The following is a 56430-nucleotide window of genomic DNA, read 5'->3' on the forward strand; positions in this document are numbered from 1 at the left end:
GCGTAGCGCCACCGGGCGTGACTGTGCTGATGCTGCCACGCCGGGCGGCACTGCGCTCGCCGGGCCTGGAACTTCCCCCGCGTTTCATCCCGCATAAGTGATCTCCATTACAGAGTGTTGTAAATAACCGGTTGCCCCTCTGCTTTCTGACGTAACAACATTGTTAAAACCCGCCGCCTGATCTAGAAACAAAATGTAACATCTTCCTGCCTCAGCCAACGGAAAACGACTATGCAAAACTCAGGGAAATACCTTATTTGGGCATTGCTCGCGTTAATAGGAGCTTTTGCCCTCGGCTATATCGCACTTAACCGTGGTGAACAGATCAATGCCCTCTGGATTGTAGTGGCGGCGGTCTGTATCTATCTGATTGCTTACCGCTTTTATGGTCAATACATTGCCCGCAACGTGCTGGCGGTGGATCCAACCCGCATGACGCCTGCCGTACGCCATAACGACGGGCTGGACTACGTGCCAACGGATAAAAAGGTGCTCTTCGGCCACCACTTTGCGGCGATCGCCGGGGCAGGGCCGCTGGTAGGGCCGGTGCTGGCGGCGCAGATGGGCTACCTGCCGGGGATGATCTGGATCCTCGCCGGGGTAGTGCTCGCTGGGGCAGTGCAGGACTTTATGGTGCTCTTCGTCTCTACCCGCCGCGACGGTCGCTCGCTGGGTGAGCTGGTGAAAGAGGAGATGGGGCCGACGGCAGGGGTGATCGCCCTGGTGGCCTGCTTTATGATCATGGTGATCATCCTGGCAGTGCTGGCGATGATCGTGGTTAAGGCCCTGACCCACAGCCCGTGGGGGACCTACACCGTGGCCTTTACCATCCCGCTGGCGATCTTTATGGGGATCTACATTCGCTACCTGCGTCCCGGCCGGATTGGTGAAGTCTCGGTGATTGGCCTCGTGCTGCTGATTTTCGCTATCATCTCCGGCGGCTGGGTGGCGGAAAGCCCGACCTGGGCACCGATGTTCGACTTTACCGGCGTGCAGCTGACCTGGATGCTGGTGGGCTACGGCTTTATTGCGGCGGTGCTGCCGGTGTGGCTGCTGCTGGCTCCGCGCGACTACCTCTCTACCTTCCTGAAAATCGGCACCATCATTGGTCTGGCGATCGGTATTTTAATCATGCGTCCGACGCTGACCATGCCGGCTCTGACCAAGTTTGTTGACGGCACCGGCCCGGTATGGACTGGCAATCTCTTCCCGTTCCTGTTTATCACTATCGCCTGCGGCGCGGTGTCGGGCTTCCATGCGCTGATCTCCTCCGGTACCACGCCGAAGATGCTGGCGAACGAGGGTCAGGCCTGCCTGATAGGCTACGGTGGGATGCTGATGGAGTCCTTCGTGGCGATCATGGCCCTGGTCTCTGCCTGCATTATCGATCCGGGCGTCTACTTTGCGATGAACAGCCCGATGGCGGTGCTGGCCCCTGCCGGTACGGCGGACGTGGTCGCTTCGGCGGCGCAGGTGGTGAGCGGCTGGGGCTTTAGCATCACCCCGGACACCCTCAACCAGATCGCTAACGAGGTGGGCGAGCAGTCCATTATCTCCCGTGCGGGCGGCGCACCGACCCTGGCGGTAGGGATGGCCTATATCCTGCACGGCGCGCTGGGTGGCCTGATGGATGTCTCGTTCTGGTACCACTTCGCCATTCTGTTTGAGGCGCTGTTTATCCTGACGGCGGTGGATGCGGGCACCCGTGCGGCGCGCTTTATGCTACAGGATCTGCTGGGGGTGGTAAGCCCTGGGCTGAAGCGTACCGACTCGCTGCCCGCTAACCTGCTGGCGACCGCGCTCTGTGTGCTGGCGTGGGGCTACTTCCTTCATCAGGGGGTGGTGGATCCGCTTGGCGGGATCAACACCCTCTGGCCGCTGTTTGGTATCGCCAACCAGATGCTGGCAGGGATGGCGCTGATGCTCTGCGCGGTGGTACTGTTCAAGATGAAACGCCAGCGCTTCGCATGGGTAGCTCTCGTGCCGACCGCCTGGCTGCTGGTCTGTACCCTGACCGCAGGCTGGCAGAAAGCCTTTAGCCCGGACGTAAAAGTCGGCTTCCTGGCGATCGCTAACCGCTTCCAGGGGATGATCGACAGCGGCAGCATTCCGGCGCAGTACACCGAGTCGCAGCTGCGCCAGCTGGTGTTAAACAACCGTCTGGACGCCGGGCTGACCATCTTCTTTATGGTGGTCGTGGTAGTGCTGGCGGTCTACTCGCTGAAAACCGCGCTGGCGGCGCTGAAAGAGCGCCAGCCGACGGCGAAAGAGACCCCGTACGAGCCGATGCCCGCCGACGCTGAGCAGGTAGTGGCCCAGGCGAAACGGGCGCACTGAGTTTGATAACGCCCCTCTCCCGGCAGGGGGAGGGGCAGGGAGCATACGATGTTTGATACCCTTGCAAAAGCCGGAAAGTATTTAGGCCAGGCCGCTAAAATGATGGTCGGCGTCCCGGATTACGACAACTACGTTGCCCATATGCAGCTTAACCATCCGGACCAGACCCCGATGAGCTACGAAGACTTCTTCCGCGATCGCCAGGATGCGCGCTACGGCGGTAAAGGCGGAGCGCGCTGCTGCTGATCAGGCGTTCAGCCCGCCATCAACGTCAATACCCGTGCCGGTAATGTGCTTTCCGGCCGGGCCAGCGAGAAACGTTACCGCGTCGGCAATATCTTCCGCCTTACCGTAATGCCCCAGCGCAATGCCCTGGCGCTGCACATCAGCCCCTTCTCCGTCCGCCGGATTCATATCGCTGTCGGTCGGCCCAGGGTGCACCAGATTCACCGTGATGCCACGCGGGCCCAGATCGCGGGCCAGCCCGCGCGTCAGCGAGTTAAGCGCCGATTTGGTCATCGAATAGACGGCAATCCCCGGCAGCGCCACGCGGTTAGCCAGACAGCTGCCGATGTTAATAATCCGTCCGCCTTCGCCGAGATGGGGGATCGCCGCCTGGGTGGCAATCACTACGCCGCGAATATTGACGTTTATCAGAGCGTCAATATCCTCGATCGACATCTCCTCCAGCGGACCGCCGCGCGCTATTCCGGCGTTATTGACCAGAATATCCAGCCCGCCCAGCTGCGCGACGGTTTGCGCCACCGCCTCGCGCACCGCCTGTGGGCTGGCACTATCCGCCTGAATGGCAACGCCTGTGCGCCCAAGCGCGCGGATCTCGTCTGCTACCGCCTGGGCCTTATCGGCAGATTTTTCCCAGGTGATGGCGACATCCGCGCCCGCCCGCGCCAGCGACAGCGCAATAGCTCTACCCAAACCGCGGCTTGCACCGGTAACCAGTGCACGTTTACCGTTAAGATCGTATTGCATGGTGACTCCTGATATGTGGAGGGTACACCATCACGTTATACGCTCTTATTAGCGCCTGCCAATAAGGCCAAACGCTTACGGATTAAACGTCTCCACCTTCTCAAACGCCGCGCGAAGCGTCTCTGGCGTTAAGGTCACCGGCAGGTAGTGAATCGACTCCACCGGGCGCAGGGTATGGGCGATAACCCGATCCAGTTCATCACGGTTGTGAATATCCACCTCCAGCGCCGCCAGGGTCGTCGGCAGGTTGAAGCGCTGGAAAGCGGCGATCAGCTGGGCCAGCACGGCGTCCTGGCCGAGCAGGGCGCTCTGCACCAGAATGCCGTAGGCCACCTTCGTGCCGTGCAGGAACTTATCGGTCTGCGGCAGCACCGTCAGGCCGTTATGCACCGCATGGGCTGCGGCAACGCGGGTGTAGCGCTCGCCGAGGCCGCCCACCATCCCGCCACCGGCAATAATCGCATCCACCACGTCACGGAACGCCTGGGTCAGCTCTCCACGCTGCTGGTCCGCCAGCGCGGTTTCACTGCTCTCCAGCAGTACGTCGCGGATCGCCAACGCGCCGTTGATCCCTAGCCGCACGGTTAGCGGCAGGCTGACCGGATCCGGGGCCAGCACCACTGCCTCATACCACTTCGCCAGCGTATCGCCGATGCCCGCCAGCAGGTACTCCACCGGGGCGTCGAGAATAATCTGCGGCTCCACCAGCACCAAAAAGTTAGCGTCATCGAAAATTTCAAAGTGCAGCGCCTGACCCGCGTCGTTATACCACACCGAGAGCGGCGTCCAGGCCGCACAGGTGGCGGCAATAGTTGGGATCGCCACCACCGGCAACCCTAAGCGGCGTGCCACGGCCTTCGCGGTATCCAGCAGCGCGCCGCCGCCGATGCCGATCACCACGCTGCGGTCGCTACCGGCGTCGTTCACCAGCGCGGTAACGTCGTGCTCGCTGCAGTGGCCCTTAAACAGCAGGTGCTTCACCCCAGGCGCGTTGACGCTCTCCGGCAGATAGGGACGGGCGGCAGCGATGGCGCGCTCGCCATAGATCAGAACCGCACGAGAGAGCTGCTCAGGCGTATAAAAATCGTTCAGGCGCGCCAGGCTGCCGCTGTGGGAGTAGTAGTTGGCCGGGCCGGGTACAACGCGGATATCGGTGTTGCTCATGTCTGTGTCCTTATGCGGAATCGCTAACCCGATGTTATGTCTGGACATCCGGATGGCTAATAATATTTCGCTTTATCTTATGCCTTTTCTGCTGTTGCCAGTCAAGGCTGGCTATGAAAAATTCGTTAAATCAATCTATTAATACCAGGAAACCGCTTCAATGAGCGTTAACCATCTTGAGATGCGCGCGATTAGCCTCGCCTTTACCGGCGTTAATGCCCTGACGCAGGTGAACTTCAGCCTGCGCGGCGGATCGGTGCATGCGCTGACCGGAGCCAACGGTGCGGGGAAGTCAACGCTGATGGCGGTGCTGTGCGGCACCTGGGCAGGCTATGAGGGTGAGATCGCCATTGATAACCAGCCGGTATCTATCCGCTCTCCGCTGGATGCCAAACGTCTCGGCATTCACCTGGTGCAGCAGGAGGTTGACGTGGCGCTGGTCCCCGGCCTCAGCATTGCGGAAAACATTATGCTCGATAAGCTGGCCGAGCCGGGCTACGCCTGGCGCTGGTCAACCGTTCGCCAGCATGCGCGGGATGCGCTGGCCCAGCTCGACGTCACCCTCGACGTCAGACGCGCTATCGACACCTGCACCCTCGCCGAGAAGCAGCAGATCCTGCTGGCCCGCGCGCTCTCTCATCGCTGCCGCTTTTTGATCCTGGACGAACCGACCGCGCCGCTGGATCAGCACGAGAGCGAGCGTCTGTTTACCGTGGTAAGGCGCCTGCAACAGCAGGGGATCGGCATCGTCTTTATCTCCCATCGTATTCACGAGCTGAAGGCCATCTGCGACACCCTGACGGTGCTGCGCGACGGCAGGCTGGTAGAGTCCGGCCCGATGGCCGCCCTGAGCGGGGAGGAGATTGTGGAGAAGATGCTCGGTCACCAGCTAAACGACATCTATCCGCCGCGCCGTCCGCCCCATGGGGAGGAGACCCTGCTGCGCGTAGAGGGGCTGCATGATGAGAAGTTGCTGAACGATATCTCCCTGCACCTGCGCAGGGGCGAAATCCTCGGCATTGCCGGACTGGCGGGGGCGGGGAAAACCGAGCTTTGCAAGGCGCTGTTTGGTGCGGAAAAGAGCCGCATCGCCCGTGGGGAGCTGAACGGCCAGCCGTGGCGACCCCGGGATCCGGCGGATTCGGTTATTCGCGGCATGGCGCTGATCCCCGAGGAGCGGCGCAAAGAGGGCATCTTTATTGACGAGCCGATTGCCATGAATCTGGCGGTTAGCGCGGACAACAGCTTCTCCCGCTGGAGCCTGTTCGGCCATCGCAAAGCCTGGCGCTGGGCGCAGACGGTAATTGAGCGCGTTGGCGTGCGCACCACTGGTCCGGGGCAGATCCTGCGCCGCCTCTCCGGCGGCAACCAGCAGAAGGTGGCGATAGGCAAATGGCTGCGTGGCAACGCCAGCGTGGTGATTTTCGACGAGCCAACCAAGGGCGTCGATGTGAAAGCCAAAACCGATCTCTTCCGCCTGATTGACGGCCTCGCCCGGGAGGGCAAGGGGATCGTCTACGCCTCCGGCGAGTTTGCCGAGCTGGTGGGCCTCTGCGATCGCATCTGCGTTCTGTGGGATGGCCGCATCGTGGCGGAGATTGCCGGAGCAGAGGCCCGGGAAGAGACACTACTTTACTATTCGACCGGAGGAGCGGCGGCGTGAGCAAAGCCCTGTCAGTAAAAGCGGCGGCGTCGGGCCGTCAGCAGTTTTTCGATTTTCTCTATAAGTGGGGCATGCTGCTGACCGTGGTGCTGCTGGTGGCTATCTTTGGCATCGCCTCGGATAACTTCCTCGACCCCTTTAACATCATCAATATCCTGCGGTCGATCGCCATCGTCACGGTGATTGCCGTCGGCGTCTCGATTTCGCTGACCATCGGCGGGTTCGATCTCTCCGTGGGGTCAACGGCGTCGCTGGCAAATGCGCTGGTGATCTCGCTCTTCGTCTGGCACGGCTTCGGCACCACCGAAGCGATCCTCGTGACCCTGGCGCTCTGTACCCTGGTCGGCCTGTTTAACGCCTTCCTGATCGTCGTTCTGCGTATTCCCGACATGCTCGCTACCCTCGGCAGTCTGTTTGTCATTCAGGGCGTAGCGATGACCTACAGCTACGGCGGGTCAATCACCGAAAACATGCTGCTGCCGAGCGGCGAGATGGCGGAGGGGCTGATCCCGGCGGGCTTTAGCCTGCTCGGCCAGGTGCCGATCATTGTGATTGTGATGCTGGTGGTCACGGTGGTGGCCCAGCTTGGGCTGTCGCTGACTACCCACGGGCGGCGGATGTACGCCATCGGCGGCAACCCGGAGGCGGCGCGCCTCTCTGGTATTCGCACTACGCGCTACAAGGTGGCGGCTTACGTTATCGCCTCCCTGCTGGCGGGACTCGGCGGCATTCTGCTGGCCTCACGCATCGGCTCCTCCCAGGTGAACGCCGGGGGCGGCTACCTGATGGACGCGGTGGCGGCGGCATGGATTGGCTTCTCGCTGGCCGGCTCCGGCAAGCCCAACGCGCTCGGCACGCTGGTGGGGGCGGTGATCCTCGGGGTGCTGTCAAACGGGCTGGTGATGCTCTCCGTACCCTACTACGCAATGGATATTATTAAGGGCCTGGTGCTGGCCGGTGCTCTGGCGTTGACCTATTTCCAGCGTCGCTAATTTACTTTTATCAGGGGAAACAAAAATGAAAAAATTTGCACTCTCACTGCTGGCGCTGGGCCTGCTGAGTTCTGTTCCAGGCTACGCGGCAACGCCTGCTCCGGTTCCAACGGCGCTGGCTAACCACAGCGGACCGGTACGCATTGCGCTGATCCGTAACCTGGGTTCGGACGATAACACTACCCAGTTCGTCTCCGGTGCGTTGACGGAGGGCAAAAAGCTCGGCTTTAAAGTCAGCACCTTCCTCAGCAACGGCGACGACGCCAAATTCCAGGACTTTGTTAACCAGGCTATCAGCCAGAAGTATGACGGCATCATTCTCTCCCAGGGCCGCGATCCTTACTCAACCGAGCTGGTGAAAAAAGCGGTAGACGCAGGCATTGCCGTATCGGTATTTGATACCGCTATCAATGGCGAGATCCCCGGCGTGACTGTCACCCAGCAGGATGACGCCTCGCTGACCAATCTCTCCTTTAGCGAGCTGGTAAAAGACTTTAACGGCAAGGCCAATATCATCAAGCTGTGGGTGGCCGGTTTCCCGCCGATGGAGCGCCGCCAGGCGGCCTACCAGACGCTGCTGAAGCAGAACCCAGGAATTAAAGAGCTGGAGTCCATCGGGGCGGTCTCTTCCGACGTGCAGGGTGATACGGCGAATAAGGTCGGCGCAGTGCTGGCGAAGTACCCAAAAGGGCAGATCGATGCGATCTGGGGCACCTGGGATGCCTTTAGCCAGGGCGCTTACAAGGCGCTGAAAGAGAACGGCCGCACCGAGATCAAACTCTACAGCATCGATGTCTCCAACCAGGATCTGCAGCTGATGCGCGAGTCCAACAGCCCGTGGAAGGTGAGCGTGGCGGTGGATCCAAAGCTGATTGGCGCGACCAACGTGCGTCTCATCGCCAACAAGCTCGCCGGGGAGCAGACGCCAGCTACCTATGACTTCAAAGCCGCTGCGATCCCGCAGGCGCTGCTGGCTGCCCAGCCGGGCGCGGTGAACGTCGCCACCCTGGGTAAAATCATTCCAGGCTGGGGCCAGACCGAAGACTTTATCGCCCCGTGGTTCGCCACGCTGCAAGCGAAAAACAAATGAGTGCGCTGCCTACGCCTGACTACAGCCGCAATATGCGGCTGATTGGTCACTCGGATCAGGGCGGGCGGCCCGACGGCGTGCAGCTGATGGTGCACCGGGGCTTTGCCTATATTGGCCATATGGTCTCTCAGGGTTTCTCGATTGTTGACGTGCGCGATCCGAAAAATCCGCGTCACGCTGGCTATGTCCCCGCGCCGGCGGGAACCTGGAACGTCCACTTGCAGGCCTATGACGATCTGCTGCTGGTGATCAACGCCCGGGATCTCTTCGCTGACGCCCGTTTCGCCGACGAAAAGGTCTACTACACCCGCTCGGTAGGGGAGACGGTGAGCGACGTGCAGGACAAAGGCTGGAGCGCCGGACTGCGCGTGTTTGATATCTCCACGCCGGACCAGCCGAAAGAGATTGGCTTTCTGGGGCTGGACGGCATCGGTATTCACCGCATCTGGTACGTGGGCGGCCGCTGGGCCTACGTCTCTGCTTTAATCGACGGCTTCAGCGACTACATCTTCCTCACCGTCGACCTTGCCGATCCGCGTAAGCCCGAGGTAGCGGGGCGCTGGTGGCTGCCGGGGATGAACCAGGCGGCGGGCGAAACCCCGACGTGGCCGGAGGGCAAGCGTTACGCTCTGCACCACGCCATTATTGCCGGGGACACCGCCTACGGCAGCTGGCGCGACGGCGGGCTGACGCTGCTGGATGTGAAAGATCGCAGCGCGCCGAAGCTCATCAGCCACCGCAACTGGAGCCCGCCGTTTGGCGGTGGAACCCATACCGCGCTGCCGCTGCCGGACCGGGATCTGCTGGTAGTGCTGGACGAGGCGGTGCTGGATAATCAGGAGGACGGCGAGAAGCTGATCTGGCTGTTTGATATTCGCGACCCGGCTAATCCGGTCAGCATCTCTACCTTCCCGCAGCCGGATGAGATCGACTACGTTGCGAAAGGGGCGCACTTCGGGCCGCATAACCTGCATGAGAACCGGCCGGGGAGCTTTATCAGCTCGACGCTGATCTTTGCTACTTACCAGAATGCTGGCGTGCGGGCCTACGATATCTCTAACCCGTACCGCCCGGTGGAGACCGGCGCGCTGGTGCCTGCCGCGCCAGCGAAGATGATGGATACCCGTCCTGGCCGTCCGCAGGTGATCCAGTCCTGCGACGTATTTGTCGATGCGCAGGGAATTATCTACAGCACCGACTATAACGGCGGGCTGTCGGTGATTGAGTATTTGGGATGATAAATCGCCGGGTGGCGGCTTCGCCTTACCCGGCCTACAAAACCCTTAACGTCAATCGTTAACTGTACTGTCTGACCCGGGCAATCAGCTCATCAACGTTGTGGATGCGGTCGGCAATGACGATCAGCGCCTTGCCTAAATGAATGGCGTGGCGCAGGCACGCGTGGCGCATCTCTCCGTCGGCGATAGTGTCGATATCCGCCACGTGGGAGAGACCGACGCTGCGGCGGATCAGCTCCGTGCCGCAGAAGCCTATCGCATCGTGCCACACCTTCTGCAGGAACTGAGCGGCATAGCCCGGATGGGCCAGGGCTACATCGCGGGTTTTCTCCGTGGCCAGCGCGAGGAATGTCTCTGCGAAGGTGTTCCATAGCTCCTGAATATCGATCAGGCGCTGCTCGCGGGCGGCGGCGGCATCGCGGATACCCAGATGCCCCGGCAGGCCGCAGTAGTTGAGCAGCAGGTTGCCGATAGCGGTGCCGATGTCAAAGCCAATCGGCCCCACGTAACCAAACTCAGCGTCAATCGCCTTCAGGCTGCCTTCGGCCACGAAAATCGAGCCGCTGTGAATATCGCCATGTAGCAGCGCTTCGGCATGGGAGAGGAAGCGCTGTTTGAGTGCGGCGACCGCCAGCAGCAGGGCGGTATCGTCGCGCAGGGCGACCACGTCGGCCTCAATCGCCGCCGGGTAGCTGTTGCGCTCGTGAACGCGGTACGGATCGTCAAAGAAGAGGTCTTCAGTGATGCCGCACATCTCCGGGTTGATAAACTGCGCCACCTGGGCCTTTTTTTGCGCCGGGGTTAGATAAAAATCGCTGGTGTGAAAGAGAGTCTGGGCAAGGTACGTCGCCAGCTGGCGGGCGGCCTGCGGATAGTACGTGCCCTTGATCAGCTCCCCACGCCAGATGCGGTGATCGGAGAGATCCTCCATCACCATTACCGACAGTTCAGGATCGAAGTGGTGGATCTTCACCGTGTGCGCCGGGCAGTGCTGATAGTGCTCTACCAGGGTCTGCGCCTCCAGCCGGGCACGATCCAGGGTCAGCGGCCAGGATTCGCCCACGCAGCGCACGTAGGGCAGGGCCTGCTTAACGACGATCCGGCTTACGCCCTCGGCGTCGAAAATTTTAAAGACCAGATTGAGGTTGCCGTCACCGACTTCACGCGCGTCAACCAGTTCGGATGCCTGCTCCAGACCACCAAATTGCCGGGCATAGGCCACCGCGTCGGCGGCGTTGAAAGTTCGGTATTGCGACATTGCCGTTATCCTCAATTTTCTGTTTATAAAGCCATTCAGACGTCTATACATCTGTAATTCATCCTGACACAATACGATACATCAACGCAACAGGGATTTAACGCTATGCAGCCACTTCAGACTACCAGTCTGCGCGTCACCGATAATCAGCTCTTTATTCTCGATCAGCAGGCCCTGCCGCAGGAGAAACGCTGGCTGCCCGCCGACAGGGTAGAGACACTGGTAGGCCATATCCACGCTCTGCGAGTACGCGGCGCACCGCTGATTGGCCTCTCTGCCAGCCTGCTGCTGGCCCTGCTGGCCGAACGGGGCGAGAGCAAAACTTCCCTGGCCCAGGCGCTGGAGACGCTGCGGGCGGCGCGGCCAACGGCGGTGAATCTGATGAACAATCTCGACCGCATGAAGCAGGCGTTGGCGGAGGTGGATTTTGTCCCGGCATTGGTGGCTGAGGCCGAGCGGCTGATAGCGGAGGATAAGCAGCTCTGCGCTCGGATCGCCGAGGCGGGCAGCGCCCTGGTCGCCCCCGGCAGCCGCCTGCTTACGCACTGCAATACCGGTGGACTGGCGACCGCTGGGGTGGGAACGGCGCTGGGGGTGATCTCCCAGGCCTTTACCGACGGCAAAGTGGCCAACGTTTGGGTAGGAGAGACGCGCCCGCTGTTGCAGGGTGGTCGCTTGACGGCATGGGAGCTGGCGGAGCTGGGCATTCCCTGCCAGCTGATCACCGACTCCATGGCGGCCAGCCTGATGGCGCAGGGGCAGGTGGATGCGGTGTGGGTCGGTGCGGATCGTATTGCGGCCAACGGCGACGTGGCGAATAAGATCGGCACCTACTCGCTGGCGGTGCTGGCCCGCTATCACGGAATTCCGTTTTACGTTGCGGCCCCCCAGACCACGCTGGATCCACTCTGCCCTAACGGGGAGGCGATCCCTATCGAGCAGCGCGCAGCCAGCGAAGTAACCGGCGTAGCGGGCAGCTTTGGGGCGGTGCAGTGGGCTCCGGAATCGACGCTGGTCTATAACCCAGCGTTTGACGTGACCCCCGCGGCGCTGATTAGCGGCTGGGTGCTGGATACCGGCGTCGTCACGCCGGACGAGGTAAGCGCTGGTATATTCAGAAAATAAATAACGCCGGGTGGCGCTGCGCTTACCCGGCCTACGTTTTACCTGGCCTCTGTTTTTTATGCCAGGCGCGGATAGCCGCCGGCGATGGCGTCGCCGGTAAACTGCGCAACCCATCCCTCCGGATTGTCGAAAATCCGGATGGCGGTAAAGTTCGGCTCGGACCCCATATCAAACCAGTGTGGCGTACCGGCCGGAACCGAGATGAGATCGTTCTTCTCGCACAGCACCTGGTAGACTTCATCACCAATATGCAGACAGAACAGGCCCGCCCCCTCGACAAAAAAGCGCACTTCGTCTTCGCCATGGGTGTGCTCGTTAAGAAACTTCTCCCGCAGCGCCTGCTTGTTGGGGTTATCGGCGCGCAGGCTAATCACATCCCAGCTCTGGTAGCCCTTTTCGGCTACCAGCTTATCAATGGCGTGCTGGTAGGCATCAATTACCGTTTCCGGAGCCGGATCGCGGCCTAAGTCACGGTCGGCCTGCCAGCGCTCAAAGCGCACGCCGCGAGCGTTCAGTTTATCGGCAATGGCGGCGGCGTCGGTGCTGTGCCACGTAGGCTGGCTGGCTTCTTTATCAGAATAAATCGTTAACGCGCTCATGAGGGGATCTGCTCCGGGTTGATATCGTTAAAACTGTGCACCTGGTGATGCTGGCTGGCGGCGTCATCATCGCCACGGATCAGCTGCACGGTACGCAGACCGGCCTCCGCGGCGGCATCCAGCTCCTGGTGGATATCCGACAGGAAGAGGATCGACACCGGCGGCAGGGCCAGCTGCTCGGCAATGTTGCTATAGGAGCGCGCTTCACGCTTGGCACCTATGCGGGTATCAAAGTAGCCGCTAAACAGATGAGTAATATCACCTTCGTCGCTGTAGCCAAATAACAGTTTTTGCGCCGCCACGGAGCCAGAGGAATAAACATAGAGATCAATCCCTTGTGCCTTCCACCTCTCCAGCGCGGGCAATACGTCAGGGTAGAGATGGCCCGTAAAGTCGCCGTTGACGTAGCCGTCGTGCCAGATAATTCCCTGCAATGCCTTCAACGCCGTCGACTTACGGTCCTCATCCATAAAGCTGAACAGCGTCGCAACCAACTCGGCGGTGGCTGCATCCGGTCGGGCAATCTCATCCCGCAGGTTATCGAGAATCGATTTTACCGGCTCGGCATACTGCTGGGCGGTGACGAACGCCTCCAGCCGCTCGCGGGCGTAAGGAAACAGTACATCGTGCACGAAGCGGATATCGCTGGTGGTGCCTTCAATATCGGTAACTATGGCGCGGATCATCATCTCTCCAGCAGTCGGCGCTGCATTTCACACTCAAATAAAAACTCCAGCCCCTCAAGGTGGCGGCGGGCTTCCGCTACGCTGCGTCCCCAGCAGGTCAGGCCATGGCCGCGCAGCAGGAAGCCGTAGCTCAGCGGGGTCTCGCGAGCATAAGCCTCAATGCGTTGGGCAAGGGCCGGAATATCCTGGTCGTTATCAAACAGGGCAATAGAGACCGTATCGAGGTGGCTGGTCTGCCCGCTCAGGGATTTTTGCATCTCGTAGCCTTGCAGGCGCAGTACCGCAGATTGCTCGATACGCGACAGCACCGTGGCATTTACGGTATGTACATGCAGCACGGCGTTAGCCTCCGGATAGAGGCGATAGATTAGCGTATGCAGGCCGGTCTCTGCGGAGGGTTTCCGTCCGGATGGGGCGCGATCGGTGGCGATCTCTACCTGTAAAAAGTCATCCACCGTCAGGCTGCCCTTATCTTTGCCGGACTCGCTGAGCCAGCACCAGTCGGCGTTTTCACGCACCGACATATTGCCGCCGGTGGCCGGTGCCCAGCCTTTAGCCCCTAGCCAGTGGCAGGCCTCAACCAGCGCCGGGAGTTGCAGAGGATATGTCATAACGCTCCTGAATAGTGTGAGCAGAGGAATAACATTATTGTTTAGACGTCTAAGCGTCTTGATTGCCAAATACTAACATCGTGATATAGTGGCAGCAACATCAGTATTACACGCAGGCAGGCATTCATGAGCAATAACACACTGATCCCGCAGAGTAAACTTCCCAATCTTGGCACCACCATCTTTACCCAGATGAGCGCGCTGGCGCAGGCGCATCAGGCGATTAATCTCTCCCAGGGTTTTCCTGACTATGATGGTCCGCGCTATCTGCAGGAGCGTTTGGCGTTTCACGTGGCTCAGGGGGCAAACCAGTATGCGCCAATGACCGGCGTGCAGGCGCTACGGGAGGCCATTGCTGATAAAACCGCCGCCCTGTATGGCTACCAGCCGGATGCTAATAGCGACATTACCGTTACCGCCGGTGCCACCGAGGCGCTCTATGCCGCTATTACCGCGCTGGTGCGCAGCGGCGATGAGGTGATCTGCTTCGATCCAAGCTACGATAGCTACGCCCCTGCGGTTGAGCTGGCGGGCGGGATAGTAAAACGTATTGCATTACAGCCACCACACTTCCGTGTTGACTGGCAGGCCTTTGCCGCCCTGTTGAGCGACAAGACCCGGCTGGTTATTCTCAATACGCCGCATAACCCATCAGCGACGGTGTGGCAGCGTGAGGACTTCGCCGCGCTGTGGCAGGCCATTGCGGAGCGCGAAATCTATGTGCTGAGCGATGAAGTTTACGAGCACATCTGCTTTGATCCGGCAGGCCACGCCAGCGTACTCGCTCACCAGGAGCTGCGCCAGCGGGCGGTGGCCGTCTCATCCTTTGGTAAAACCTACCATATGACCGGGTGGAAGGTGGGCTACTGCGTCGCGCCAGCGGCCATCAGCGCCGAGCTGCGTAAGGTGCATCAGTACCTGACCTTTGCGGTTAACACCCCGGCGCAGCTGGCGCTGGCGGATATGCTGCGGGCAGAGCCGGAGCACTATCAGCAGCTTCCTGCATTCTACCAGGCGAAACGCGATCTGCTGATTAATGCCCTGAGCCAGAGCCGGCTGGAGATCCTGCCCTGTGAAGGCACCTACTTCCTGCTGGTGGACTACAGCGCCATCTCCGATCTGGATGATGTTAGCTTCTGCCAGTGGCTCACCAAAGAAGTGGGGGTAGCGGCCATTCCGCTGTCGGTATTCTGCGCCGATCCCTTCCCGCATAAGCTTATTCGTCTCTGCTTTGCCAAACAGGAGGCGACGCTGCTGGCCGCTGCGGAGCGTCTCTCTAAGCTCTAATCTAACGATCCGCCAGCTTTATCGTATCGATCAGGCTGGCGAAGGCGCTGCCGTTTAGCGAGGCCCGGTTATAAAGCATAAATATATCTAATGTGGGCAGGGTGAGATCGACATCCACTATTTTTAAACGCATTATCTTTTTATAGTGGTTAAAGGTAGACAGCGGCATAATCCCGATAAGTTCAGACTGGTTAATAATATTAATAATTGAGATGTATGAGTCGCTGCTGAAAAGAATATTGCGCTGTGGCAATAGCGCTGCAATTTCTCGTTGTAACGCCAGCGCCCCTTTTTCTGGCGTGCTGTAAGAGGTAAATCCTTCGGCCAGAACATCGCTCACGTTTACTTTTCCATCGAGGCGCGGGTGATCGGCACTGCATACCAGCACCAGCGGCTCGCAGGAGAGCTTTTCGCAGGCGATGGCAGGATTAGCGATCGAAAAGAGAGAGATAATAAGATCGGCTTTGCGGTAGGTCAGTAGCTCTTCTGCCGACTGTGGGGTAATAAAGATATCATGATGCTCTATGGCATAGCTGGCCTGCCCGCGTAGGGTGGTGACCAGCGCCATGCTCCCTTCACTTATCAGCAGCTGCGGAGTGTAGATCACGAACTTTTTACTCAGCTCGTTGCTGTTCATCATATTGATGGTCTGCTCAAGCTGGTTAAGGTTCTCCTCGAGATGCATGTGCAGATTAATCGCCACCGTAGTGGGCGTTACGCCTTTCCCGCTACGGACAAAGAGCGGATCGTCGAGATGGGCGCGCAGACGCTGCAAGGACTGGCTTACGGCAGAGGGGGTAATAAAAAGCGCCTTGGCTGCTTTACTGATGCTCTGATGCTGATAAATACACTCAAATATAAGCAGCAGATTAAGATCGAATTTTTTTAAATCGTAGAGGTTAGCCATTTTTATCTCGCCGTACTGCTGCTTATTAATAACGATCTCAGGACGGAAAGAAATATACCATGAAAAGACCAGTATTAAACGATGTGTCCTAAAGTGTACTCATAACGGCGCAACCTATCACAGCCATAGGTCACACCTTACAGCCGCGCATTGCCCTTTAATCGGGGGAGTGATGTAATCCCCGACGCCATTACGGCTTTTACGTTGTTAGATATCGCTGATTGATTTGATAAAGCAAACGCATTAGCCGATGTCGTCAAAATTCGGTACCTTACATCTCATCGAAACCACGGAGGAAGTATAGATGTCCTTAATCAATACCAAGATCAAACCTTTTAAAAACCAGGCGTTCAAAAACGGTGAATTCATCGAAGTGACCGAGAAAGATACCGAAGGCCGCTGGAGCGTCTTCTTCTTCTATCCGGCTGACTTCACCTTCGTTTGCCCGACCGAGCTGGGCGACGTAGCCGATCACTACGATGAGTTGCAGAAACTGGGCGTGGACGTGTACTCCGTCTCCACCGACACCCACTTCACCCACAAAGCGTGGCACAGCAGCTCTGAAACCATCGCTAAAATCAAATATGCGATGATCGGCGACCCGACTGGCGCACTGACCCGTAACTTCGAAAACATGCGTGAAGACGAAGGCCTGGCTGACCGTGGCACCTTCATCGTTGACCCGCAGGGTATCATTCAGGCGATCGAAGTGACTGCAGAAGGCATTGGCCGTGACGCATCTGACCTGCTGCGCAAAATCAAAGCGGCTCAGTACGTTGCTGCTCACCCAGGCGAAGTGTGCCCGGCTAAATGGAAAGAGGGTGAAGCGACTCTGGCTCCGTCTCTGGACCTGGTTGGCAAGATTTAAGTCTGAAAAGCCCGGCGGCGCTGCGCTTGCACGGGCCTACCTATCACGGGTGCGCTATGCACCCGTTTTTCCCTAACAACATGATTCAAGTTGCATTCAGGCAGCCCTTTTGAGGCAGCTTGCATGATGATGTTTTTTACGCAGGAGATAATTCATGCTCGACACTACAATGAAAACCCAGCTTAAGGCTTATCTTGAGCGTCTGACTAAACCTGTTGAGCTGATTGCCACGCTGGACGACAGCGCTAAATCGGCAGAGATCAAGGAACTGCTGGCGGAAATCGCTGAGCTGTCTGATAAAGTTTCCTTTAAAGAGGATAATCAGCTGCCGGTGCGTAAACCGTCTTTCCTGATTACCAATCCAGGCTCCAACCAGGGCCCGCGCTTTGCCGGCTCTCCGCTGGGCCACGAATTTACCTCTCTGGTGCTGGCGCTGCTGTGGACCGGTGGTCACCCTTCCAAAGAAGCGAAAGAGATGCTTGAGCAGATTGCCGCGCTGGAAGGGGACTTTGAGTTCGAAACCTACTACTCGCTCTCCTGCCACAACTGCCCGGACGTGGTCCAGGCGCTGAACCTGATGTCCGTGCTCAACCCACGCATCAAGCATACGGCGATTGACGGCGGCGTGTTCCAGAACGAAATCACCGATCGCAACGTCATGGGCGTTCCGGCAGTGTTCCTGAACGGCGTTGAGTTTGGTTCAGGTCGTATGACCTTGACCGAAATCGTCTCTAAAGTGGATACCGGTGCGGAGAAACGCGCGGCGGAAGAGCTGAACAAACGTGACGCTTACGATGTATTGATCGTTGGCTCCGGCCCTGCGGGTGCAGCGGCAGCGGTCTACTCTGCGCGTAAAGGTATCCGTACCGGTCTGATGGGCGAGCGTTTCGGTGGCCAGGTGCTCGACACCGTGGATATCGAAAACTACATCTCCGTGCCGAAAACCGAAGGCCAGAAGCTGGCCGGCGCGCTGAAGGCTCACGTTGATGACTACGATGTTGACGTTATCGACACCCAGAGCGCAACCAGACTGACCCCGGCGGCAGAAGAGGGCGGCCTGCACCAGATCGAAACCGCGTCTGGCGCGGTGCTGAAAGCACGCAGCGTGATTATTGCCACCGGTGCAAAATGGCGCAACATGGGCGTGCCGGGTGAAGAGCAGTACCGTACCCGCGGCGTAACCTACTGCCCGCACTGCGACGGCCCGCTGTTCAAAGGTAAACGCGTGGCGGTCATCGGCGGCGGTAACTCCGGCGTTGAAGCAGCTATCGACCTTGCCGGTATCGTTGAACACGTTACCCTGCTCGAGTTTGCGCCAGAGATGAAAGCCGACAAGGTACTGCAGGATAAAGTACGCAGCCTGAAAAACGTCGATATCATTCTCAACGCCCAGACCACTGAAGTGAAAGGCGACGGCACCAAACTGACCGGCCTTGAGTACCGCGCCCGCGTGAGCGGCGATGTGCATCATCTTGAGCTGGCAGGTATCTTCGTGCAGATCGGTCTGCTGCCGAACACTAACTGGCTGGAAGGCGCGGTTGAGCGTAACCGTATGGGTGAGATCATCATTGATGCGAAGTGCGAAACCAGCGTGAAAGGCGTGTTCGCGGCGGGCGACTGCACTACCGTGCCGTACAAACAGATCATCATCGCTACCGGCGAAGGTGCGAAAGCCTCTCTGAGCGCGTTCGACCATCTGATCCGCACGACAGTATAATAAGCAAGTAAGACACCTGCACTGTGAGCAGCGAGGCTACCTTCGGGTAGCCTCTTTTTTTATCACGTCTTTTTTCCGCTAAGATTACTCCCAAAACCGCCGTCGATTCGCCTGACCGCCCAGATTAGCGCCTGGACTGACTAACCTTGATCCGTGCAAGCCTAATTTTCACTCTCCCGATCTGACGGGATAGCGGAGGTCTGAATGAAAGCATTGACGTATCATGGTCCCCATAACGTTCGCGTCGAGAGCGTGCCGGATCCGATTATTGAACAGCAGGATGACATTATTCTGCGCATTACCGCGACCGCCATCTGCGGCTCCGATCTGCATCTCTACCACGGTAAAATTCCTAAAACAGAGCATGGCGATATCTTCGGCCACGAGTTTATGGGCGAAGTGGTCGAAGTGGGGCGCGATGTAAAAAATATCCAGAAAGGCGAGCGGGTGGTCATTCCCTTCGTGATTGCCTGCGGCAGCTGTTTCTTCTGTCAGCAGCATCAATACTCGGCCTGTGAAACCACCAACGTTGGCAGAGGCGCATCGCTGAATAAAAAGCAGATCCCACCGCCGGCCGCGCTGTTTGGCTATAGTCACCTCTACGGCGGCGTGCCGGGTGGCCAGGCAGAGTATGTCCGCGTGCCTAAGGGTGATGTCAATCCGTTTAAAGTGCCGCAGCTACTCCCCGATGATAAAGTGCTGTTCCTCTCCGATATCCTGCCGACCGCCTGGCAGGCGGTAAAAAACGGCGAAGTCAAAAAAGGTTCACGGATCGCCATCTACGGAGCCGGTCCGGTAGGCCTGCTTAGCGCTGCCTGCGCCCGATTGCTGGGAGCCGAGCAGATCTTTATGGTTGACCATAATGATTACCGCCTGCGCTTTGCTGAAGAGCGTTATGGGGTGATCCCGATTAACTTCGATAAGCATGACGATCCTGCCGAGGTCATTATCGAAAACACCCCGGGCAATCGCGGCGTAGATGCGGTGATCGACGCGGTTGGCTTCGAGGCGAAAGGCAGCACCACCGAAACGGTGCTGACTAACCTCAAGCTGGAGGGGAGCAGCGGTAAGGTGCTGCGTCAGGCGATTGCCGCCGTGCGCCGGGGCGGGATTGTCAGCGTGCCGGGGGTTTATGCTGGCTTTATCCACGGCTTCCTGTTTGGTGACGCCTTCGATAAAGGCATCTCGTTCCGTATGGGCCAGACCCACGTTCACGCCTGGCTGCCGGAACTGCTGCCGCTGGTTGAGCAGGGCCTGCTGAAGCCGGAGGAGATCGTTACCCACTATCTGCCGCTTGAAGATGCGGCTCGCGGCTATGAGATGTTCGATAAACGCCAGGATGACTGCCGCAAAATTATTCTGGTTCCCGGCGCGCAAAGCCCGGAAGCGGCGAGAGCCAGCGTAACGGCCCTGAGCAACGGTAATATCAACCTGCCACCAGCGTAACGCGTCCTCTACTCAGCCTACCCTCCGAACACATCCAGAGGGTAGGCTGTTTCCCGTTAATATCCTACTTCATCCAGAATAAACTCTTTGCCGCAGTTGCCAGGGTGCGGCTGGGCCATAAACGAGGTGGCAGAGAGCGGTTGGTTAATCGCGCTCGCCTTCAAGGTGAGCTGTACTTCAGTCAGGTAGGCCGGGTTACCGTTGCAGGTTAGCTTCACGGCTTTCACGTTAGCGACGCCATATGTCCGGGCGAAGGCGGCGTCAAAGTCGCTGCGGCTGACGCGCTCCCCGTAGTTGGCTGCAATAAACTTACCTAAGGCGCTCTGCTTGATCTCGCTGGCCATGCGCACCATCACACCAAAGTAGGCGTCCGGATCGAAGCCAAAGCAGACCCCGTGCTTGGCATACTCATAGCGCTCGAGACAGGAGTTGGCCCCGGCTCCCGGCATCACGCTATTCAACTTTGCCGCACTCTCCAGCGACAGGCCGGTCTCTGCGCTGGCGCACTTCTGCCCAACGCGGGCCTCCGGCATGTTAGGTATCGGCCGGGTGGCGCAGCCGTAACGCATCCAGCGGCGATCGTCGACCCCGCGTGCGGCAATAGACTTAGGCAAGCCGGGCCACAGGCCGTGCACGGTCAGAAAGTCGTCTTTGTTATCGCTCTCTTTTTGCAGGCGACACTCGTCCGGCTCGCGCTGGCGGCGATCGTGCTGGCTCTGGCAGAACCCGGTCTGCCACGAGAGCGCCAGCACGTAGCGATCGAAATCACCGTACTGAGTGGCGCTCAGCGGGGCGGCAGGCGCGGCAGCGGTCCAGAGCATGGCCGCTGCGGCAGCGAGCAGGGATACGAACTCCTTTCTGAACATTTCAATTCCTGATGAATATATTTAAATAGTTCCAGAAAGTTATTAAAGCATAAAAAAAGCGCCGAACAGGCGCTTTTTCGTGTGGTGCTTAGCGTAGGGCCGTACCGGGGACCAGTATTTCCGTGGCAACAATCACCACGATTAAGCCCACCAGAACCGGCACCGAGGTGCGTTTTACTACCTCGAAGGGGGAGATCTTTGCCATCCCGGCCACGGCAACCACCACGCCGGAGACAGGGGATATTGTGCGTCCGAGGTTAGAGGCCTGCAGCATGGGGATCGACAGGTAGGCCGGGTTAATGCCCGCCTCGCTGGCCAGCTTCGGGATCATCTCCACAAAGGCGTAGAACGGCGCGTTGCCCGAGCCGGTGGTCATCGCTGCCAGCATGGTCAGCGTCACCAGCACCAGCATCAGGATAATACTTGCCGAACCAAAGGAGGTGGCAATAGAGATCAGGCTCTGGATAAAGCCGATGGTGCTTAGCCCCTGGGCAAAGACCCCCGCAGCAACCAGCAGGATCACTACCCCGGCAAAGGCGTCCGCCATACCGCGATACGCCACCTCCAGCCCGGAGAAGACCCGCTGGGTGTTGAAGCCGCGCATAAACTCCAGCACCGCCGCCAGCAGCATGCAGATCACCAGGATGGTGATGATATGCAGCTCCGGCCCCCATTTGCCATCAAAGATCAGCACGCCGACGATAGGCGTAAAGGGCAGGATGGCGTAAAACGAGGGTGCGCTGGTGGTGATATCGCCGACGTCCAGCATCTCCGTAGAGATACTCTCTTTTCTGTCCAGCCAGCGCTGCCAGAAGAAGTGGGCAATCGCCATCGCGATAATCGCAGCGATGGAGATGGGCAGGGTAGTTTTGAAGGCAAAGTCGATCAGCGGCATCTCTGCGGCCTTGGCCGCCAGCACCACGTCCCCGGAAGTTGGGGAGAGAATAATCGCCGCCGGTGAAGCACAGATGGCCGCCGCCGCGCCGCGGCTAATACCGACGTTGACCATCACCGGAAAGAGGGTTGCCATTAGCAGCACGCCAAGTCCGGTGGCCGAGGAGACCGCCAGCGACATCAGGCAGGCCACAAAGTAGGCGGCGATCATGAGAATGTAGGGCGAATTGATATAGCGCAGCGGCCTAGAGGCCAGCTTGACCACCATATCGTTCGCGCCGATATGGGTCATATAGGCGGCAAATCCGCACAGCATCATGATCATCATGCCGAGGTCGCCGCCGCGGCTCATCAGCAGGATCTTGATATATTCGACAATGTCGGTGGCGCTGTAGCCGGTACTGGTGGCACTCGACGGCAAGATTTTATGGCCCATCAGCGCGCTGGCGATCAGCAGTATCAGGCCGCCGACAAAGAGTACGCCGGTCGCCGAGTAGCCTTTGATGATGTAGCGCGCAACGCCAACAATCACCACCACGCCCATCAGGAGTTCAATAAAGGTCAACATGGTTCCCTCTCATCATTAAGGCATGCAATGTGCCCAACGGAAGCGAACCGGTAGCTGACTAAAATCAATAAATTGCTAAGTAACGCGGATTATCTGACGAATTGGCTACCTGGGTAGAACTTCTGCATATGGATAAGTGAAATCGCTTAAAAAAATCTTTAAGTATTAATTAATCGCTGCGTATACTCGGCAATCTCACCCTCTTTATGTGGTTTTTATGTACGCACCCTGGCTTCGGCGGCTACGCTTTCTCAAACGGCATCTTCTGATGCTGTTGATGGCGTTTGGCTGGCTGCTTTTCCAGAGCCAGGTGGCGATTGCTTCTCACGACTGCACGCTGGATATGCAGGGCGAAAGCGCCATGATCCAGCATGTAGATCATATGCAGATGCCGGAGGCCCCAGCGGCCGATGCGCTCCAGGCACCGCTGTGCGATAAGCACTGCGTGCCGGATGCGATGCAGAAGGAGTCCGGACACGGATCGCTGGCGGCCTTGCCGGTGGATATCACCCTTGCCATTAATCTGCCCGCCTGTGCTGATACGCCTCCCACCGAATGGTCGCTCACCCCACCCGCAGCAGGACCGCCGGCAACGATCCGCTATTGCCGGTTCCGGGAGTAGATACCTGTTAATTCGTTGAATTTACCCAATTTACGATTAACAGAGGTTCTACTATGTTCTCTTTTACATCCAGTACGCTCTCTGGCGTGCTGTTTATGCTGTTCGTCTCCGTCGCTCAGGCGGAGCCGTATACCCTCACGCAAACCCTTGCCGCCGCCCAGCGCTACTCTGCTGAACTCTCCGCCAGCCGTAACGAGGCGCAGGCGCTTAACGCCATGGCGGAATCGGCCCGCGAACTGCCCGACCCAAAGCTGAAGTTTGGCCTTGAAAACCTGCCGGTGCAGGGCAGCAACGATCGTCGTTTTACCCGGGAAGGGATGACCATGCAGCGCGTCGGCGTCATGCAGCAATACGTCAGCGCGGATAAGCGCGAGCGGAAAGCGCAAACCCTGCTGGCAGAGTCGCAAAGCGTCAACGCGAAGGGCCAGGCAATCCGCGCCGCCCTGCAGCGGGACACCGCCCAGGCGTGGCTGGATCTGGCGATTTCCTCCCGCAGCCTGGAGGCGGCCCGGCAGCTGCTGGCCGAGACCGCACGCCAGCAGAGCGTGCAAAAAGCCAGCGTTGGCGCGGGCAGTGCCGCGCCGGAGAGCGTGCTGGCGCTGCGCATCACCGAAAGCGCGATGCGGGACAACGTCACTCTTGCCGAACGTGATGTGCAGATCGCGCAGACCCGCCTGTACGAACTTACCGGAGAGACGATCACCGCCGCTGCCGGGAAGATGCCCCCTTATCAGCGTCTTCCGGCAGAGGAGGATGCGCTCGAGAAGAGCGTTGCCCTGCATCCGGAAGTATTGGCCGCCACGCGGGAGGCCAATACCGCAAAGGCCCGCTCCGCTGAATCTGCCATCGCGGCGATCCCGGACGTCGAGGTGGAGGTCTACTACGGACGCCGCTCCGAAGGCAATGACGATCTCGCCGGGGTGATGTTTACCGTCGATCTGCCGCTGTTTCAGTCGCACAGGCAGGATAAAAATCACGCTGCCGATCTCTCGCGCACGATGCAGGCCAACGATCGTCTGGCGCTGACCGAGCGTCAGCACATAGCTCAGGTGCGCACCCTGGTGGCCGACTATCGTGCGGCGCAGCTCCGCTGGTCACGCCAGCTGCACGACGTGCTGCCCCTGCTCAAAGAGCGTCTGTCGCTGCTGGCGGCGCAGTATCGCGCCGGACAGTCCGATCTGACATCGCTGCTGGAGGCCCGCCGTAGCGTGCTGGATAGCGAGCTAGCCGCCACTCAGGCGGAAAAAGAGATGGCCCGGACGTGGGCCGCGATCCACTGGCTGATCCCTGAGGGGAAGGCATGATGAAAAAATCAGTGATTTTATTAGCCCTTGTCGCCATGCTGGCTGCTGGGGCGGGCTATCTTGCCGGTCATCACGAGCAGGCTCCCGCAGTGCAGCAGCAGCCCGCACGCAAGGTACTCTACTGGTACGATCCCATGGTGCCCGACCAGCGATTCGATAAGCCGGGCAAATCTCCCTTTATGGATATGGATCTGATGCCGCGCTACGCCGATGACGCGCCAGAGGAGACCGGCGTAGCGGTGAGTGCCCGGCAGCAGCAAAACCTCGGGATGACCACCGCCAGAGCGCAGATGCGCGCCCTTGCTCCGACGCTCTCTGCGTTTGCCACAGTGACCACCGACGAGCGTAGCATTCAGATTGTGCCTGCGCCCGCCGCGGGGGTGGTTGAATCGCTCTACGTCCGCGCTCCCCAGCAGTGGGTTAAAGCGGGCGAGCCGCTGGCCCGCCTGTGGATCCCGGAGTGGACCGCAGCGCAGCAGGAGTATCTGGCCGTGCGCCAACTGGGTGACGCCGCCCTGACCCAGGCTGCCCGGGCGCGGCTGGCCCTGCAGTTTATGCCTGACTCCGTCGTGCGCGAGCTGGAGCGCAGCGGCAAGCCGCAGACGCGCCTGACCCTGCGTGCAGGGCGCGACGGCTACGTGGTGAAGCTTGATGCGCGGGAGGGGGCGAGAGTTGAGGCGACGCAGCCGCTGTTTGAGCTGGCGAGCCTCGATCCGGTCTGGCTGGTGGTCGACTATCCGCCTGGCGATATGCAGATCCTGAGCGTAGGCAACGAGATTATCGCGACCGCCGAAAGCCTGCCCGGCGAGGCGTTTCATGGCCGGGTGAGCGAGCTGCTGCCGCAGCTGGAGACCACCACCCGCACCCTGAAGGCGCGCGTCGTGCTGGATAACCCGCAGCAGAGGCTGAAGCCCGGCATGTTCCTGACGGTGACGCTACCGGAGAGTGCCACCGGTGCGTCGGTGCTGGCGGTCCCGGAGGAGGCGGTGATTGATACCGGCACCCAGACCCGTGTGCTACAGGCAACTGGCGAAGGTCACTTCAGGGCGGTCAACGTGACGACCGGCATGACTTCTGCGGGCTGGACGCAGATCCTTTCCGGCGTGAAGGCAGGCGACAGCGTAGTGACCTCCGGCCAGTTCCTGATTGACTCCGAAGCCAGCCTGCGCAGCGCCCTGCCACAGGCGCAGCCCACGGCAGAAACGCCGTCGGTGGCCACCCCGGCGATGGAGCATCAGCATGACCATAACCACGCCATGCACGGCGGGGAGGTGATGCCATGATCGCCGCCATAATCCGCGCCTCGCTGCGCAACCGTCTGCTGATCCTGCTTGCTGCCGCAGTTATCGCGGCCTGGGGACTCTGGTCACTTCAACGCGCTCCGCTGGATGCGCTGCCCGATCTCTCTGACGTGCAGGTGATCGTTCGTGCCAGCTATCCGGGCAAAGCGCCACAGATTATTGAGGATCAGGTAACCTATCCGCTCACCACGACCATGCTCTCGGTACCGGGTGCGAAAACGGTGCGCGGCTTTTCGATGTTCGGCGATGCGTATGTCTACATCCTGTTTGAAGACGGGACCGATCTCTACTGGGCGCGCTCCCGGGTACTGGAGTATTTAAGCCAGATTCAGGGGCAGCTGCCTGCCGGAGTTAACGTTGGGTTGGGGCCAGACGCCACTGGCGTTGGCTGGATCTATGAATACGCTTTGGTCGATCGCAGCGGTAAGCACAGCCTTGCCGATCTGCGGGCGCTGCAGGACTGGACGCTGAAGTTTGAGCTGAAAACCGTGCCCAACGTGGCGGAGGTGGCCAGCGTCGGCGGCATGGTACGTCAGTATCAAATCATTCCCGATCCGGCGCGAATGCGGGCGCTGAATATCACTCATCAGCAGATAATTGATGCGGTGCAGGCGGCGAACCAGGAGAGCGGCGGCGCGTTGCTGGAAATGGGGGAAGCCGAGTATATGGTGCGTACTACAGGCTACCTTAAGAACCTTAATGAGTTTCGCCAGATTGTTATCGACAGCCGCAGCGGCGTGCCGGTGCTGCTGGGGGACGTCGCTACCCTCCGCAACGGGCCGGAGATCCGTCGCGGCGTCGCCGAGTATAACGGCGAGGGTGAAGTAGCCGGGGGCATTATCATAATGCGCTACGGGAAAAACGCGCTGGAGACCCTGCACGCGGTGAAAGATAAGCTGCACGATCTCCAGCGCAACCTGCCGGAGGGGGTGGAGGTTGTCCCGGTCTATGACCGCTCAGCGCTGATTGAGCGCGCTGTGGAGACGCTAAGTCATAAGCTGGTGGAGGAGTTCATTGTCGTCGCGCTGATCTGCACCCTGTTCCTGTTTCATTTTCGATCCGCGCTGGTGGCCATCGTCTCGCTGCCGCTGGGTATTCTGGGGGCGTTTATCATCATGCACTACCAGGGGATCAACGCCAACATCATGTCCCTGGGCGGCATCGCCATTGCCATCGGCGCGATGGTCGACGCCGCCATCGTGATGATCGAAAACATGCATAAGGTGCTGGAGCAGTGGCGACACGAGCATCCGGGGCGTCAGCCCGAGGGGGGAGAGTACTGGCGTATCGCTGAGCAGGCGGCGGTGGAGGTTGGTCCGGCGCTCTTCTGTAGCCTGCTGATCATCACCCTGTCGTTTATTCCGGTCTTCTCGCTTGAGGCGCAGGAGGGGCGGATGTTTTCGCCCCTCGCCTTCACTAAAACCTGGTCGATGGCGGCGGCGGCGGGGCTGGGGATCACCCTGGTGCCGGTGCTGATGGGGCTATTTATTCGCGGACGTATCCCCGACGAGCAGGCCAATCCGCTCAACCGCTGGCTAACCCGCGCCTACGCGCCGCTGCTGGACAAGGTGCTGGCGTGGCCAAAAATGACCCTGGCGCTGGCGTTTTTGCTGCTGCTGGCGACGCTCTGGCCGTTGAGCCGCCTCGGTAGCGAATTTATGCCGCCGATGGACGAGGGCGATCTGCTCTATATGCCCTCCACGCTGCCGGGGATTTCCGCTCGTGAGGTGGCGAAGCTGCTTCAGCAGACCGATCGCCTGATCAAAAGCGTGCCGGAGGTGGCGAGCGTCATGGGCAAAGCGGGAAGGGCAGAGACGGCTACCGATCCCGCGCCGCTCACCATGATCGAAACCACCATTCGCTTCAAGCCGCGCGACCAGTGGCGGGCGGGCATGACGCCGGCGAAGCTGGTGGAGGAGCTGGACAGGACCGTCAGCGTGCCGGGGATTGCTAACGTCTGGGTGCCGCCGATCCGCAACCGGCTGGATATGCTGGCGACCGGGATTAAAAGCCCGGTGGGGATTAAGGTGAACGGTAATGCAATTGCTGATATCGAGAGGGTGGCGCAGCAGATAGAGCAGGTGGTGAAAAGCGTGCCTGGCGTGACCTCTGCGCTGGCGGAGCGGCTGGCGGGCGGGCGTTATATCGATATTAAAATCAATCGCCAGCAGGCGGCGCGCTATGGCGTGTCGGTGAAGGCGCTACAGTCGCTGGTCTCGACGCTGGTGGGCGGGGAGAACGTCGGTGAATTGTTGGCCGGGCGCGAGCGTTATCCGATCAATATTCGCTATCCGCGCGATCTGCGCGACAACGTTGGGAAGCTGCGTATGCTGCCGGTGGTAACCGAAAACGGCAGCCTGGTGGCGTTGGGCGAGCTGGCGGAGATCGTGGTTAACGAGGGACCGCCGATGTTGAAAAGCGAAAACGCCCGCCTGTCGAACTGGATTTACGTCGATCTGCGCGGGCGCGATCTGAAGTCTGCCGTGGCGGAGATGCAGCAGCGGGTGGCGGAGCAGGTTACGCTGCCGCAGGGGGTAACGCTCTCCTGGTCCGGACAGTTTGAGTACCTTGAACGGGCAACGGCGACGTTAAAAATGGTGCTACCGGTGACGCTGGCGATTATTTTTATACTGCTCTATCTCACCTTTAAGCGGGTAACCGATGCGCTACTGATTATGGGCACGCTGCCGTTTGCGCTGATTGGCGGCGTCTGGCTGCTCTGGCTATTGGGGTATAACCTGTCGGTGGCCGGGGCGGTGGGGTTTATTGCCCTCGCGGGAGTGGCCGCCGAGTTTGGCGTGATCATGGTGCTCTATCTTAACCAGGCGCTGGGCCGGCACGGCGTCTATGCAGGTAATGCCGAGAATGGCCTGTTGATGCAGGTCATTCATGAGGGGGCGGTGCTGCGCGTACGGCCGAAGGTGATGACGGTTGCCACCATCATGGCAGGGCTATTGCCTATCATGTGGGGCGATGGAACCGGAGCAGAAGTGATGCGGCGAATTGCCGCCCCAATGATAGGCGGAATGATCACGGCGCCCCTGCTGTCGATGTTTGTCATCCCGGCGCTCTATTTTTTAATCCATCGCGCTTCCTCGCTGAAAAAACAGCAAATATTGCAGCTGGATAAAAAAAGATAGCGACATTTATCACTTTTTAACGAATATCGACTGGACAAAAGTCATGACAATTGTTGTACTGATACCCGACACAGCATTTGTGTCGTTTTTCATGTAAAGGTAATTTTGATGTCTAAGATTAAAGGTAACGTTAAGTGGTTTAATGAGTCCAAAGGATTCGGTTTCATTACTCCGGAAGATGGCAGCAAAGACGTGTTCGTACACTTCTCTGCAATCCAGAGCAATGGTTTCAAAACTCTGGCTGAAGGTCAGCGCGTAGAGTTTGAAATCACTAACGGTGCCAAAGGCCCTTCTGCTGCTAACGTAATGCCTATCTAAGTTAGCGATAAGACAGAACTCTAAAACCCGCTGAAAAGCGGGTTTTTTTTCGTCTGAATTCCTGAATAACGCCTGATGGCGCTCCGCTTATCAGGCCTACGAATGCTGCGGGTGTGGTTTTGTAGGTCGGGTAAGCGGAGCGTCACCCGACGTTTGCTACTGCGCGTGCGTGGCAGAGACCAGCCAGAAGGCCAGCGCCGTCATCGCAAAGGAGCCAAGCAGGTTCACCGCAACGTTCAGCAGCGCCCAGCCCGCACGGCCATCCTGCAGCAGGAATACCACCTCAGCGGAAAAGGTCGAGAAGGTGGTCAGGCCGCCGCAAAAGCCAGTGGTAATGAGCAGCTTCCACAGCGGATCGATGTGGGTCATGCGGTTAAACCACGCCAGCCCCATCCCGATAATAAATGCCCCCGCCAGGTTTGCCGTCAGCGTACCGATGGGGATCGCGTTGTGTAACGGGTTAAGCTTCATACCGAGAAACCAGCGCAGCACGCTGCCGGTCCCGCCGCCGATAAAAACCGCAAAAAACAGTTGTATCACTGCCGATTCCTGCTATTTGATGTGTCAGGTCGCTAAGTTTAACGCAACGGACAGAGGGGCGAGAAGATGATTGTGGCAGCGGGGCAGTTTGTAGTGACGGCGGAGTGGGAGAATAATGCCCGAACCTGCGTCGCGCTGATGGCGCAGGCGGCAAAGCGGGGGGCTGCGCTGCTGGTGCTGCCTGAGGCGCTACTGGCTCGCAGCGACAGCGATCCGGGCCTGTCGGTGGCCTCGGCGCAGCCGTTGGACGGCGGCTTTCTGACCCTGCTGCTGGCGGAGAGCCGAAAAAACGCCATGACTACGGTGTTGACCCTTCACGTGCCGTCCACCCAGGGCAGGGCGGTGAATACCCTGGTGGTACTGCGGGCGGGGCAGATCGTTGCCCGCTATGCCAAGCTGCATCTCTACGACGCCTTCAGTATCCTTGAGTCTAGCCGAGTGGATGCAGGCAGCGCCATTCCACCGTTGATTGAGGTTGCGGGCATAAAGGTGGGGCTGATGACCTGCTACGATCTGCGCTTCCCCGAGCTGGCCCTCAGCCTGGCCCTACAGGGTGCGGAGCTGCTGGTGCTGCCCGCTGCCTGGGTACGCGGGCCATTGAAGGAGCAGCACTGGGCGACGCTGCTGGCGGCGCGGGCGCTGGATACCACCTGCTATATGGTGGCCGCTGGCGAGTGCGGCAATAAAAACATTGGTCAGAGTCGCGTTGTCGATCCGCTGGGGGTGACCATAGCGGCAGCGGCGCAGGAGCCGCAGCTGATCTGCGCCGAAGTGAGCGCCGCACGGGTGCAGGAGGCGCGGGAGAAGCTACCGGTGCTGCGTCATCGTCGCTTTGCGCCACCGCAGCTGTTGTGATGTTTTTTTAAACAACACTTGATTCACCTTGTTACACATTGCTATTGTGTGCGCGCGCCGAATATCCGTTAATAGTGTCAGGTTTCAACGGCGCATTTCGCAGCCTGTTTTTTAGTAAAGAAGGTATTTATGGGTGAGATTAGTATTACTAAGCTGCTGGTAGTTGCCGCACTGGTTGTTTTGCTGTTTGGGACGAAGAAATTGCGTACCCTCGGCGGTGACCTCGGCGCAGCCATTAAAGGCTTTAAGAAAGCGATGAACGACGATGACACCAGCGCGAAAAAGAGCGTTGACGGTGACATCCCGGCAGAGAAGCTCTCTCACAAAGAGTAGTGGCAATGCCGAATGGCTTGCGATAAAAAAACCGGCGCACAGGCCGGTTTTTTATTGCGATAGTGTAAGTAGTTATTGCAGAACTACTTTACTTCGATCCCTTTTGCCTGCAGATCGGCATGGTAAGAGGAGCGAACAAACGGGCCACAGGCCGCGTGGGTAAAGCCCATCGCCAGCGCTTCGGCTTTCATCTCGTCAAACTCTTCCGGGCTAACGTAGCGCTGTACTGGCAGGTGGTGACGGCTTGGCTGCAGATACTGTCCGAGGGTCAGCATAGTCACGCCGTGGCGGCGCAGGTCGCGCATCACATCAACGATCTCTTCGTTGGTCTCGCCCAGGCCGACCATCAGACCTGACTTAGTCGGGATATCCGGATGAGCCTCTTTAAAGCGCTCCAGCAGCTTCAGGGACCAGTTGTAGTCCGCACCTGGACGCACTTTGCGGTAGATACGCGGCACGTTCTCCAGGTTGTGGTTAAAGACGTCCGGCGGCGTGGCGGAGAGGATATCCAGCGCACGATCCATACGGCCACGGAAGTCAGGAACCAGGGTCTCAATGCGGATGCTCGGGCTCTTCTCGCGGATGGCGGTGATGCAGTCAGCAAAGTGCTGAGCGCCACCGTCGCGCAGATCGTCGCGGTCAACGGAGGTGATAACCACATAGCGCAGGGCCATGTCAGCAATAGTTTGCGCCAGCTTCAGCGGCTCGTTGGCATCAGGGGCAACCGGACGGCCGTGGGCAACGTCGCAGAACGGGCAGCGGCGGGTACAGATTGCGCCCAGGATCATGAAGGTCGCCGTACCGTGATTGAAACACTCCGCCAGGTTAGGGCAAGACGCCTCTTCACAGACGGAATGCAGGCCGTTTTTGCGCATGGCCGCTTTAATACCCTGGATGCGGGAGGAGTCTGCCGGCAGTTTGATCTTCATCCACTCCGGTTTTCTTAACAGGGCTTCGCGCTCTGTTACCACGTTTTTAACCGGGATAAGGGCCATTTTATCGGCATCGCGGTATTTAACACCGCGTTCCATCACAATGGGTTTACTCATAGCGTGCGTGTTCCAGTTGCGAATAACGAAGGGAGCATTTCAATTCAAGGGAATGTTGTATTTCTCAACTATTTTTGAATTAGCTGGGCGGCAGTATATCATCTATAGAGGCGATAAAGCAGCCTGCCAGCCCGGCAAATTGTAAAATAGTTGTTGTTTTGTGCCCTATGTCCAGAGATCGTCGGGCATCAGGCCAGGTGGCTATTTCCCTTCAAAGGCTTTTCGAATCACGCTGATGACGTTCTCCAGCACCGGATCCCGCAGGCTTAACTTGTTGTAATAGAGCGAAACCTCCACGGATGCATTATGTAGCGGAGGGAAATCGATTTCCGTCAAAGGCCAACAAGAGTTAAAAAAGGTGAACAAGCGTGACGGCATCAGGCCCAGCATATCGCTGTGACTGATGAGCGCCGCAATTGTAAACATATTGTAGCTGCTAAAGCTTACCGGCTGCTCCGGGAACAGCTCCCGCACCTTCTGCCGCATAGTGCTCATACTTTGGCCTTCCAGCATCAGCAGCGTATGTTCATACTGGCTCAGCGTCGCTTCGGTTAGCGGCTGCTGCAGGCAGGGGTGATCCTTCCGGCAGATCAGGATCAGCTGGTCGGTATAGAGCGTATGGTGGTTAAGGGTGCGGGTTCCCTGAACATGCGTATCGATGATCAGATCCGTCTGGAACTGGCCCAGCTGATTCTCGGCATCGACAATAGGGATATTGCGGATCAGCAGATGCGGGTGGGCCTCTTTTATCGCTTTATAAATAGGGGGGATCAGCAGGGTACCCAGCGAGGGTGGTGTACCAATGGTAATGGTACGCTGTTTATCATAGCTGCCGGTAAGATCCAGCGCGCCCAGAATGGACTCCAGCCCAAGGCTCACATACTCATGCAGATGGGTAGCATACGCCGTAGGCGTCACGCCCTGGCCTTTCCGGATAAACAACGGATCGGGAAAGATGGCACGTAGTTTTTGAATAGACTGGCTAATCGCTGAAGGGGTCAGGTTAAGCACCTTCGCCGCATTGACGATGCCTTTGTGAACATACACGGCTTCAAAGATCGTCAACAGGTTGAGATCGATATTGCGCAGCGTACGGAAGATCTGGGGTCTATCCTCTTCGCGACGCTCGGCTATTCGTTTATCCGACAGACCGTTATCATCCACGCTCAAACTCCATATTCATTCACATTATGAATGATAGTTGAAATTATATTCTTGTGTCATTAATGTACCCACATACTCAGCGGATGCGAAAATTACGCTTTATTTCAATGAGTTAATGACTAGACAGGTGCTTTTATCACCTGCTAAAAGGCTAACTGCCGCTACATTCTGTTCGGCGTTACCTAAATTCCCCTTTAGTAACAGGGGGATGAATGACAGGATCGGTCTTTTTATTCAGAGGGTCAATGAGATTTTTAAATCGCCGACAAAATAGTTGTCGGCGGATATAGGATATATTATTTACTAATATATTGATGTGGGGGATTATTTAGCAGATTGAGTAAGTTTTCGATAAGTCGCGGGGCGAGCGTGACGGGCGTGGCGGTCTCGATCCACTCGCTGACCTGCGCCATCTCCATTCCCGCATAGCCGCAGGGGTTAATTCGACGGAACGGTGCAAGATCCATGGCAATATTGAGCGCCAGTCCGTGAAACGAACAGCCTTTGCGGATCCGCAGGCCCAGCGAGCAGATCTTTTTCTCACCGACATACACCCCTGGCGCATCCGCGCGCGGATGGGCATCAATATCCAGCTCGGCCAGCGTGTTAACCACGGTCTGCTCAAGCACGGTGACCAGCTCGCGCACGCCCAGTTTACGGCGTTTCAGATCGAGCAGCACATACATCACCTGCTGGCCTGGGCCGTGGTAGGTGACCTGCCCACCACGATCGCTCTGAATAACGGGAATATCACCGGGCATCAGCAGATGCTCCGCTTTACCGGCCTGCCCCTGGGTAAACACCGGCTCGTGCTCGACCAGCCATACTTCGTCGGGCGTGGAGGCGTCACGGTTATCGGTAAAGGTGTGCATCGCCTCGGAAACAGGCGCGTAAGGTTGTAAGCCCAGATGGCGGATAAGGATCGTATCCTGAAGCAAAACAGCATCTCCGGGGGAGAACAAAAGGTAGGGGGAGTATATCACAGGGAGGGTGTTACCCGGCCAGCGCCGGGCAACGCGTCAGCGGATCGGCGCTGGACGATTACAGAACCATACGAACGATTTCGATGTTGCCAAGCTCTTCGTATAGTGTTTCAACCTGTTCAATGTGCGTAGCGGTAATGGTAATAGAGACCGAGTGGTAGTTGCCTTTGCTGCTCGGTTTTACCTGCGGAGAGTAATCACCTGGCGCATGGCGCTGTACCACTTCCACCACCTGATCAACCAGCTCAGGTTTCGCCAGACCCATCACTTTGTAGGTGAAGGGGGTCGGGAATTCAAGCAGTTCGTTAAGTTTGGTTTTCATGTCAGCTCCGGGTAATAAAAGAACAACTCCCGCCAGGGGCGGGAGTGTAAACGATGCATATTAAACGATGCATAGTATATGGGGATGGAAATCACACTTTCAAGTGCGTATTTTTTAACCAAACCAGTGGTGGAACATCAGCTTGATATAGTCGATGATTTTGCCGAAGAAATTCCCCTCTGGGATCTCCTGCAGGACTACCAGCGGACGCTGCTCAATGGTTTTGCCATCAAGCTGGAAGTTGATAGTGCCCACCACCTGATTTTTCGCCAGCGGGGCATGCAGCTCGCTGTTGCTCAACACGTAGCTGGCTTTCAGATCCTTCATGCGGCCGCGCGGAATAGTCAGGTAGACGTCTTTGTCCACGCCCAGCGAGGCGCGATCGCTGTCGCCAAACCAGGCGGGTTCAGAGGCAAACTCTTTACCTGCTTTGATTGGGTTAACGGTTTCAAAGAAACGGAAGCCCCAGGTCAGCAGCTTTTTACTTTCAGCTTCACGGCCCTTAAAGGTGCGGCCGCCCATCACGGCGGAGATCAGGCGCATCTGGCCTTCGGTTGCCGAGGCCACCAGGTTGTAGCCCGCCTTGTCCGTGTGGCCGGTTTTGATACCGTCAACGTTCAGGCTGTTATCCCACAGCAGGCCGTTACGGTTGGTCTGGCGGATACCGTTGAAGGTGAACTCTTTCTCTTTGTAGATGGTGTACTCGTTTGGCACGTCGCGGATCAGCGCCTGGCCGATCATCGCCATGTCGCGAGCAGAGCTGAACTGGCCGTCAGCATCGAGACCATGCACCGTCTGGAAGTGGGAGTTCTTCAGTCCCAGCGCGTTGACGTAGCTGTTCATCAGGCCCACGAAGGCGTCCTGGCTACCGGCGACGTAGTCGGCCATGGCCACGCAGGCATCGTTACCGGACTGCAGGTTGATACCACGGATCAGCTGGGAGACCGGCACCTGCATGCCTGGTTTCAGGAACATCAGCGAGGAGCCTTTAAAGACCGGGTTGCCCGTAGCCCAGGCATCGTTGCCGATGGTGACCAGGTCCGTCTCTTTGAATTTGCCCGCTTTCATCGCCTGGCCGATGACGTAGCTGGTCATCATTTTTGTCAGGCTGGCCGGATCGCGGCGCGCGTCGGCGTTCTGTTCCGCCAGCACTTTGCCAGAGTTGTAGTCGATCAGGATATACGACTCTGCGTCAATTTGCGGAACGCCCGGGATCATGGTTTTGATGTTCAGATCATCAGCATGGGCAGCGGAGAGCGTGGCGGCGGCCAGCGCGGTGGTGAGCGCCAGGCGCTTCACGAGACGAACGGAAAAAGTGGTCTTCATGGTCAGAACAACGACATCCGTGATGAAATTAAAAAAAGTGCCTTACTATAGCAAAAGCTATACAGGCAGGCATCTGACTTTCGGCATGACTTTGTGACTGAAATTGACACAAACTGACAAAGCCAGACGCCCTCTGAAGCGCTTACTGCGCGCTGGTAATAAACGATTGCAGCTGCGCTTCGCTCTGCAGACGCTGCTGGAGCGCGCTGGCGTCGGCTTTGCTGCTGAACGGGCCGAGCTGAATACGCCAGACGGCACCGTTTTGCGTCACGCGTCCCGGCACGTCAAACTGCTGGACCAGACGCTGCTGATATTGCTCGGCACGTGCCTTATCGCTCACTGCGCCAACCTGCACAACGTAGCCACCGGCGGTGGCCGCTGCGGTAGGGGCAGGGGCAGGGGCAGCGACAGGGGCGCTGCCTTGCACGGAGCCAGGGGCAGTAACCGGTGCCGCAGCTGCGGGTGCTGCTACCACAGGTACAGCGGCGGGCGTCGCGACCGCAGCTGGCTGGGGCTGCGCTGGCGGCTCGTTGCCCTCCAGCACGCCGGAAGCCAGCGTAGTCGGTGCGCCGAGGAAGCCGCTGCCGCCAACTGGTGCACCGGTCGCGCCGTCGCTTTGCAGCGTATCGTTACTGATAGGGCGAACATCTCCCGCTGGCTGGGCAGGCTGTGGCGCAGAAGAGGCGCTGCCCATGCCGCCGCTCAGATCCGGGCGATCGGGCAGGGCGTAGGTCTGCTGGGCGATAGTGGTACAGACCGTACCGGGGCCAGAGAACGAACCATCCTGCGAGACGATAATCGGATCGATACGTACTTTGGTATTGTTAGAGTTATTCAGCCTGTCGGCGGCGGCACGAGAGAGGGAGATCGCCCGATCGTTACCGTAGGGGCCGCGATCGTTGATACGCACCACCACCATCCGGCCGTTAGACAAGTTGGTAATACGTGCATAGCTGGGGATCGGCAGGGTCGGATGTGCTGCGGTCAGCTGCATCGGGTCGAAAGCTTCGCCAGAGGCAGTCAGGTTGCTGCCCGGCTCCGCATCATAGATGGCAGCAAGACCGGCCTGGGTAAAGCGCGAGGTGTCCTGCACAATCTTGTAGGACTTGCCATCGCGCTCGTAGTCCTGGTTAACCGACGGGTTCAGCGGCTCGTAGCGAGGTTCAGCCCCGCCGATCTCTACCGTCGGGCCGTTACAGACCGCAGGCTGCGGCGCAGCGGCAGTAGGCTGCTGGCTCTCCTCGGTACTTGAACACGCTGTCAATAATCCTGCTGCTACGCAAACTGCAAGGCAAAGCTTCCGCATTGCGAACCTCTTATACGCTTTTCGACAACATTTTTCTGTGGGTATGGATCGACATTACGATACCAAACCCGGCCATGAGTACAATCAGGGCTGAGCCACCGTAGCTTACCAACGGTAAGGGCACGCCCACCACCGGTAAGATACCGCTCACCATACCGATATTTACAAACACATAAACGAATAAAATCAGCATTAAGCCACCGGCCATTACGCGGCCAAAAGTGGTCTGCGCATGGGCGGCGATCCACAGGCCGCGCATAATCAGCAGCAGGTAGAGTGCCAGCAGGATCAGGATCCCTACAAGACCCAGCTCTTCGCCGAGTACGGCAAAGATAAAGTCGGTGTGGCGCTCGGGCAGAAACTCGAGCTGCGACTGGGTACCATGCAGCCAGCCCTTGCCGCGCAGGCCGCCAGAGCCAATAGCAATTTTAGACTGAATAATATGATAGCCTGCTCCCAGCGGATCGGTTTCTGGATCGAGCAGCATCATGACGCGCTGACGCTGATAGTCATGCATCAGGAAGAACCAGAGGATCGGGATAAACGCCGCCAGCAGCAGAGCGGCAATACCGATCAGCCGCCAGCTGAGGCCCGACAGGAAGAGCACAAACAGGCCGGAAAGGGCGATAAGAATCGAGGTGCCAAGGTCCGGCTGGGCGGCCACCAGCAACGTAGGCATGAAGATCAGCACTAACGCAATACCGGTATTTTTCAGCGACGGCGGGCAGACGTCGCGGTTGATAAAGCGCGCCACCATCAGCGGTACGGCGATTTTAGCGATCTCCGAGGGCTGGAAACGCACGATGCCTAAATCGAGCCAGCGCTGTGCCCCTTTGGAGATCGCGCCAAAGGCGTCAACCGCTACCAGCAGGATCACGCAGAAGATGTAGAGATAGGGTGCCCACCCTTCATAAACACGGGGGGGGATCTGCGCCATCACTACCATCACCACCAGGCCCATAGCAATCTGGCCGATTTTGCGCTCGGTCATGCCGACATCCTGACCGCTGGCGCTCCAGATGACGATGGCGCTATAGAAAAGCAGCGCCAGGATGATCAGCAGCAGCGCCGGATCGATATGGATTTTATCCCAGAACGATCTTTTGTTCGGATTATCCGTCATGGTTATTGGTCCTCAGCCGCCGCTGACGACGGATTCTCCGCCGGCAGGTCGGTGTTGTTATCGCCCAGCATAATGTGGTCGAGGATCTGGCGCATGATGGTCCCGACCGCCGGGCCGGCACCGCCGTTTTCCAGAATGATCGCCACCGCTACCTGGGGTTTGTCATAGGGGGCAAACGCCGTCATCAGCTTGTGGTCACGCAGGCGTTCCGCAATTTTATGCGCGTTATAGGTTTCGTTGGCCTTCAGGCCAAACACCTGTGCCGTACCGGATTTGGCCGCCACCTTGTAGGGGGCATTGGCGAAGTATTTGTGCCCGGTTCCGTTGGCGCGGTTAGCCACACCGTACATGCCGTCTTTGGCTATCTCCCAGTAGCCGGAGTGGATGTCGCCCACCGGGGGCTGCTCAGGTTGTTTCCACGGTACCTGCTGCCCGTTCTCGGTCGTGCTCATCAGCAGGTGCGGCACTTTGACGATGCCATCGTTAATCAGGATCATCATTGCCTTGCTCATCTGGATCGGCGTCGCCGTCCAGTAGCCCTGGCCGATGCCTACCGGGATGGTATCGCCCTGGTACCATGGCTTCTTAAAGCGTTTCAGCTTCCACTCGCGGGTCGGCATGTTCCCGGAGCGCTCCTCCGAAAGGTCGATCCCGGTATAGTGGCCGTAGCCAAACTTGCCCATCCACTCGCTAAGCCGATCGATACCCATGTCGTAAGCGACCTGATAGAAGAAGGTATCGGCGGACTCTTCCAGCGATTTAGTAACGTTCAGATGGCCGTGGCCCCACTTTTTCCAGTCGCGATAGCGTTTCTCGGAGCCGGGGAGCTGCCACCAGCCGGGGTCGAACAGGCTGGTATTGCGGGTGATCACCCCTGCGCTCAGAGCCGATACCGCAACGTAAGGCTTAACGGTGGACGCCGGGGGATAGACGCCCTGAGTCGCACGGTTGATCAGCGGCGTGTTGGGATCGTGCAGCAGGCCGTTGTAATCCTTGCTGGAGATACCATCCACAAACAGGTTCGGGTTATAGCTTGGCATCGAGACCAGCGACAAGATGCCGCCAGTACGCGGATCGGTCACCACCACCGCCGCACGGCTCCCCTCCAGCAGGGTTTCGATATAGGTCTGCAGCTTAAGATCCAGCGTCAGGTAGATGTCATGCCCGGCCTGGGGCGGTACCTCTTTCAGCTGGCGGATCACGCGGCCACGGTTATTCACCTCAACCTCTTCATAGCCGGTCTGGCCGTGAAGCACGTTCTCGTAATAGCGCTCAATTCCCAGCTTGCCTATATCGTGCGTCGCAGCATAGTTGGCGAGGATGCCCTCTTTGTCGAGCCGATCGACGTCTTTATCGTTGATCTTTGAGACATAGCCGATGACGTGGGTCAGGGCAGAGCCATAGGGGTAGAAGCGGCGCTTATAGCCCTTAACTTCCACGCCTGGAAAGCGGTACTGGTTTACCGCAAAGCGCGCCACCTGGACTTCCGTCAGGTTGGACTTCACGGGAATAGAGGTGAAGCGATGCGAGCGGGCGCGCTCTTTTTTGAAGTTGGCGATGTCATCATCATTGAGATCGACCACGTCCCGCAGCGCGTCCAGGGTCTGCTGCACGTTGTCTACTTTCTCAGGCATCATCTCAACCTGGTAGATGGTCCGGTTGAGCGCCAGCGGGATACCGTTGCGGTCATAGATAATGCCGCGGCTGGGGGCGATCGGCACCAGCTTGATGCGGTTTTCGTTGGAGCGCGTCTGGTAGTCGGTGTGACGGACGATCTGCAGATTATAGAGGTTGGCGACGAGCACGCCGCTGAGCAGCAGGATCCCTGTGAAGGCGACAATCGCCCGGCGCACAAACAGCGCGGACTCAGCCGTATAGTCGCGAAAAGAGTTCTGTAATTTCATCCGCTGCTTAATCTACCTAAGGCTCTTCGTTACTCACGGTGATAGGGATGGTTGGTCGTAATGCTCCATGCGCGATAGAGGCTTTCAGCCACCAGAACCCGGACCAGCGGGTGGGGGAGCGTTAACGCAGAGAGTGACCAACTTTGTTCTGCTGCCGCTTTGCAGGCGGGGGATAACCCTTCCGGACCGCCGATCAGCAGGCTGACGTCGCGTCCGTCCTGCTTCCAGCGCTCCAGCTCGATGGCCAGCTGCGGTGTATCCCAGGGTTTGCCTGGAATATCGAGGGTGACGATGCGGTTTTTTCCAGCCGCAGCGAGCATTAGCTCACCCTCTTTATCAAGGATACGTTTGATGTCGGCATTTTTGCCGCGCTTGCCGGCAGGGATCTCTACCAGCTCAAACGGCATATCTTTCGGAAATCGACGCAGATATTCAGTAAAGCCGGTTTGTACCCAGTCGGGCATTTTCGTGCCGACGGCGACCAGTTGCAGCTTCACCCATTAGCCCCAGAGTTTTTCCAGCTCGTAGAGACGGCGGCTCTCTTCCTGCATAACGTGGACAATGACATCGCCCAGATCGACTACGACCCAGTCGGCAACGTTTTCGCCCTCAACGCCGAACGGGATTAGACCCGCCGCGCGGGACTCTTGCACCACATGGTTGGCGATAGAGACAACGTGACGCGTGGAAGTACCGGTGCAGATGATCATGCAGTCGGTGATGCTTGATTTACCCTTAACATCTAAGGTGACGATGTCCTGACCTTTCAGGTCGTCAATTTTGTCGATAACAAAATCCTGGAGTGCTTTACCCTGCAAGTGTTCCCCCTGGGTGGATGCAAATAACGATAATCAATAGATAGTCAGCCAGTATACCTGAAACCCGGCCTTTTCGAGACAAGAGTTGCCCATATGTGTCTGAAAGTGGGCTATCATCCCACCCTCCGCACAAGATTGCATCGCCATTTTTGTAAAACAATTTCTATGGAACTGCTGCGGAGGGAAAAGTCTGGCAGCGGAGGATAGCAGTCTTGACGATCGTGTCAATCTCCTAATGTATTAATCGCAGGCTTAGCGGTACAGCCCCTGCTGCATAATGTAGTCGAGCACGGCAGGGGGGAGCAGATCGTCACAGGTGTGATTCTCCCGCAGTCGCTGACGAATTTGCGTGGCGGAGATATCAAACCACGGGGTCTGGGCGAGAAAAATCTTTCCGGCGGGCAGGGTATGCAGCGCCTGGATATCGGTAGTGAGATGCTGCTCCAGCCAGCGCTGATGCGTCGCATCGCGCATCTCCAGCGCATAGCCGGGGCGGCGGCAGACAATCAGATGGCAGGCGCTGAGGATGCTGTCGTAGCGGTACCAGGTCGGGAAGTTGAGCAGCGAGTCCTGGCCGATAATAAAGGCCAGCGGACGGGCAGGACCGCTCTCCTGACGCCATGCCTCCAGCGTTTCGGCCGAGTACGACGGCGTGTCGCGCTGTAACTCCCGCTCGTCGAGAGTAAACAGCGGGCGGTCGGCAATAGCCAGCGCCAGCATGGTTTTACGCTGCTGGCTGGAGGCCTCCGGCTGCGGACGATGCGGCGGCACGTTGTTTGGCATGATAATAACCCGGGCAAGGTTAATCGCCTCTGCCAGCGCCTCTACCGGTAAAAGGTGGCCGTAGTGAACGGGATCGAAGGTCCCGCCAAACAGGGCTTGCAGCTGATCCATCTCACCCCTCTATAAATACGTCTGCCAGCGTCTTATGACAGAGTAGCAGAGAGATCCCTTCCAGTTCGGCCCAGACCGACTGGCCGTAGTCCTGCTTAACCGTGAGTTCGGTACGACTCAGGAGGTGCACCGCCTGACGAAGTTGGTTATGGCTCAGGCGGTTTAGCGCCTCGGTGGTAACGGCGCGGCGGTTTTGCCATACCCGGTGCTTATCAAAAAGAGCGCGCAGCGGAGAATGCGCCATCTGGCGCTTTACGTTTAACAGCAGCAGTAGCTCACGTTGCAACGTACGCAGCAGGATCACCGGCTCGCTGGCCTCAAGCTTCAGCTGCTGCAAAATATGCAGGGCGCGTTTGCTCTTGCCCGCCAGCAGGGCATCTACCCAGTGGAAAGGGGTAAAGTGGGCGGCATCGTTCACCGCCTGCTCAACGCGTGGCAGAGTCAGTTTGCCGTCGGGCCAGAGGAGAGAGAGTCGATCCAGCGCCTGGGCCAGCGCCAGCAGGTTACCCTCATAGCAGTAGCAGAGCAGCTGGTTAGCCGCGTCATCAAGCTGCAAATTATGCTGTTTTGCGCGATTTGCGACCCAGCGTGGAAGCTGCGCCTGTTCCGGCGTCTGGCAGGTGACCAGTACGGATCGGTTCGCCAGTGCGGTAAACCAGGCGGAGTTCTCCTGCGCTTTGGTGAGCTTATTGCCCCGCACGATCAGCAGGAGATCGTCATGCAGGAGTCCGGTCAGGGTCACGAGCTGTTCATTGATAGTTGCATTCGGCCCGTTGTCCGGCAGCTGAAGCAGCAGCGTCTGGCGGCTGGCAAACAGGCTCATGGCCTGGCAGAGGGAGAAGAGCGCGGTCCAGTCGGTGCTGGCATCGAGAGCAACGGTGTGGTGTTCATCAAAGCCCTGGGCTGCGGCCGCCTGGCGCACCGCATCCTGGCTCTCCTGAAGCAGCAACGGATCGTTGCCTAGCAGCAGATACGCCGCGCGCAGCCCTTCATTGAGCTGCGCGCGGAGCTGTTCAGGGTACAGCTTTAACATCAGTTACCCAGCGTCGTGGAGACGCGAGAGGAGGTTGCTTCCGCTTTGGCTTCCGCAATCTTCTCCTGCTTCTCTGCCGTTTGCACGCTTGGCAGCTGACGGATCAGCTGTTGGGCAGCTTTATCGTACATCTCCGCAACGATCATCTCCTGCTCGGCATCTTTCGCCAGCGCGGTCTGCGGGTTATCGAAGAATGAACGATAAACTTTGGTATGCAGCGGATAGATCCCCTGACCCGGGATCAGCACCGTCGCCTGGACACTCATTACCATCTGGTACTCAGCCGTACGGCCGTCGCGGAAGATGGAGGCGGTGTCCTGGCTAACGGTTGATGTACCCAGACGCAGGGAGGGCACATCCTGACGTATGGAGCTTTTCTCTACCAGCGTCACGCCGTTCAGACGCAGCTGCGCTCGTACCGCGCGGCTTAGCGGACCGTTTGGATCTGCCGAGTCGAAAATCATGGTTTTCATCTCGTCAGGGATAGCTGAGCTATTGCGCAGGTGCCAGCCACATCCGGCGGTGACCAGCACCGCCAATGACAACAGTAATGTTGTTAGTAATCGCACGCTTCCTCCTGCGCTTAGCCAACGACCAGATTGAGCAGCTTACCTGCAACGTAAATCACTTTACGTACGGTAACGCCATCAAGATATTTTGCTACCAGCGGCTCCTGCGCCGCACGTTCGCGCACCTGCTCTTCGCTGGCATCGACCGGCACGGTGATTTTACCGCGTACTTTACCGTTCACCTGTACGACAACCAGGGTAGTGTTCTCGACCATCGCCTGCTCATCCGCTACCGGCCACGGCGCGTTGTCGATATCGCCTTCGCCTTTCAGCTCCTGCCAGAGGGTGAAGCAGGCATGCGGGGTGAACGGGTTGAGCATACGCACTACCGCCAGCAGCGCTTCCTGCATCAGGGCGCGATCCTGCTCGCCTTCCAGCGGCGCTTTCGCCAGCTTGTTCATCAGCTCCATGATCGCCGCAATGGCGGTGTTGAAGGTCTGACGGCGGCCGATATCATCGGTTACTTTGGCAATGGTTTTATGCACGTCACGGCGCAGCGCCTGCTGATCTTCGCTCAGCGCAGCAACGTCCAGCGCCGGAGCGTCGCCCTGGGAGGTGTGCTCGTAGACCAGTTTCCAGACGCGCTTCAGGAAGCGGTTTGCCCCTTCAACGCCGGACTCCTGCCACTCGAGGGTCATATCCGCCGGCGAGGCGAACATCATAAACAGACGCACGGTATCCGCGCCGTAGCGCTCGACCATCTCCTGCGGATCGATGCCGTTGTTTTTCGACTTGGACATCTTGCTCATGCCGGTATAGACCAGCTCATGACCCGCCGCGTCCTGTGCTTTCACAATGCGGCCTTTCTCATCGCGCTCAACGATGGCCTCTTTCGGGGAGACCCAGTTACGCTCGCCGTTTACGCCCACGTAGTAGAAGGCATCTGCCAGCACCATGCCCTGGCAGAGCAGCTGCTTGGCTGGCTCGTCAGAGTTCACCATGCCTGCGTCGCGCATCAGCTTGTGGAAGAAGCGGAAGTAGAGCAGATGCATGATGGCGTGTTCGATCCCGCCGATGTAGATATCAACCGGCAGCCAGTAGTTGGCGGCGTTCGGATCCAGCATCCCCTCGTTGTACTGCGGGCAGGTGTAGCGCGCATAGTACCAGGAGGACTCCATAAAAGTGTCGAAGGTGTCAGTTTCACGCAGCGCAGGCTGGCCGTTGACGGTAGTCTTCGCCCACTCGGGATCGGCTTTGATCGGGCTGGTAATGCCGTCCATGACCACATCTTCCGGCAGGATCACCGGCAGCTGGTCTTCCGGAGTTGGCAGCACGGTGCCGTCTTCCAGGGTCACCATCGGGATGGGTGCGCCCCAGTAGCGTTGGCGGGAGACGCCCCAGTCGCGCAGGCGGTAGTTGACCTTACGCTCGCCAACGCCGTTAGCGGCCAGCTTGTCGGCAATGGCGTTAAACGCGGCCTCAAAGTTCAGACCGTCAAACTCACCGGAGTTAAACAGCACGCCTTTTTCGGTCAGCGCCTGGGCGCTGAGATCCGGCTCGGTGCCGTCGGCTGCAAGGATAACTGGCTTGATCTCTAAACCATATTTCGTGGCAAACTCATAGTCGCGCTGGTCGTGGCCCGGAACGGCCATTACTGCGCCGGTGCCGTACTCCATCAGCACGAAGTTCGCTGCCCAGACCGGGATAGCTTCGCCGGTCAGCGGGTGAATAGCACGCACGCCGGTGTCGACGCCTTTCTTCTCCATGGTCGCCATGTCTGCTTCGGCAACCTTGGTGTTGCGGCATTCGGCAATGAAGTCGCCCAGCGCCGGGTTATAGGCCGCCGCCTGGGTGCTCAGCGGGTGGCCCGCGGCAACCGCCAGGTAGGTGACGCCCATAAAGGTGTCAGGACGGGTGGTGTAGACGGTCAGCTTGTCGTCGCTGTTCTCAACGTCGAAGGTGATCTCCACGCCTTCAGAGCGGCCGATCCAGTTGCGCTGCATGGTCTTAACGGTGTCCGGCCACTGATCCATATGATCCAGATCGTTCAGCAGTTCGTCAGCGTAGGCGGTGATTTTGATAAACCACTGCGGGATCTCTTTACGCTCAACCTTGGTGTCGCAGCGCCAGCAGCAGCCGTCGATCACCTGCTCGTTAGCCAGCACGGTCTGGTCATTCGGGCACCAGTTCACCGCCGATGTCTTCTTATAGACCAGGCCTTTCTTATACAGCTCGGTAAAGAACTTCTGCTCCCAGCGGTAGTATTCCGGGGTGCAGGTTGCCAGCTCGCGGCTCCAGTCATAGCCAAAGCCCAGCATCTTGAGCTGGTTTTTCATGTAGTTGATATTGTCGTAGGTCCACGGGGCGGGCGCGGTGTTGTTCTTCACCGCCGCACCTTCAGCCGGCAGGCCAAACGCATCCCAGCCGATAGGCTGCAGCACGTTTTTACCCAGCATGCGCTGATAGCGGGAGATCACATCGCCGATGGTGTAGTTACGCACGTGGCCCATGTGTAGCCGGCCAGAAGGATAGGGAAGCATAGAGAGGCAGTAATACTTCTCTTTGCTCTCATCTTCAGTGACTTCAAATGTGCGCTTCTCTTCCCAGTGAAGCTGGACTTTGGATTCTATCTCTTCCGGGCGGTATTGCTCTTGCATGGCAGCCAGTGGTCCTGTTTTCAATACAGCTACAAGCGTAGCATTAAGATGTGGTGTGTAAGATCCGCATAGCATAGCCCAAACGCCAGTCTCAAAACAGCCTTTCGCGCTGACGGCGGTGAAAAGGGCTGGCGGGCATTATTGCATGAATTTACACAGGCTGTGCCCAGGGTAGCAAAGCGGTGGGAAAATAAGGTCTATTATTAGAAGACGTTACCCAGCCCGGAGGCGAAAGGATGAACAAGGTTGCTCAATATTATCGTGAACAGGTTGCAACGCTGACCGAGCGTTTGCGCAGTGGCGATCGGGATATCGATGCGCTGGTAGAGCAGGCGCGGCTGCGCGTCACCCAGACGGGCGAGTTAACGCCAACCGAGGTCGAGGAGCTGACGCGCGCCCTGCGTCGCGATCTCGAAGAGTTTGCCCGCAGCTATAACGAGAGCCAGGGGGAGGTCACCGACAGCGTGTTTATGCGGGTGATAAAAGAGAGCCTGTGGCAGGAGCTGGCGGACATTACCGATAAAACCCAGCTGGAGTGGCGCGAGGTGTTTCAGGATCTGAACCATCACGGAGTCTACCACAGCGGTGAAGTCGTAGGGCTGGGGAACTTGGTCTGTGAGAAGTGCCACTATCACCTGGCGGTCTACACCCCGGATGCGCTGCCGCTCTGCCCGAAGTGCGGCCATGACCAGTTTCAGCGTCGACCATTTGAGCCGTAATGAAGGTTGTAACGCCCGGTGGGCACGGTGCCAGGTGTAGGCCCGGTAAGCGTAGCGCCACCGGGCGTTTATTGGCTGATGTTATGCCGGGCGGCACTGCGTTTGCCCGGCCTACAAATAGCGGCGATACCCGATACTGACTTAGTGCAGAATCTTGGCGAGGAAATCTTTCGCGCGTTCGGATTTCGGGTTGGCGAAGAAATCCTCTTTGGCCGAGTCCTCGACGATCTTGCCTTCATCCATAAAGATCACGCGTGTCGCCACCTTGCGCGCAAAGCCCATCTCGTGCGTGACCACCATCATGGTCATCCCCTCCTGAGCCAGCTCAACCATGACGTCCAGCACCTCGTTGATCATCTCGGGATCGAGCGCCGAAGTCGGTTCGTCAAACAGCATCGCCACCGGATCCATGCACAGGGCGCGGGCAATGGCCACGCGCTGCTGCTGGCCACCGGAGAGCTGGGCCGGGAACTTATCGGCGTGGGCGGAAAGCCCGACGCGCTCCAGCAGCTTGAGACCTTTCTCCCGCGCCGCCGCCTTGTTGCGCTTCAGTACTTTCACCTGGGCAAGGGTCAGGTTTTCGATAATCGACAGATGTGGGAAGAGTTCAAAGTGCTGAAACACCATCCCAACGTGGGAGCGTAGCTCGGCAAGATTGGTTTTCTTATCGGTCACCTTGGTGCCGTTTACCAAAATTTCACCCTGCTGCACTGGCTCCAGGCCGTTGACGGTTTTGATCAGCGTAGACTTACCGGAGCCGGACGGCCCGCAGACCACTACCACTTCACCTTTTTTCACTTCCGTGGAGCAGTCGGTCAGCACCTGAAAGTGACCATACCATTTTGAAACGTTTTTCAGGGAAATCATTAAACTGTCCTTTTCTTCAGATAGCTGACCAACAGTGAAGCACTGAGACTAATTGCAAAATAGACCACGCCGGCAAAGAGGATCATCTCCACCTGAGTACCATCACGCTCACCGATGGTGGAGGCGGTACGGAAGAAGTCTGCCAGGCTGAGTACGTACACCAGCGAGGTATCCTGGAACAGGACGATCCCCTGGGTGAGCAGCAGCGGCACCATGGCACGGAAGGCCTGCGGCAGGATGATAAGCTTCATCGACTGCCAGTGGGTCATCCCGAGGGCTAGCGCCGCACTCGACTGCCCGCGCGAGATGCTCTGGATACCGGCGCGGATAATCTCTGAGTAGTAGGCCGCTTCAAACATCGAGAAGGCCACCATTGCTGAGATCAGGCGGATATCGGTGGTAGGTGACAGGCCGAGCACGTTTTGCAGCAGCCCCGGCACAATCAGGTAGAACCACAGCAGCACCATCACCAGCGGGATAGAGCGGAACACGTTGACGTAGGCGGTGGCGAACCAGGCGAGCGGCTTAAAGCTCGACAGGCGCAGCACCGCCAGGATGGTGCCCCAGACGATGCCGACCAGCACCGCAGTAATAGTAATTTTCAGCGTGATGACCAGCCCGTCCAGCAGGTAGGGCATCGCCGGGAGAATGGAACTCCAGTCAAACTCATACATCGTTATTTGCTCCCCATATTGCCCGGCAGGCGAACTTTACGTTCTACCAGATTCATCACCAGCATAATGAAGGCGTTAATCAGCACGTAGGCGAGGGTGATCGCGGTAAAGGATTCCCAGGCGTGGGCGGAGTAGTCCAGCAGCTTGCCCGCCTGCGCGGCCATATCCACCAGCCCGATGGTCGAGGCGATGGCGGAGTTTTTCACCAGGTTCATCATCTCGGAGGTCATCGGCGGCACAATCACGCGGTAGGCGTTTGGCAGCAGCACATAGCGGTAGGTCTGCGGCAGCGTCAGCCCCATCGCCAGACCGGCGTTCTTCTGCCCGCGCGGCAGCGACTGAATGGCCGCCCGCACCTGCTCACAGACGCGCGCCGCGGTAAACAGCCCGAGGCAGATCATCGATGAGAGGAAGAACTGAATATTCGGGTCGAGTTCCGCCTTGAACCACATGCCGAGATCCTCCGGCAGCAGTTCAGGCACCACTAAGTACCAGGTAAAGAACTGCACGATCAGCGGAACGTTACGGAATAGCTCAACGTAAAGGGTACCGATCCCGGAGAGGAAACGGTTGGGCACGGTGCGGAGAATACCGAACAGCGAGCCGACAAGAAATGCGATGATCCAGGCGGTAATCGACAGCGCGACCGTGACCTGAAAACCGCTCCACAGCCAGCCTAAATAGGTGGTGTTGCCGAACGGGGCCTGCTGCAGAAAAATACCCCAGTTCCAGTCTATTGACATACATGTACCTCAGAAAAAAAAGGGTAGCATCGCTACCCTCGAAGATTGGTGAGAAGCTTTACGCACCTTTTTATGCGTAAGCGTCGCGCCGGATGGGGGAACGACCCTCCAGCGTCTAGTCTGTCCGTGCTTCCCGTCAATCGAGAGGGCGATAATCGCCCTGTGTTTCTAGTTAGTTAAGTGCTTTATCGTTCGGCGTTTTGAACAGGGTCTGCATCTCGTCAGAGAGCTCAAAGTTCATGTTCAGGTTTTTCGGCGGAATTGGGTTTTTGAACCACTTATCAAACCACTTCGCCGCTTCGCCGGAGGTCTGCGCCTGGGCGATGGTGTCATCCATCAGCTTTTTGAACTGCGGATCGTCTTTACGCAGCATACAGCCGTAGGCCTCTTCAGACTGCGGCTTGCCAACGATCTCCCAGTTGTCCGGCTTCTTCGCCTTCGCACGTTCACCCGCCAGCAGGGCGTCATCCATCATAAAGGCCACCGCACGACCGCTCTCCAGGGTACGGAAGGAGTCGCCGTGATCTTTCGCGCTGATGATGCGCATATCCATCTTCTGCTCGTCGTTCAGCTTGTGCAGCAGCACCTCAGAGGTAGTACCGGAGGTGACCACTACCGCTTTACCTTTCAGGTCCGGGAAGTCCTTAATGTCGCCGCCTTTTTTCGCCAGCAGGCGGGTGCCGACCACGAAAATGGTGTTAGAGAAGGCAGCCTGCTTCTGGCGCTCGAGGTTGTTGGTAGTAGAGCCGCACTCGAAATCAAAGGTGCCGTTCTGCAGCAGCGGAATACGGTTCTGGGAGGTGATCGGGATCAGCTTGACCTGCAGATCGGGTTTGTTCAGCTGTTTTTTAACGGCTTCAACGATCGCGTTGGAGTAGTCCTGTGAGTAGCCGACAACTTTCTGCTGGTTGTCATAGTAAGAGAACGGGACGGAAGACTCACGGTGGCCGACCACGATCACGCCGTTTTTGGCAATTTTATCGAGCGTGCTGCCAGCTGCTGGCGCGGCTGCATCTTCGGCATGTGCCAGACCGGCGCTCATTCCCACTAACAGCATCGCCGCGGTCAGTTTACGTAATTGCATATCCAACTCCTTCATCATCAGCGCCAGGGACGCATTGATACCCAGTGTGTGTGTTTGTGTTGTTATATCCTGCAGCACAAGCATGCAGTGTTATGCGTGTTTGTTAACATTTAGTGTGGCTTGGTGTAAACATTTTGCTGCTTTATTGTTTAGTTTTGCGAAGCGCACCGCACCATTTCGAGGCAGAAAACGCCGATTGCACTTTTTTAGTGCTTCAGGTGTTCACTGCTGGTGCACCGTTATGGCGCATCGGCAAAAATCCGCAGCTGCCTGATATTATTAAGCAATTGCTGTGCCAGGTTGGGATATGCAGAAGGGGTTATGAAGGAGTAGGCCCGGCAAGCGAAGTGCCGCCGGGCAATGAGAAAGGATTATTTAACGCGACGCTGACGCAGGCTCATCATCACCGCGCCAAAGCCGAACAGCGCGGTAAGGATCCACAGCGGCCAGCTGCCGGTACGGGCGTACGGCGTCAGGCCGGTGGTCGGCGTTACGTTGGTAGTCAGCACCTGGCGGGTAAACTGCGGCAGCATCGCCTGAATCTCACCCTGCGGACCGATCACGGCGGTAATGCCGTTATTGGTGCTGCGCAGCAGCGGACGCGCCAGCTCCAGAGAGCGCATCCGCGCCATCTGGAAGTGCTGCCACGGGCCGATGGACTTACCGAACCATGCATCGTTGGAGATAGTCAGCAGGAAGTCGGTGTTCGGGCGGAAGTTATCCCGCACCTGCTCGCCGAGGATGATCTCATAGCAGATGGCCGGGGTCAGCTCAAAGCCGTGGGCCGAGAGCTGGGGCTGTACGTAGGGACCACGACTGAACGAGGACATCGGCAGATCGAAGAACGGGGCCAGCGGGCGCAGAATAGACTCCAGCGGCACGAACTCGCCAAACGGCACCAGATGGTTTTTGTTGTAGCGATTCGTGGAGTTGTAGTTATACGCGCTCCCTTTGCCCAGCGTAATGATGGTGTTGTAGGTGTCGTAGCGGTTCTGCTTGTTCAGACGCGCGTCAACGATGCCGGTGATCAGCGTCGTGTCCTTCGCCCGCAGCAGATCGTCCATCGTGCTTAAGAAGCGCTGCTGGTTGATCTCCAGATCCGGAATGGCTGACTCCGGCCAGATAATCAGCTGCGACTTGCCCATCTCCCGCTCGGTAGCGTCGAGATAGATATTCAGCGTATTCTCCAGCTGCCCCTCATCCCACTTCAGGGACTGCGGTATATTGCCCTGCACCAGAGAGACCTGGGTAGTGCGCTCCGTAACCGGGGTAAACCACTGGATGTAGCGCAGCGGGAAGGGGAGGGCAAAGAGCACCACCGCTACCGCCAGGGTGCGCCAGCTGCGGTGAGTCGCCGCCAGCACCAGCAGGCCGCTGACCACCATCAACAGGAAGTTAATCGCCTCGACGCCCATCACCGGGGCCAGCCCCTTCAGCGGGCCGTCAATCTGGCTGTAGCCAAACTGCAGCCACGGGAAGCCGGTCAGCACCCAGCCGCGCAGGAACTCGGTGAGCTGCCAGACCACCGGCGCAGCGATGGCCATGCGGATAACGTTAGTACGCGGCCAGAGACGGGAGAGGATCCCGGCGAACAGGCCGGTATAGAGCGACAGATAGGCCGCCAGCAGCACCACGAGAAAGACGTTGACCGGCCCTGGCATGCCGCCAAACTGGGCGATACTGACGTAGACCCAGTTAATTCCGGTGCCAAAGAGGCCGAATCCCCATGCATAGCCAATCGCCGCCGCCTGGAGCGGGCGACGGTTAAGCGTCAGCCCCTGCAGGCCGATAAGGGAGATAAGCGCGGCGGGCCAGAAGTCATAAGGAGAAAAAGCCAGCGTTCCGCTGGCTCCGAATAACAGCGCCAGCAGCAGACGTACGCGCTGACGCTCAAGCAGTGAGGCAAATACCATTTACGTTACTCGTCCAGGTGAATTACTCGTCCAGTTTAGGCTGCGCTGCGTCTTCTGGCATTTTTACGTGAACCTGAATAATACGACGGCTGTCGGCCATGGCAACCTTGAACTGGTAACCATCGATATCGATAGATTCGCCCCGCGCTGGCAGATGGCCAAAGGCCTGCATCACCAGCCCGCCGATGGTATCCACCTCTTCATCGCTGAAGTGGGTCCCAAAGGACTCATTGAAGTCTTCAATAGAGGCCAGAGCGCGTACCGTCCAGGTGTGACGGCTCAGCTGGCGGAAATCGATATCTTCCTCTTCGTCGTACTCATCTTCAATTTCGCCGACGATAAGCTCAAGAATATCTTCGATGGTCACGAGTCCCGAGACGCCGCCAAACTCATCAATAACGATCGCCATATGGTAGCGCTGTGAGCGGAACTCTTTCAGCATCCGGTCGACCCGTTTGCTCTCCGGGACGACAACCGCCGGACGGAGCACTTTTTCCATGCTGAAGGCTTCGGCATCGCTGCGCATAAAGGGCAGCAGATCCTTGGCCATCAAAATCCCTTCGATGTGATCCTTATCTTCGCTAATCACCGGGAAGCGGGAGTGGGCAGACTCGATAATGACGTCGAGGCACTCATCCAGCGTCTGGTTACGTTTCAGGGTGATCATCTGCGAGCGGGGGATCATGATGTCGCGAACGCGCTGGTCGGCAATATCCATTACCCCTTCCAGCATGTCGCGCGTATCTTCGTCGATAAGCTCGTTCTGCCCGGAGTCACGGATCAGCGCCAGAAGTTCGTCACGGTTTTTGGGTTCGCCGTGAAAGAGCTGGCTCAGTAAGAGGGAGAAAAATCCCTTTTTGCTGCTGTTAAGGGGGTCGCTACTATGTGAATTGTCGTCGCTCATGGCGTCGTATGGGTTCTCATGTTAATAAATGTGTTGTCCGGCGCGTGAACTCAGCGCCAGACGGCTCAGAAGTAGCCAGGCTACTCCTTCTCGGCAATGTACGGATCCTCATAGCCCAGAGCAAGCATTATCTCTGTTTCCAGGCTCTCCATCTCTTCGGCCTCGTCATCTTCAATATGATCGTAGCCCAGTAGGTGCAGACTGCCATGCACCACCATGTGCGCCCAGTGCGCCTCCAGCGGCTTCTCCTGCTCGCGGGCCTCCTGCTCTACCACCTGACGGCAGATGATCAGGTCGCCGAGCAGCGGCAGCTCGATGCCCGGCGGGGCCTCAAACGGGAACGAGAGCACGTTGGTAGGCTTGTCCTTGCCGCGGTAGGTCAGGTTAAGTTCGTGGCTCTCCGCCTCGTCCACGAGGCGGATGGTCACTTCGGACTCCTCCTGAAACTGCGGGATAACCGCGTTCAGCCAGCCCTGAAACTGTGCTTCTTCTGGCAGGCCGCTCGCGTCATCACACGCCAGCTGTAAATCGAGGATTACCGAACTCATTTTTGCTCATGCTCCTGCTGCTGGGCTTCGCGCTTGCGCTCGGCGGCCAGCTCGGCTTTACGTTTCTGCTCTGTCTCTTCCCACGCCTCATAGGCGGTCACGATGCGGGCAACCACCGGGTGGCGTACCACGTCCTCGCTGTGGAAGAAGTTAAAGCTAATTTCATCGACCTCTGCCAGCACTTCAATGGCGTGGCGCAGGCCGGACTTGGTGCTGCGCGGCAGGTCAACCTGGGTGATATCCCCGGTGATCACCGCTTTCGAGTTAAAGCCGATACGCGTCAGGAACATCTTCATCTGTTCGATGGTGGTGTTCTGGCTCTCATCGAGAATGATAAAGGCGTCGTTGAGCGTACGGCCACGCATGTAGGCCAGCGGCGCAACTTCAATCACGTTACGCTCCATCAGCTTCTCGACCTTCTCAAAGCCCAGCATCTCAAACAGGGCGTCGTAGAGCGGACGCAGATAGGGGTCAACCTTCTGGCTCAGATCGCCTGGAAGGAAGCCGAGCTTCTCACCAGCTTCCACCGCCGGACGGGTCAGCAGAATACGGCGGATCTCCTGGCGCTCAAGGGCATCAACCGCGGCGGCGACGGCGAGGTAGGTTTTCCCTGTCCCGGCCGGCCCAATGCCGAAGGTGATGTCATGATCGAGAATATTGGCAATATACTGCGCCTGGTTTGGCGTACGCGGTTTGATGACTCCGCGCTTGGTTTTGATAGTGACCGCTTTGCCATACTCCGGCACGCTCTCGGCGCTCTGCTCCAGCACGCGGGCTTCTTTGATTGCCAGATGGATCTGTTCGGGTTCAATATCCTGGGTTTGGCCGCGCATCGGGGCGGTATCAACATAGAGGCTGCGCAGAATATCTGCGGCGGCGTTCACGCTAATCGTACGTCCGGTGAGTTTAAAGTGGCTATCGCGGCGGTTAATTTCGATGCCCAGTCGACGTTCAAGCTGTTTGATATTGTCGTCAAACGGGCCGCATAAACTCAGCAGACGGGCATTGTCAGCTGGTTCAAGGGTGATTTCACGGGTTTCAGTATTCAATCGATTCCTCTTTTACCTGACTGGCCGGATGGAATAGAGATATGGGGACGATGGGCGGAAAAAACAAGGCCTGCCGGAGGGGCAGGCCGGGGGGATCAGGGCTGGTAGAGACCGACGCCCAGTTCGTTCTCTTTACGGGTGCGGGCAATGACCGATTCCGGCGTTTCGGTTACGCGCAGGCCCATCTCCGCTTCGGTGCGCACGACTTTACCGCGCAATGAATTAGTATAGACATCGGTGATCTCGACGTCCACGAACTTGCCGATCATCTCCGGGGTGCCCTCGAAGTTCACCACACGGTTGTTCTCGGTACGGCCGGACAGCTCCATAATGCTCTTACGGGAGGTGCCCTCCACCAGAATACGCTGGGTGGTGCCGATCATTCTGCGGCTCCAGGCCATCGCCTGCTGGTTGATGCGCTCCTGAAGAATGTAGAGACGCTGCTTCTTATCCTCTTCCGGCACGTCATCAACCATATCAGCGGCCGGGGTGCCTGGACGGGCAGAGAAGATAAAGCTATAGCTCACATCGAAGTTGACCTCGGCGATCAGCTTCATGGTCTGCTCGAAGTCCTGGGTGGTTTCACCCGGGAAGCCGACGATAAAGTCGGAGCTGATCTGGATATCCGGACGCGCCGCGCGCAGCTTACGGATAATCGCTTTATACTCCAGCGCGGTATGGGTCCGGCCCATCAGGTTCAGGACGCGATCCGCGCCGCTCTGTACCGGCAGGTGCAGGAAGCTCACCAGCTCCGGCGTATCGCGGTAAACCTCAATGATATCGTCGGTGAACTCAATCGGGTGGCTGGTGGTAAAGCGGATGCGGTCGATACCGTCAATGGCGGCCACCAGGCGCAGCAGCTCGGCAAACGAGCCGGTGGTGCCGTCGTAGTTCTCACCTCGCCAGGCGTTAACGTTCTGGCCGAGCAGGTTAACCTCACGCACGCCCTGCGCCGCCAGCTGGGCGATCTCAAACAGGATGTCGTCGCACGGACGGCTGACCTCTTCACCACGGGTGTAGGGCACCACGCAGTAGGTACAGTATTTATTGCAGCCTTCCATGATAGAGACGAAGGCGGTCGGCCCGTCGGCACGCGGCTCCGGCAGGCGGTCAAACTTTTCGATCTCCGGGAAGCTGATATCGACAATCGGACTGCGGTTGCCACGCACGGAGTTGATCATCTCCGGCAGGCGGTGCAGGGTCTGCGGCCCAAAAACGATGTCGACGCAGCGGGCGCGCTGGCGAATAAGATCGCCCTCCTGGGAGGCGACGCAGCCGCCGACGCCAATAATCAGATCGGGGTTCTTCTCTTTCAGGAGCTTCCAGCGTCCAAGCAGATGGAATACCTTCTCCTGAGCCTTCTCGCGGATAGAGCAGGTGTTAAGCAGCAGTAAATCCGCCTCTTCCGCCACGTCGGTCAACTGATAGCCGTGAGTAGCATCCAGCAGATCGGCCATCTTCGATGAATCGTACTCGTTCATCTGACAGCCCCAGGTTTTAATATGGAGTTTTTTGGTCATCGACTTGCTCTATTAAACGCGAGGATTTCAGGCCGCGTATTGTAATGCTTTGGTCGGGCGCTGACCATAGTTCATCTCCCGACCCCATAAAATCGAAAATCCTGTAAACTTAAAGGAATTATAAATAAGGACAATTGACCATGGTAAATCAACCAACTGAAGTAGCCGTAGTTGGCGGCGGTATGGTCGGCGGCGCGCTGGCGCTTGGCCTGGCGCAGCATGGTTTTGCGGTAACGGTAATCGAGCAGGCCGCACCCCCTGCGTTTGACGCCAGTATAGCGCCAGACGTACGCATTTCTGCGATAAGCACCGCATCTGTGGCACTGCTGCGCGGGCTGGGCGTCTGGGACAGCGTGTTGGCGATGCGCTGCCATCCCTGGCGCAGGCTGGAGACTTGGGAGTGGGAGAACGCCCACGTGGTCTTTGACGCCAGCGATCTTAAGCTGCCGCACCTCGGTTATATGGTTGAGAATAACGTGCTGCAACGTGCGCTGTGGGACGCGCTTGAGGCCCATCCGCAGGTGACGCTGCGCGCCCCGGCGATGCTTAAGGCGATGCACTGCCGCGGCCATCAGCATGAGCTGGTGTTTGACAATGACGAG

53 protein-coding genes (1 of these 53 running past the window's edge) are annotated in these 56430 nt (G+C 58.3%); 20 read left to right on the forward strand and 33 right to left on the reverse strand.

Features of this window, described 5'->3' with window-relative positions:
- Positions 1 to 231 precede the first annotated feature (231 nt).
- The gene (gene cstA, locus RTM13_RS07740; protein ID WP_312211479.1) at positions 232 to 2337 is read left to right on the forward strand and encodes a pyruvate/proton symporter CstA; all 2106 of its coding nucleotides are present in this window, start codon (positions 232 to 234) and stop codon (positions 2335 to 2337) included.
- A gap of 48 nt (positions 2338 to 2385) precedes the next feature.
- Positions 2386 to 2583, forward strand: coding sequence for a YbdD/YjiX family protein (locus RTM13_RS07745; RefSeq protein WP_103819902.1), 198 nt, complete (start codon positions 2386 to 2388; stop codon positions 2581 to 2583).
- On the opposite strand, the gene RTM13_RS07750 is transcribed toward RTM13_RS07745, so the two are convergent.
- Both RTM13_RS07750 and RTM13_RS07755 read right to left on the reverse strand, forming a co-directional pair.
- The gene (locus RTM13_RS07750; protein ID WP_312211481.1) at positions 2584 to 3327 is read right to left on the reverse strand and encodes a 3-oxoacyl-ACP reductase family protein; all 744 of its coding nucleotides are present in this window, start codon (positions 3325 to 3327) and stop codon (positions 2584 to 2586) included. It lies immediately after the preceding gene.
- A 75-nt stretch (positions 3328 to 3402) separates the two neighbouring features.
- Positions 3403 to 4491 carry an oxidoreductase gene (locus RTM13_RS07755; RefSeq protein WP_312211483.1) on the reverse strand — a complete coding sequence of 363 codons (1089 nt, stop codon included), beginning with the start codon at positions 4489 to 4491 and terminating at the stop codon, positions 3403 to 3405.
- Between the two features lie 160 nt (positions 4492 to 4651).
- Between RTM13_RS07755 and RTM13_RS07760 the strand changes: the two genes are divergently transcribed.
- The 4 genes from RTM13_RS07760 to RTM13_RS07775 are packed head-to-tail and all read left to right on the forward strand — an operon-like array spanning position 4652 to position 9474.
- Complete coding sequence (locus tag RTM13_RS07760; RefSeq protein ID WP_312211485.1) at positions 4652 to 6154, forward strand: sugar ABC transporter ATP-binding protein; 1503 nt, start codon at positions 4652 to 4654, stop codon at positions 6152 to 6154.
- The gene (locus RTM13_RS07765) at positions 6151 to 7146 is read left to right on the forward strand and encodes an ABC transporter permease (RefSeq protein ID WP_268108739.1); all 996 of its coding nucleotides are present in this window, start codon (positions 6151 to 6153) and stop codon (positions 7144 to 7146) included. Before RTM13_RS07760 ends, RTM13_RS07765 begins: the two co-directional genes overlap by 4 nt.
- Positions 7147 to 7171: 25 nt before the next feature.
- Positions 7172 to 8236, forward strand: coding sequence for a sugar ABC transporter substrate-binding protein (locus RTM13_RS07770; RefSeq protein ID WP_312211489.1), 1065 nt, complete (start codon positions 7172 to 7174; stop codon positions 8234 to 8236).
- The gene (locus RTM13_RS07775) at positions 8233 to 9474 is read left to right on the forward strand and encodes an LVIVD repeat-containing protein (protein WP_312211491.1); all 1242 of its coding nucleotides are present in this window, start codon (positions 8233 to 8235) and stop codon (positions 9472 to 9474) included. The genes RTM13_RS07770 and RTM13_RS07775 overlap by 4 nt, the downstream gene beginning before the upstream one ends.
- A 58-nt stretch (positions 9475 to 9532) precedes the next feature.
- Here RTM13_RS07775 and mtnK read toward each other — a convergent pair whose 3' ends face one another.
- Entirely contained in the window at positions 9533 to 10732 is a 1200-nt protein-coding gene (mtnK, locus tag RTM13_RS07780; protein ID WP_312211493.1) for an S-methyl-5-thioribose kinase, read from the reverse strand.
- A 105-nt stretch (positions 10733 to 10837) separates the two neighbouring features.
- Here mtnK and mtnA point away from each other — a divergent pair, with 105 nt between their 5' ends.
- A complete protein-coding gene (mtnA, locus tag RTM13_RS07785; protein ID WP_312211495.1) occupies positions 10838 to 11857 on the forward strand; it encodes an S-methyl-5-thioribose-1-phosphate isomerase in 1020 nt (339 codons plus the stop codon).
- 56 nt (positions 11858 to 11913) lie between these two features.
- Here mtnA and RTM13_RS07790 read toward each other — a convergent pair whose 3' ends face one another.
- The 3 genes from RTM13_RS07790 to RTM13_RS07800 are packed head-to-tail and all read right to left on the reverse strand — an operon-like array spanning position 11914 to position 13753.
- Positions 11914 to 12456 (reverse strand): acireductone dioxygenase, encoded by a 543-nt coding sequence (locus tag RTM13_RS07790; protein WP_312211497.1) that lies wholly within the window; start codon positions 12454 to 12456, stop codon positions 11914 to 11916.
- The gene (gene mtnC / locus RTM13_RS07795; RefSeq protein ID WP_312211499.1) at positions 12453 to 13142 is read right to left on the reverse strand and encodes an acireductone synthase; all 690 of its coding nucleotides are present in this window, start codon (positions 13140 to 13142) and stop codon (positions 12453 to 12455) included. The genes RTM13_RS07790 and mtnC overlap by 4 nt, the downstream gene beginning before the upstream one ends.
- On the reverse strand, positions 13142 to 13753 hold the full coding sequence (locus tag RTM13_RS07800) for a methylthioribulose 1-phosphate dehydratase (protein WP_312211501.1): 612 nt from the start codon (positions 13751 to 13753) through the stop codon (positions 13142 to 13144). The genes mtnC and RTM13_RS07800 overlap by 1 nt, the downstream gene beginning before the upstream one ends.
- Before the next feature lie 126 nt (positions 13754 to 13879).
- On the opposite strand from RTM13_RS07800, the gene RTM13_RS07805 reads away from it, so the two are divergent.
- Positions 13880 to 15040 carry a pyridoxal phosphate-dependent aminotransferase gene (locus RTM13_RS07805; protein WP_312211503.1) on the forward strand — a complete coding sequence of 387 codons (1161 nt, stop codon included), beginning with the start codon at positions 13880 to 13882 and terminating at the stop codon, positions 15038 to 15040.
- A 1-nt stretch (position 15041) separates the two neighbouring features.
- Here RTM13_RS07805 and citR read toward each other — a convergent pair whose 3' ends face one another.
- The gene (citR, locus tag RTM13_RS07810; protein WP_312211505.1) at positions 15042 to 15947 is read right to left on the reverse strand and encodes a DNA-binding transcriptional repressor CitR; all 906 of its coding nucleotides are present in this window, start codon (positions 15945 to 15947) and stop codon (positions 15042 to 15044) included.
- 304 nt (positions 15948 to 16251) lie between these two features.
- Between citR and ahpC the strand changes: the two genes are divergently transcribed.
- The 3 genes from ahpC to RTM13_RS07825 all read left to right on the forward strand — a co-directional run bounded on the left by ahpC (position 16252) and on the right by RTM13_RS07825 (position 19978).
- On the forward strand, positions 16252 to 16815 hold the full coding sequence (gene ahpC / locus RTM13_RS07815; RefSeq protein WP_312211507.1) for an alkyl hydroperoxide reductase subunit C: 564 nt from the start codon (positions 16252 to 16254) through the stop codon (positions 16813 to 16815).
- A gap of 154 nt (positions 16816 to 16969) precedes the next feature.
- Positions 16970 to 18532, forward strand: a complete 1563-nt coding sequence (ahpF, locus tag RTM13_RS07820) for an alkyl hydroperoxide reductase subunit F (protein WP_312211509.1) — start codon at positions 16970 to 16972, stop codon at positions 18530 to 18532.
- 204 nt (positions 18533 to 18736) lie between these two features.
- Positions 18737 to 19978 (forward strand): zinc-dependent alcohol dehydrogenase, encoded by a 1242-nt coding sequence (locus RTM13_RS07825; protein WP_312211511.1) that lies wholly within the window; start codon positions 18737 to 18739, stop codon positions 19976 to 19978.
- Between the two features lie 56 nt (positions 19979 to 20034).
- On the opposite strand, the gene rna is transcribed toward RTM13_RS07825, so the two are convergent.
- On the reverse strand, positions 20035 to 20844 hold the full coding sequence (gene rna, locus RTM13_RS07830) for a ribonuclease I (RefSeq protein WP_312211513.1): 810 nt from the start codon (positions 20842 to 20844) through the stop codon (positions 20035 to 20037).
- A gap of 88 nt (positions 20845 to 20932) precedes the next feature.
- Positions 20933 to 22306 carry an anaerobic C4-dicarboxylate transporter DcuC gene (gene dcuC, locus RTM13_RS07835; RefSeq protein ID WP_312211514.1) on the reverse strand — a complete coding sequence of 458 codons (1374 nt, stop codon included), beginning with the start codon at positions 22304 to 22306 and terminating at the stop codon, positions 20933 to 20935.
- Between the two features lie 217 nt (positions 22307 to 22523).
- Between dcuC and RTM13_RS07840 the strand changes: the two genes are divergently transcribed.
- The 5 genes from RTM13_RS07840 (at position 22524) to cspE (ending at position 28991) form a co-directional block, all read left to right on the forward strand.
- A complete protein-coding gene (locus RTM13_RS07840; RefSeq protein ID WP_312211516.1) occupies positions 22524 to 22928 on the forward strand; it encodes a DUF2946 domain-containing protein in 405 nt (134 codons plus the stop codon).
- A 53-nt stretch (positions 22929 to 22981) separates the two neighbouring features.
- The gene (locus RTM13_RS07845) at positions 22982 to 24232 is read left to right on the forward strand and encodes a TolC family protein (protein ID WP_312211518.1); all 1251 of its coding nucleotides are present in this window, start codon (positions 22982 to 22984) and stop codon (positions 24230 to 24232) included.
- Positions 24232 to 25515 (forward strand): efflux RND transporter periplasmic adaptor subunit, encoded by a 1284-nt coding sequence (locus RTM13_RS07850; RefSeq protein WP_312211616.1) that lies wholly within the window; start codon positions 24232 to 24234, stop codon positions 25513 to 25515. Before RTM13_RS07845 ends, RTM13_RS07850 begins: the two co-directional genes overlap by 1 nt.
- Positions 25512 to 28673, forward strand: a complete 3162-nt coding sequence (locus RTM13_RS07855; protein ID WP_312211520.1) for an efflux RND transporter permease subunit — start codon at positions 25512 to 25514, stop codon at positions 28671 to 28673. The genes RTM13_RS07850 and RTM13_RS07855 overlap by 4 nt, the downstream gene beginning before the upstream one ends.
- A gap of 108 nt (positions 28674 to 28781) precedes the next feature.
- On the forward strand, positions 28782 to 28991 hold the full coding sequence (gene cspE / locus RTM13_RS07860) for a transcription antiterminator/RNA stability regulator CspE (RefSeq protein WP_004100146.1): 210 nt from the start codon (positions 28782 to 28784) through the stop codon (positions 28989 to 28991).
- Positions 28992 to 29147: 156 nt separating this feature from the next.
- Here cspE and crcB read toward each other — a convergent pair whose 3' ends face one another.
- Positions 29148 to 29531 carry a fluoride efflux transporter CrcB gene (crcB, locus tag RTM13_RS07865; RefSeq protein ID WP_312211522.1) on the reverse strand — a complete coding sequence of 128 codons (384 nt, stop codon included), beginning with the start codon at positions 29529 to 29531 and terminating at the stop codon, positions 29148 to 29150.
- Positions 29532 to 29597: 66 nt separating this feature from the next.
- Between crcB and RTM13_RS07870 the strand changes: the two genes are divergently transcribed.
- Both RTM13_RS07870 and tatE read left to right on the forward strand, forming a co-directional pair.
- Positions 29598 to 30386 (forward strand): deaminated glutathione amidase, encoded by a 789-nt coding sequence (locus RTM13_RS07870; protein WP_312211524.1) that lies wholly within the window; start codon positions 29598 to 29600, stop codon positions 30384 to 30386.
- A 129-nt stretch (positions 30387 to 30515) separates the two neighbouring features.
- On the forward strand, positions 30516 to 30719 hold the full coding sequence (gene tatE / locus RTM13_RS07875; RefSeq protein WP_103819877.1) for a twin-arginine translocase subunit TatE: 204 nt from the start codon (positions 30516 to 30518) through the stop codon (positions 30717 to 30719).
- A gap of 83 nt (positions 30720 to 30802) precedes the next feature.
- On the opposite strand, the gene lipA is transcribed toward tatE, so the two are convergent.
- The 14 genes from lipA to leuS form a co-directional block, all read right to left on the reverse strand.
- The gene (gene lipA / locus RTM13_RS07880; protein WP_312211527.1) at positions 30803 to 31768 is read right to left on the reverse strand and encodes a lipoyl synthase; all 966 of its coding nucleotides are present in this window, start codon (positions 31766 to 31768) and stop codon (positions 30803 to 30805) included.
- A 201-nt stretch (positions 31769 to 31969) separates the two neighbouring features.
- A complete protein-coding gene (locus RTM13_RS07885) occupies positions 31970 to 32932 on the reverse strand; it encodes a YbeF family transcriptional regulator (RefSeq protein ID WP_312211529.1) in 963 nt (320 codons plus the stop codon).
- A gap of 296 nt (positions 32933 to 33228) precedes the next feature.
- Positions 33229 to 33870: a lipoyl(octanoyl) transferase LipB gene (lipB, locus tag RTM13_RS07890; RefSeq protein WP_312211531.1), complete on the reverse strand. Its 642-nt coding sequence runs from the start codon at positions 33868 to 33870 to the stop codon at positions 33229 to 33231.
- A 103-nt stretch (positions 33871 to 33973) separates the two neighbouring features.
- Entirely contained in the window at positions 33974 to 34237 is a 264-nt protein-coding gene (gene ybeD / locus RTM13_RS07895) for a DUF493 family protein YbeD (RefSeq protein ID WP_042392026.1), read from the reverse strand.
- 114 nt (positions 34238 to 34351) lie between these two features.
- Complete coding sequence (gene dacA, locus RTM13_RS07900) at positions 34352 to 35563, reverse strand: D-alanyl-D-alanine carboxypeptidase DacA (protein ID WP_312211534.1); 1212 nt, start codon at positions 35561 to 35563, stop codon at positions 34352 to 34354.
- Positions 35564 to 35705: 142 nt separating this feature from the next.
- Positions 35706 to 36869: an endolytic peptidoglycan transglycosylase RlpA gene (rlpA, locus tag RTM13_RS07905; RefSeq protein ID WP_312211536.1), complete on the reverse strand. Its 1164-nt coding sequence runs from the start codon at positions 36867 to 36869 to the stop codon at positions 35706 to 35708.
- Positions 36870 to 36879: 10 nt separating this feature from the next.
- Positions 36880 to 37992, reverse strand: coding sequence for a peptidoglycan glycosyltransferase MrdB (gene mrdB, locus RTM13_RS07910; RefSeq protein ID WP_312211538.1), 1113 nt, complete (start codon positions 37990 to 37992; stop codon positions 36880 to 36882).
- Positions 37993 to 37994: 2 nt separating this feature from the next.
- Positions 37995 to 39896, reverse strand: coding sequence for a peptidoglycan DD-transpeptidase MrdA (gene mrdA / locus RTM13_RS07915; RefSeq protein WP_312211539.1), 1902 nt, complete (start codon positions 39894 to 39896; stop codon positions 37995 to 37997).
- 29 nt (positions 39897 to 39925) lie between these two features.
- Positions 39926 to 40393 (reverse strand): 23S rRNA (pseudouridine(1915)-N(3))-methyltransferase RlmH, encoded by a 468-nt coding sequence (rlmH, locus tag RTM13_RS07920; RefSeq protein ID WP_042392035.1) that lies wholly within the window; start codon positions 40391 to 40393, stop codon positions 39926 to 39928.
- 3 nt (positions 40394 to 40396) lie between these two features.
- Positions 40397 to 40714: a ribosome silencing factor gene (gene rsfS / locus RTM13_RS07925; protein WP_144813677.1), complete on the reverse strand. Its 318-nt coding sequence runs from the start codon at positions 40712 to 40714 to the stop codon at positions 40397 to 40399.
- Positions 40715 to 40966: 252 nt separating this feature from the next.
- Positions 40967 to 41608 carry a nicotinate-nucleotide adenylyltransferase gene (gene nadD / locus RTM13_RS07930; protein ID WP_312211541.1) on the reverse strand — a complete coding sequence of 214 codons (642 nt, stop codon included), beginning with the start codon at positions 41606 to 41608 and terminating at the stop codon, positions 40967 to 40969.
- 1 nt (position 41609) lies between these two features.
- Entirely contained in the window at positions 41610 to 42641 is a 1032-nt protein-coding gene (gene holA, locus RTM13_RS07935; RefSeq protein ID WP_312211543.1) for a DNA polymerase III subunit delta, read from the reverse strand.
- Positions 42641 to 43210, reverse strand: a complete 570-nt coding sequence (gene lptE / locus RTM13_RS07940; protein WP_312211545.1) for an LPS assembly lipoprotein LptE — start codon at positions 43208 to 43210, stop codon at positions 42641 to 42643. The genes holA and lptE overlap by 1 nt, the downstream gene beginning before the upstream one ends.
- A 14-nt stretch (positions 43211 to 43224) precedes the next feature.
- Positions 43225 to 45807 carry a leucine--tRNA ligase gene (gene leuS / locus RTM13_RS07945; RefSeq protein ID WP_312211547.1) on the reverse strand — a complete coding sequence of 861 codons (2583 nt, stop codon included), beginning with the start codon at positions 45805 to 45807 and terminating at the stop codon, positions 43225 to 43227.
- A gap of 236 nt (positions 45808 to 46043) precedes the next feature.
- Between leuS and RTM13_RS07950 the strand changes: the two genes are divergently transcribed.
- Positions 46044 to 46526, forward strand: coding sequence for a zinc ribbon-containing protein (locus RTM13_RS07950; RefSeq protein WP_103819865.1), 483 nt, complete (start codon positions 46044 to 46046; stop codon positions 46524 to 46526).
- A gap of 141 nt (positions 46527 to 46667) precedes the next feature.
- On the opposite strand, the gene RTM13_RS07955 is transcribed toward RTM13_RS07950, so the two are convergent.
- The 9 genes from RTM13_RS07955 to miaB all read right to left on the reverse strand — a co-directional run bounded on the left by RTM13_RS07955 (position 46668) and on the right by miaB (position 55828).
- On the reverse strand, positions 46668 to 47393 hold the full coding sequence (locus RTM13_RS07955) for an amino acid ABC transporter ATP-binding protein (RefSeq protein WP_042392048.1): 726 nt from the start codon (positions 47391 to 47393) through the stop codon (positions 46668 to 46670).
- The gene (gene gltK / locus RTM13_RS07960) at positions 47393 to 48067 is read right to left on the reverse strand and encodes a glutamate/aspartate ABC transporter permease GltK (protein WP_042392050.1); all 675 of its coding nucleotides are present in this window, start codon (positions 48065 to 48067) and stop codon (positions 47393 to 47395) included. The genes RTM13_RS07955 and gltK overlap by 1 nt, the downstream gene beginning before the upstream one ends.
- A gap of 2 nt (positions 48068 to 48069) precedes the next feature.
- Positions 48070 to 48810 (reverse strand): glutamate/aspartate ABC transporter permease GltJ, encoded by a 741-nt coding sequence (gene gltJ / locus RTM13_RS07965; protein ID WP_103819863.1) that lies wholly within the window; start codon positions 48808 to 48810, stop codon positions 48070 to 48072.
- Positions 48811 to 48982: 172 nt separating this feature from the next.
- A complete protein-coding gene (locus RTM13_RS07970; RefSeq protein ID WP_312211549.1) occupies positions 48983 to 49894 on the reverse strand; it encodes an amino acid ABC transporter substrate-binding protein in 912 nt (303 codons plus the stop codon).
- Positions 49895 to 50265: 371 nt separating this feature from the next.
- Positions 50266 to 51807, reverse strand: coding sequence for an apolipoprotein N-acyltransferase (lnt, locus tag RTM13_RS07975; RefSeq protein WP_312211550.1), 1542 nt, complete (start codon positions 51805 to 51807; stop codon positions 50266 to 50268).
- Between the two features lie 22 nt (positions 51808 to 51829).
- Positions 51830 to 52711, reverse strand: a complete 882-nt coding sequence (gene corC / locus RTM13_RS07980; protein WP_042392057.1) for a CNNM family magnesium/cobalt transport protein CorC — start codon at positions 52709 to 52711, stop codon at positions 51830 to 51832.
- Between the two features lie 80 nt (positions 52712 to 52791).
- The gene (gene ybeY, locus RTM13_RS07985) at positions 52792 to 53259 is read right to left on the reverse strand and encodes an rRNA maturation RNase YbeY (protein ID WP_312211551.1); all 468 of its coding nucleotides are present in this window, start codon (positions 53257 to 53259) and stop codon (positions 52792 to 52794) included.
- Complete coding sequence (locus tag RTM13_RS07990) at positions 53256 to 54308, reverse strand: PhoH family protein (protein WP_312211552.1); 1053 nt, start codon at positions 54306 to 54308, stop codon at positions 53256 to 53258. Before RTM13_RS07990 ends, ybeY begins: the two co-directional genes overlap by 4 nt.
- A gap of 95 nt (positions 54309 to 54403) precedes the next feature.
- Entirely contained in the window at positions 54404 to 55828 is a 1425-nt protein-coding gene (miaB, locus tag RTM13_RS07995; protein ID WP_312211553.1) for a tRNA (N6-isopentenyl adenosine(37)-C2)-methylthiotransferase MiaB, read from the reverse strand.
- Positions 55829 to 55968: 140 nt separating this feature from the next.
- On the opposite strand from miaB, the gene ubiF reads away from it, so the two are divergent.
- Positions 55969 to 56430 carry the 5' end (the start) of a 3-demethoxyubiquinol 3-hydroxylase gene (ubiF, locus tag RTM13_RS08000; RefSeq protein WP_312211554.1) on the forward strand. It continues 714 nt past the right edge of the window, so 462 of the gene's 1176 nt are visible here — the first part of the coding sequence; the start codon lies at positions 55969 to 55971; its stop codon lies off the right edge, out of view.

This window comes from Pseudescherichia sp. (assembly GCF_031979925.1).
GTDB lineage: Bacteria > Pseudomonadota > Gammaproteobacteria > Enterobacterales > Enterobacteriaceae > Pseudescherichia.

What these genes read in the sequence shown, in the direction of transcription:
- cstA (WP_312211479.1), top strand. Translation starts at nt 232, where the DNA reads ATGCAAAACTCAGGGAAATACCTTATTTGGGCATTGCTCGCGTTAATA.
- RTM13_RS07745 (WP_103819902.1), top strand. Translation starts at nt 2,386, where the DNA reads ATGTTTGATACCCTTGCAAAAGCCGGAAAGTATTTAGGCCAGGCCGCT.
- RTM13_RS07750 (WP_312211481.1), bottom strand. Translation starts at nt 3,327, where the DNA reads ATGCAATACGATCTTAACGGTAAACGTGCACTGGTTACCGGTGCAAGC.
- RTM13_RS07755 (WP_312211483.1), bottom strand. Translation starts at nt 4,491, where the DNA reads ATGAGCAACACCGATATCCGCGTTGTACCCGGCCCGGCCAACTACTAC.
- RTM13_RS07760 (WP_312211485.1), top strand. Translation starts at nt 4,652, where the DNA reads ATGAGCGTTAACCATCTTGAGATGCGCGCGATTAGCCTCGCCTTTACC.
- RTM13_RS07770 (WP_312211489.1), top strand. Translation starts at nt 7,172, where the DNA reads ATGAAAAAATTTGCACTCTCACTGCTGGCGCTGGGCCTGCTGAGTTCT.
- RTM13_RS07775 (WP_312211491.1), top strand. Translation starts at nt 8,233, where the DNA reads ATGAGTGCGCTGCCTACGCCTGACTACAGCCGCAATATGCGGCTGATT.
- mtnK (WP_312211493.1), bottom strand. Translation starts at nt 10,732, where the DNA reads ATGTCGCAATACCGAACTTTCAACGCCGCCGACGCGGTGGCCTATGCC.
- mtnA (WP_312211495.1), top strand. Translation starts at nt 10,838, where the DNA reads ATGCAGCCACTTCAGACTACCAGTCTGCGCGTCACCGATAATCAGCTC.
- RTM13_RS07790 (WP_312211497.1), bottom strand. Translation starts at nt 12,456, where the DNA reads ATGAGCGCGTTAACGATTTATTCTGATAAAGAAGCCAGCCAGCCTACG.
- mtnC (WP_312211499.1), bottom strand. Translation starts at nt 13,142, where the DNA reads ATGATCCGCGCCATAGTTACCGATATTGAAGGCACCACCAGCGATATC.
- RTM13_RS07800 (WP_312211501.1), bottom strand. Translation starts at nt 13,753, where the DNA reads ATGACATATCCTCTGCAACTCCCGGCGCTGGTTGAGGCCTGCCACTGG.
- RTM13_RS07805 (WP_312211503.1), top strand. Translation starts at nt 13,880, where the DNA reads ATGAGCAATAACACACTGATCCCGCAGAGTAAACTTCCCAATCTTGGC.
- citR (WP_312211505.1), bottom strand. Translation starts at nt 15,947, where the DNA reads ATGGCTAACCTCTACGATTTAAAAAAATTCGATCTTAATCTGCTGCTT.
- ahpC (WP_312211507.1), top strand. Translation starts at nt 16,252, where the DNA reads ATGTCCTTAATCAATACCAAGATCAAACCTTTTAAAAACCAGGCGTTC.
- ahpF (WP_312211509.1), top strand. Translation starts at nt 16,970, where the DNA reads ATGCTCGACACTACAATGAAAACCCAGCTTAAGGCTTATCTTGAGCGT.
- RTM13_RS07825 (WP_312211511.1), top strand. Translation starts at nt 18,737, where the DNA reads ATGAAAGCATTGACGTATCATGGTCCCCATAACGTTCGCGTCGAGAGC.
- rna (WP_312211513.1), bottom strand. Translation starts at nt 20,844, where the DNA reads ATGTTCAGAAAGGAGTTCGTATCCCTGCTCGCTGCCGCAGCGGCCATG.
- dcuC (WP_312211514.1), bottom strand. Translation starts at nt 22,306, where the DNA reads ATGTTGACCTTTATTGAACTCCTGATGGGCGTGGTGGTGATTGTTGGC.
- RTM13_RS07840 (WP_312211516.1), top strand. Translation starts at nt 22,524, where the DNA reads ATGTACGCACCCTGGCTTCGGCGGCTACGCTTTCTCAAACGGCATCTT.
- RTM13_RS07845 (WP_312211518.1), top strand. Translation starts at nt 22,982, where the DNA reads ATGTTCTCTTTTACATCCAGTACGCTCTCTGGCGTGCTGTTTATGCTG.
- RTM13_RS07850 (WP_312211616.1), top strand. Translation starts at nt 24,232, where the DNA reads ATGAAAAAATCAGTGATTTTATTAGCCCTTGTCGCCATGCTGGCTGCT.
- RTM13_RS07855 (WP_312211520.1), top strand. Translation starts at nt 25,512, where the DNA reads ATGATCGCCGCCATAATCCGCGCCTCGCTGCGCAACCGTCTGCTGATC.
- cspE (WP_004100146.1), top strand. Translation starts at nt 28,782, where the DNA reads ATGTCTAAGATTAAAGGTAACGTTAAGTGGTTTAATGAGTCCAAAGGA.
- RTM13_RS07870 (WP_312211524.1), top strand. Translation starts at nt 29,598, where the DNA reads ATGATTGTGGCAGCGGGGCAGTTTGTAGTGACGGCGGAGTGGGAGAAT.
- tatE (WP_103819877.1), top strand. Translation starts at nt 30,516, where the DNA reads ATGGGTGAGATTAGTATTACTAAGCTGCTGGTAGTTGCCGCACTGGTT.
- lipA (WP_312211527.1), bottom strand. Translation starts at nt 31,768, where the DNA reads ATGAGTAAACCCATTGTGATGGAACGCGGTGTTAAATACCGCGATGCC.
- ybeD (WP_042392026.1), bottom strand. Translation starts at nt 34,237, where the DNA reads ATGAAAACCAAACTTAACGAACTGCTTGAATTCCCGACCCCCTTCACC.
- dacA (WP_312211534.1), bottom strand. Translation starts at nt 35,563, where the DNA reads ATGAAGACCACTTTTTCCGTTCGTCTCGTGAAGCGCCTGGCGCTCACC.
- rlpA (WP_312211536.1), bottom strand. Translation starts at nt 36,869, where the DNA reads ATGCGGAAGCTTTGCCTTGCAGTTTGCGTAGCAGCAGGATTATTGACA.
- mrdB (WP_312211538.1), bottom strand. Translation starts at nt 37,992, where the DNA reads ATGACGGATAATCCGAACAAAAGATCGTTCTGGGATAAAATCCATATC.
- mrdA (WP_312211539.1), bottom strand. Translation starts at nt 39,896, where the DNA reads ATGAAATTACAGAACTCTTTTCGCGACTATACGGCTGAGTCCGCGCTG.
- nadD (WP_312211541.1), bottom strand. Translation starts at nt 41,608, where the DNA reads ATGGATCAGCTGCAAGCCCTGTTTGGCGGGACCTTCGATCCCGTTCAC.
- holA (WP_312211543.1), bottom strand. Translation starts at nt 42,641, where the DNA reads ATGTTAAAGCTGTACCCTGAACAGCTCCGCGCGCAGCTCAATGAAGGG.
- leuS (WP_312211547.1), bottom strand. Translation starts at nt 45,807, where the DNA reads ATGCAAGAGCAATACCGCCCGGAAGAGATAGAATCCAAAGTCCAGCTT.
- RTM13_RS07950 (WP_103819865.1), top strand. Translation starts at nt 46,044, where the DNA reads ATGAACAAGGTTGCTCAATATTATCGTGAACAGGTTGCAACGCTGACC.
- RTM13_RS07955 (WP_042392048.1), bottom strand. Translation starts at nt 47,393, where the DNA reads ATGATTTCCCTGAAAAACGTTTCAAAATGGTATGGTCACTTTCAGGTG.
- gltK (WP_042392050.1), bottom strand. Translation starts at nt 48,067, where the DNA reads ATGTATGAGTTTGACTGGAGTTCCATTCTCCCGGCGATGCCCTACCTG.
- gltJ (WP_103819863.1), bottom strand. Translation starts at nt 48,810, where the DNA reads ATGTCAATAGACTGGAACTGGGGTATTTTTCTGCAGCAGGCCCCGTTC.
- RTM13_RS07970 (WP_312211549.1), bottom strand. Translation starts at nt 49,894, where the DNA reads ATGCAATTACGTAAACTGACCGCGGCGATGCTGTTAGTGGGAATGAGC.
- lnt (WP_312211550.1), bottom strand. Translation starts at nt 51,807, where the DNA reads ATGGTATTTGCCTCACTGCTTGAGCGTCAGCGCGTACGTCTGCTGCTG.
- corC (WP_042392057.1), bottom strand. Translation starts at nt 52,711, where the DNA reads ATGAGCGACGACAATTCACATAGTAGCGACCCCCTTAACAGCAGCAAA.
- ybeY (WP_312211551.1), bottom strand. Translation starts at nt 53,259, where the DNA reads ATGAGTTCGGTAATCCTCGATTTACAGCTGGCGTGTGATGACGCGAGC.
- miaB (WP_312211553.1), bottom strand. Translation starts at nt 55,828, where the DNA reads ATGACCAAAAAACTCCATATTAAAACCTGGGGCTGTCAGATGAACGAG.